Origin of the sequence: Bradyrhizobium sp. SZCCHNS1022 (assembly GCF_032484835.1) — a bacterium.
Lineage (GTDB): Bacteria > Pseudomonadota > Alphaproteobacteria > Rhizobiales > Xanthobacteraceae > Bradyrhizobium.
Window position 1 is genome coordinate 1,320,952 of sequence record NZ_JAUETT010000001.1, and the last position, 57,297, is coordinate 1,378,248.

The 57,297-nt window shown below is 64.4% G+C and carries 52 protein-coding genes (2 of these 52 cut by a window edge); 28 read left to right on the forward strand and 24 right to left on the reverse strand.

All coding sequences use genetic code 11. The features are described from left to right. The 3 genes from QX071_RS05950 to QX071_RS05960 all read right to left on the reverse strand — a co-directional run. Positions 1–482, reverse strand: the 5' portion of a protein-coding gene (locus QX071_RS05950; RefSeq protein ID WP_315701815.1) for an aldo/keto reductase. Its footprint begins 469 nt before the window's first position; only the first 482 of its 951 coding nucleotides appear in the window; it begins with the start codon at positions 480–482; its stop codon lies beyond the left edge, outside the window. Between the two features lie 237 nt (positions 483–719). Continuing rightward, positions 720–1,850: a TAXI family TRAP transporter solute-binding subunit gene (locus QX071_RS05955; protein WP_409977529.1), complete on the reverse strand. Its 1,131-nt coding sequence runs from the start codon at positions 1,848–1,850 to the stop codon at positions 720–722. A 480-nt stretch (positions 1,851–2,330) separates the two neighbouring features. Beyond that, the gene (locus QX071_RS05960) at positions 2,331–4,361 is read right to left on the reverse strand and encodes an acyltransferase family protein (protein ID WP_315701813.1); all 2,031 of its coding nucleotides are present in this window, start codon (positions 4,359–4,361) and stop codon (positions 2,331–2,333) included. Between the two features lie 945 nt (positions 4,362–5,306). On the opposite strand from QX071_RS05960, the gene QX071_RS05965 reads away from it, so the two are divergent. Then, entirely contained in the window at positions 5,307–6,833 is a 1,527-nt protein-coding gene (locus tag QX071_RS05965) for an FAD-dependent oxidoreductase (RefSeq protein ID WP_315701812.1), read from the forward strand. Positions 6,834–6,985: 152 nt separating this feature from the next. Here QX071_RS05965 and QX071_RS05970 read toward each other — a convergent pair whose 3' ends face one another. From QX071_RS05970 to QX071_RS05985, 4 genes are all read right to left on the reverse strand, one after another. Further along, positions 6,986–9,010, reverse strand: a complete 2,025-nt coding sequence (locus tag QX071_RS05970) for a YgiQ family radical SAM protein (protein ID WP_315701811.1) — start codon at positions 9,008–9,010, stop codon at positions 6,986–6,988. An 84-nt stretch (positions 9,011–9,094) separates the two neighbouring features. Continuing rightward, on the reverse strand, positions 9,095–9,814 hold the full coding sequence (locus tag QX071_RS05975; protein ID WP_315701810.1) for a hypothetical protein: 720 nt from the start codon (positions 9,812–9,814) through the stop codon (positions 9,095–9,097). Between the two features lie 180 nt (positions 9,815–9,994). After that, positions 9,995–10,471 (reverse strand): J domain-containing protein, encoded by a 477-nt coding sequence (locus QX071_RS05980; RefSeq protein WP_315701809.1) that lies wholly within the window; start codon positions 10,469–10,471, stop codon positions 9,995–9,997. Next, a complete protein-coding gene (locus QX071_RS05985) occupies positions 10,468–10,806 on the reverse strand; it encodes a Rieske 2Fe-2S domain-containing protein (RefSeq protein ID WP_315701808.1) in 339 nt (112 codons plus the stop codon). Before QX071_RS05985 ends, QX071_RS05980 begins: the two co-directional genes overlap by 4 nt. Before the next feature lie 242 nt (positions 10,807–11,048). Between QX071_RS05985 and QX071_RS05990 the strand changes: the two genes are divergently transcribed. Together QX071_RS05990 and QX071_RS05995 are read left to right on the forward strand one after the other, a co-directional pair. Next, positions 11,049–11,879, forward strand: a complete 831-nt coding sequence (locus QX071_RS05990) for a hypothetical protein (protein ID WP_315703112.1) — start codon at positions 11,049–11,051, stop codon at positions 11,877–11,879. A 303-nt stretch (positions 11,880–12,182) separates the two neighbouring features. Beyond that, positions 12,183–14,159, forward strand: a complete 1,977-nt coding sequence (locus QX071_RS05995; RefSeq protein ID WP_315701807.1) for an SPFH domain-containing protein — start codon at positions 12,183–12,185, stop codon at positions 14,157–14,159. A gap of 143 nt (positions 14,160–14,302) precedes the next feature. On the opposite strand, the gene QX071_RS06000 is transcribed toward QX071_RS05995, so the two are convergent. The 3 genes from QX071_RS06000 to QX071_RS06010 all read right to left on the reverse strand — a co-directional run bounded on the left by QX071_RS06000 (position 14,303) and on the right by QX071_RS06010 (position 15,117). Beyond that, a complete protein-coding gene (locus QX071_RS06000; protein WP_315701806.1) occupies positions 14,303–14,587 on the reverse strand; it encodes a hypothetical protein in 285 nt (94 codons plus the stop codon). A gap of 15 nt (positions 14,588–14,602) precedes the next feature. Further along, positions 14,603–14,737 (reverse strand): hypothetical protein, encoded by a 135-nt coding sequence (locus tag QX071_RS06005; protein ID WP_315701805.1) that lies wholly within the window; start codon positions 14,735–14,737, stop codon positions 14,603–14,605. 128 nt (positions 14,738–14,865) lie between these two features. Next, the gene (locus QX071_RS06010; RefSeq protein ID WP_315701804.1) at positions 14,866–15,117 is read right to left on the reverse strand and encodes a hypothetical protein; all 252 of its coding nucleotides are present in this window, start codon (positions 15,115–15,117) and stop codon (positions 14,866–14,868) included. 298 nt (positions 15,118–15,415) lie between these two features. Here QX071_RS06010 and QX071_RS06015 point away from each other — a divergent pair, with 298 nt between their 5' ends. Next, positions 15,416–15,724 carry a hypothetical protein gene (locus QX071_RS06015; protein ID WP_315701803.1) on the forward strand — a complete coding sequence of 103 codons (309 nt, stop codon included), beginning with the start codon at positions 15,416–15,418 and terminating at the stop codon, positions 15,722–15,724. 53 nt (positions 15,725–15,777) lie between these two features. Further along, entirely contained in the window at positions 15,778–15,972 is a 195-nt protein-coding gene (locus QX071_RS06020) for a hypothetical protein (RefSeq protein WP_315701802.1), read from the forward strand. A gap of 35 nt (positions 15,973–16,007) precedes the next feature. Here QX071_RS06020 and greA read toward each other — a convergent pair whose 3' ends face one another. Then, positions 16,008–16,490: a transcription elongation factor GreA gene (greA, locus tag QX071_RS06025; protein WP_315701801.1), complete on the reverse strand. Its 483-nt coding sequence runs from the start codon at positions 16,488–16,490 to the stop codon at positions 16,008–16,010. Positions 16,491–17,468: 978 nt separating this feature from the next. Here greA and QX071_RS06030 point away from each other — a divergent pair. From QX071_RS06030 to QX071_RS06045, 4 genes are all read left to right on the forward strand, one after another. Further along, entirely contained in the window at positions 17,469–18,818 is a 1,350-nt protein-coding gene (locus tag QX071_RS06030) for an MFS transporter (RefSeq protein WP_315701800.1), read from the forward strand. 81 nt (positions 18,819–18,899) lie between these two features. Beyond that, on the forward strand, positions 18,900–20,603 hold the full coding sequence (locus tag QX071_RS06035; RefSeq protein WP_315701799.1) for a glycosyltransferase: 1,704 nt from the start codon (positions 18,900–18,902) through the stop codon (positions 20,601–20,603). 8 nt (positions 20,604–20,611) lie between these two features. Beyond that, positions 20,612–21,493, forward strand: coding sequence for a glycosyltransferase family 2 protein (locus QX071_RS06040; protein ID WP_315701798.1), 882 nt, complete (start codon positions 20,612–20,614; stop codon positions 21,491–21,493). Positions 21,494–21,625: 132 nt separating this feature from the next. Beyond that, complete coding sequence (locus QX071_RS06045; protein ID WP_315701797.1) at positions 21,626–22,357, forward strand: helix-turn-helix domain-containing protein; 732 nt, start codon at positions 21,626–21,628, stop codon at positions 22,355–22,357. Between the two features lie 12 nt (positions 22,358–22,369). On the opposite strand, the gene QX071_RS06050 is transcribed toward QX071_RS06045, so the two are convergent. Beyond that, positions 22,370–22,954 (reverse strand): PepSY domain-containing protein, encoded by a 585-nt coding sequence (locus tag QX071_RS06050; protein ID WP_315701796.1) that lies wholly within the window; start codon positions 22,952–22,954, stop codon positions 22,370–22,372. Between the two features lie 174 nt (positions 22,955–23,128). Further along, positions 23,129–24,289, reverse strand: coding sequence for a patatin-like phospholipase family protein (locus tag QX071_RS06055; RefSeq protein WP_315701795.1), 1,161 nt, complete (start codon positions 24,287–24,289; stop codon positions 23,129–23,131). 239 nt (positions 24,290–24,528) lie between these two features. On the opposite strand from QX071_RS06055, the gene QX071_RS06060 reads away from it, so the two are divergent. From QX071_RS06060 to puuE, 11 genes are all read left to right on the forward strand, one after another. Continuing rightward, a complete protein-coding gene (locus tag QX071_RS06060) occupies positions 24,529–24,831 on the forward strand; it encodes an STAS domain-containing protein (protein ID WP_315701794.1) in 303 nt (100 codons plus the stop codon). A 15-nt stretch (positions 24,832–24,846) separates the two neighbouring features. Then, positions 24,847–25,212 carry a response regulator gene (locus QX071_RS06065; RefSeq protein ID WP_315701793.1) on the forward strand — a complete coding sequence of 122 codons (366 nt, stop codon included), beginning with the start codon at positions 24,847–24,849 and terminating at the stop codon, positions 25,210–25,212. After that, on the forward strand, positions 25,209–27,293 hold the full coding sequence (locus QX071_RS06070; RefSeq protein WP_315747541.1) for a chemotaxis protein CheA: 2,085 nt from the start codon (positions 25,209–25,211) through the stop codon (positions 27,291–27,293). Before QX071_RS06065 ends, QX071_RS06070 begins: the two co-directional genes overlap by 4 nt. After that, positions 27,293–27,763, forward strand: a complete 471-nt coding sequence (locus tag QX071_RS06075; protein ID WP_315701791.1) for a chemotaxis protein CheW — start codon at positions 27,293–27,295, stop codon at positions 27,761–27,763. The genes QX071_RS06070 and QX071_RS06075 overlap by 1 nt, the downstream gene beginning before the upstream one ends. Positions 27,764–27,795: 32 nt before the next feature. Further along, complete coding sequence (locus QX071_RS06080; RefSeq protein ID WP_315701790.1) at positions 27,796–29,616, forward strand: methyl-accepting chemotaxis protein; 1,821 nt, start codon at positions 27,796–27,798, stop codon at positions 29,614–29,616. An 82-nt stretch (positions 29,617–29,698) separates the two neighbouring features. Further along, positions 29,699–30,190 (forward strand): chemotaxis protein CheW, encoded by a 492-nt coding sequence (locus tag QX071_RS06085; RefSeq protein WP_315701789.1) that lies wholly within the window; start codon positions 29,699–29,701, stop codon positions 30,188–30,190. Position 30,191: 1 nt separating this feature from the next. After that, positions 30,192–31,037 (forward strand): CheR family methyltransferase, encoded by an 846-nt coding sequence (locus QX071_RS06090; RefSeq protein ID WP_315703111.1) that lies wholly within the window; start codon positions 30,192–30,194, stop codon positions 31,035–31,037. Positions 31,038–31,053: 16 nt separating this feature from the next. Then, positions 31,054–32,148, forward strand: a complete 1,095-nt coding sequence (locus tag QX071_RS06095) for a chemotaxis response regulator protein-glutamate methylesterase (protein ID WP_315701788.1) — start codon at positions 31,054–31,056, stop codon at positions 32,146–32,148. A gap of 7 nt (positions 32,149–32,155) precedes the next feature. Then, a complete protein-coding gene (locus QX071_RS06100; protein WP_315701787.1) occupies positions 32,156–33,886 on the forward strand; it encodes a chemotaxis protein in 1,731 nt (576 codons plus the stop codon). A 117-nt stretch (positions 33,887–34,003) separates the two neighbouring features. Beyond that, positions 34,004–34,360 (forward strand): hydroxyisourate hydrolase, encoded by a 357-nt coding sequence (gene uraH / locus QX071_RS06105; RefSeq protein ID WP_315701786.1) that lies wholly within the window; start codon positions 34,004–34,006, stop codon positions 34,358–34,360. 3 nt (positions 34,361–34,363) lie between these two features. Then, complete coding sequence (gene puuE, locus QX071_RS06110; protein WP_315701785.1) at positions 34,364–35,791, forward strand: allantoinase PuuE; 1,428 nt, start codon at positions 34,364–34,366, stop codon at positions 35,789–35,791. 251 nt (positions 35,792–36,042) lie between these two features. Here puuE and QX071_RS06115 read toward each other — a convergent pair whose 3' ends face one another. Then, entirely contained in the window at positions 36,043–37,518 is a 1,476-nt protein-coding gene (locus QX071_RS06115) for an amidase (protein ID WP_315701784.1), read from the reverse strand. Between the two features lie 492 nt (positions 37,519–38,010). After that, positions 38,011–38,421 carry a RidA family protein gene (locus QX071_RS06120; protein WP_315701783.1) on the reverse strand — a complete coding sequence of 137 codons (411 nt, stop codon included), beginning with the start codon at positions 38,419–38,421 and terminating at the stop codon, positions 38,011–38,013. 886 nt (positions 38,422–39,307) lie between these two features. Here QX071_RS06120 and thrC point away from each other — a divergent pair. The 4 genes from thrC (at position 39,308) to QX071_RS06140 (ending at position 43,483) form a co-directional block, all read left to right on the forward strand. Further along, the gene (thrC, locus tag QX071_RS06125; RefSeq protein WP_315701782.1) at positions 39,308–40,723 is read left to right on the forward strand and encodes a threonine synthase; all 1,416 of its coding nucleotides are present in this window, start codon (positions 39,308–39,310) and stop codon (positions 40,721–40,723) included. Further along, positions 40,723–42,012: a pitrilysin family protein gene (locus QX071_RS06130; protein ID WP_315701781.1), complete on the forward strand. Its 1,290-nt coding sequence runs from the start codon at positions 40,723–40,725 to the stop codon at positions 42,010–42,012. The genes thrC and QX071_RS06130 overlap by 1 nt, the downstream gene beginning before the upstream one ends. Before the next feature lie 91 nt (positions 42,013–42,103). Further along, positions 42,104–42,691, forward strand: a complete 588-nt coding sequence (locus tag QX071_RS06135; protein WP_315701780.1) for a GNAT family protein — start codon at positions 42,104–42,106, stop codon at positions 42,689–42,691. A 135-nt stretch (positions 42,692–42,826) separates the two neighbouring features. After that, the gene (locus QX071_RS06140) at positions 42,827–43,483 is read left to right on the forward strand and encodes a hypothetical protein (protein ID WP_315701779.1); all 657 of its coding nucleotides are present in this window, start codon (positions 42,827–42,829) and stop codon (positions 43,481–43,483) included. 133 nt (positions 43,484–43,616) lie between these two features. Here QX071_RS06140 and QX071_RS06145 read toward each other — a convergent pair whose 3' ends face one another. From QX071_RS06145 to QX071_RS06165, 5 genes are all read right to left on the reverse strand, one after another. Beyond that, the gene (locus QX071_RS06145) at positions 43,617–44,108 is read right to left on the reverse strand and encodes an ATP F0F1 synthase subunit B (protein ID WP_315701778.1); all 492 of its coding nucleotides are present in this window, start codon (positions 44,106–44,108) and stop codon (positions 43,617–43,619) included. After that, positions 44,108–44,677, reverse strand: a complete 570-nt coding sequence (locus tag QX071_RS06150) for a F0F1 ATP synthase subunit B' (protein WP_315701777.1) — start codon at positions 44,675–44,677, stop codon at positions 44,108–44,110. The genes QX071_RS06145 and QX071_RS06150 overlap by 1 nt, the downstream gene beginning before the upstream one ends. Positions 44,678–44,705: 28 nt before the next feature. Continuing rightward, positions 44,706–44,933 (reverse strand): F0F1 ATP synthase subunit C, encoded by a 228-nt coding sequence (locus QX071_RS06155; RefSeq protein WP_006615622.1) that lies wholly within the window; start codon positions 44,931–44,933, stop codon positions 44,706–44,708. A 40-nt stretch (positions 44,934–44,973) separates the two neighbouring features. Continuing rightward, positions 44,974–45,717: a F0F1 ATP synthase subunit A gene (locus QX071_RS06160; protein ID WP_315701776.1), complete on the reverse strand. Its 744-nt coding sequence runs from the start codon at positions 45,715–45,717 to the stop codon at positions 44,974–44,976. 72 nt (positions 45,718–45,789) lie between these two features. Then, a complete protein-coding gene (locus tag QX071_RS06165; protein WP_315701775.1) occupies positions 45,790–46,167 on the reverse strand; it encodes an AtpZ/AtpI family protein in 378 nt (125 codons plus the stop codon). A 398-nt stretch (positions 46,168–46,565) separates the two neighbouring features. Here QX071_RS06165 and QX071_RS06170 point away from each other — a divergent pair, with 398 nt between their 5' ends. Continuing rightward, on the forward strand, positions 46,566–47,153 hold the full coding sequence (locus tag QX071_RS06170) for a hypothetical protein (RefSeq protein WP_315701774.1): 588 nt from the start codon (positions 46,566–46,568) through the stop codon (positions 47,151–47,153). 34 nt (positions 47,154–47,187) lie between these two features. After that, positions 47,188–47,655 carry a secondary thiamine-phosphate synthase enzyme YjbQ gene (locus QX071_RS06175; RefSeq protein WP_315701773.1) on the forward strand — a complete coding sequence of 156 codons (468 nt, stop codon included), beginning with the start codon at positions 47,188–47,190 and terminating at the stop codon, positions 47,653–47,655. A gap of 90 nt (positions 47,656–47,745) precedes the next feature. On the opposite strand, the gene QX071_RS06180 is transcribed toward QX071_RS06175, so the two are convergent. Continuing rightward, a complete protein-coding gene (locus QX071_RS06180; protein ID WP_315701772.1) occupies positions 47,746–49,371 on the reverse strand; it encodes an MFS transporter in 1,626 nt (541 codons plus the stop codon). A 393-nt stretch (positions 49,372–49,764) separates the two neighbouring features. Between QX071_RS06180 and QX071_RS06185 the strand changes: the two genes are divergently transcribed. Further along, on the forward strand, positions 49,765–50,439 hold the full coding sequence (locus QX071_RS06185) for a response regulator transcription factor (protein WP_315701771.1): 675 nt from the start codon (positions 49,765–49,767) through the stop codon (positions 50,437–50,439). Between the two features lie 136 nt (positions 50,440–50,575). Here the strand turns inward: QX071_RS06185 and QX071_RS06190 are convergent, their stop codons facing one another. Continuing rightward, complete coding sequence (locus QX071_RS06190; protein WP_315701770.1) at positions 50,576–51,544, reverse strand: carbon-nitrogen hydrolase family protein; 969 nt, start codon at positions 51,542–51,544, stop codon at positions 50,576–50,578. A 91-nt stretch (positions 51,545–51,635) separates the two neighbouring features. Here QX071_RS06190 and QX071_RS06195 point away from each other — a divergent pair, with 91 nt between their 5' ends. Then, positions 51,636–52,562, forward strand: a complete 927-nt coding sequence (locus tag QX071_RS06195; protein ID WP_315701769.1) for a LysR family transcriptional regulator — start codon at positions 51,636–51,638, stop codon at positions 52,560–52,562. A gap of 198 nt (positions 52,563–52,760) precedes the next feature. Here QX071_RS06195 and QX071_RS06200 read toward each other — a convergent pair whose 3' ends face one another. Further along, positions 52,761–56,279 (reverse strand): PAS domain-containing hybrid sensor histidine kinase/response regulator, encoded by a 3,519-nt coding sequence (locus QX071_RS06200; protein ID WP_315701768.1) that lies wholly within the window; start codon positions 56,277–56,279, stop codon positions 52,761–52,763. A 300-nt stretch (positions 56,280–56,579) separates the two neighbouring features. Then, positions 56,580–57,297 carry the 3' portion of a 5-aminolevulinate synthase gene (gene hemA, locus QX071_RS06205; protein ID WP_315701767.1) on the reverse strand. The gene runs 512 nt beyond the window's last position, so 718 of the gene's 1,230 nt are visible here — the last part of the coding sequence; its start codon lies beyond the right edge, outside the window; the stop codon is at positions 56,580–56,582.

Consider the following 57,297-nt stretch of genomic DNA (forward strand, 5'->3'; position numbering starts at 1 on the left):
TCCGCGGAGAAGTTCGAGGCGCCGATCGCGCGCACCTTGCCGGCCTTGATCAGCTTGTCATAGGCCGCCAGGGTGTCTTCCTGCGGCGTCGTCTCGTCGTCCTTGTGCGACTGATAGAGATCGATCACGTCGGTCTGCAGCCGGCGCATGCTATCCTCGACCGCGCGGGCGATGTAGTCGGCCTTCAGCCCGACCTTGCCGTCGCCCATGTCCATGCCGACCTTGGTGGCGAGGATGATACGATCGCGGTTGCCGCGTAGCTTCATCCATTTGCCGATGATGGTCTCGGACTCGCCGCCGCTATGGCCCGGCACCCAGCGCGAATAGACGTCGGCGGTGTCCAGGAAGTTCAGCCCCGAGTCCAGCACCTTGTCGAGCAGGCGGAACGAGGCGGCCTCATCCACGGTCCAGCCGAACACGTTGCAGCCGAAGCAGAGGGGCGGAACGGTGAGGCCGGAACGGCCGAGCGGACGAAGCTTCATGGGCGCACTCGATTTCTGGCGTGGCGGGTGGGCGACGACGACGGGGCACAATGACCTTGTTCAAAAGGGCTGACCACCCCGGCAACGGCATGGCGGGACATCGCGGGACGTTGATCTGACGGGGGTGCGGACGGTTTCGCCACCCGCCTACGGAGGCGATACGAATCCGGGTGTCGGTGCTGTGTCGTCCTCTTCGGCTTCAAGGCACGCCGGTCACGTGTCGCGCGGTGGCCCGCCTTACCGCGCCTCCTTGGCCCGCTGCCGTCTTAGGAAATCGCTGTAGAGCTGCGCGGCCTGTTCGGGCGTGAGATTGACCTGAGCCTTGCGCTCCTGGAGGAACTTGCGGAATTCCGCCGGAGATCCTTGGATCTGCGGCGGCGATGGCTCCGTTCGCGCGCCGTCCAGCCATTCCTGCGCCGCCTTGAAGCGTATCAGTCCGGGGACTGTGGCCGACAGCACGGTGTCGCGCCATTTGGGATTGCGTGGCGGCGACTGCAGAATCTGGATCTTGTCGAACAGCGCGTTCACGAAACGCGCCGTGCGCCGGTAACGCTCGCTCTGCTCGGGCCAATTATAGACCATGAGCACGGTGGGCGCCGCGACGGTCTCGATCTTGATGCCCGGCGGCACCAGGTTCGGATATTGGTCGGACGTGAAGTTCGAGGGGAAGTAGATGTCCTGCAGCGAGCGGTCGTAGGGAACCGAAAGCAGATGCAGTCGGCCGCCGTCGTTCTTGACGCTCTTGATGATGGGCGCATCTCTCGACACGGAGGCGATCCAGGCGTCTCCCTGGCCGTCGATGAGCTTCTGCAGACCGCCGGTCGGATCGGTTTGCGAGTCGATGTCGGCCCGAATGCCGAAGCGTCTGAAGATCGCGCGCGCCGCCGGCAGGCCGATGCTGCGTTCGGCGAAAACACGCTTTCCCTCGAGATCCTGCAGGCTGCGGATTTCCGGCCGCGCGATGATATGAACCTCGTTGTAGAACAGCTTTGCGATGTAGCGCACGCGCTGGCCGAGGTCCGGGATGTTGTATTCGTTCTTCACATAGTCCAGTGCGTCGGTCGTGACGAAGCCCATGTCGATGTTCTTCAACATCACGATGTCGATGAGATTTTGCGCCGGGCCCCTGCCCAGGATCGGCAGCACGCGCAGATTCTCGCCGTCGTCGAGGACGGCGGCCATGTCGGAGCCCATCACCGACATCGGACCGCCGATCGGAGCGGTGATCACCGTCACGGTCCCGGAATTCAGCGCTTCCCGATCGGGCAAGGAGCCCATGGAAGGACCCACCGCTGGGGCGGCGGGGGCGACAGCGGCTGCGGGCGCGCGCTGCCGCAGTTGCTGGGCTTTGGCGCTGCCGGCCGGCATCGCAACGACGGTCGAGATGAGTGCGCAAACAACTACGCGCGCTGCACAATGCACCGAACGCTCCCCCAATTTTTCTTACTATGCACGCATGGTTCCATTGGAACCGGGCTGAAGTTTGGCTCAGGTTTGGCGAAGCCCGGATAGCGCCAAGCCCATGGCGGTATTGCGATGGTGGTGGTTCGTCGGCAGCGGTGTAATTGTGGGGCAGCGTAGCGAGCTGAAGTTGGGCGGGACCTCGATCCTTCCGTTGCTCCGGCCGTTCGTGTGCCGGCCTCGGTTTGCGCTATCAACTGCAGCAGATCGTGGGCGGGGTAGCGACCGCGCCCAAACACGTCCGAATTTGTCCGGAGTTCGTCCGCGGCCGCGTAACCCGCCATGTTCTTAATGAGATGGCGGGCTGCGCCTTGCTGGACTAACCAGGCTTACGAGCCGGGCGCGAGGGAAGCCAAGGCGTCGTCATCGTAATTCCCTCCCTCCTGGTCACTTCGCGACAGCGCTCCCCCGCGCGTCGGCCGGTGGCTGGACGTCGCGCTGGATCAACGGCGTAAGCAGGTGCTCAGCAAGGTAAAGGGACGCTCGAGGCCGCAGGTGCGCATTGTCGAAGCTCACGAGGCCTTCGCGCCGGTTGCGGTCGAGATAGATGAGGCAGCCTTCTGCGTTGCAGAAAAAGTCGAACAGGTTCTGGTATTCGAAAGGTTCGTTCGCCTGGAGCTCGCTTCGAAATGCCTTATCGATGCCGAGCGCGTGCTGGTCGAGATGCGTCGAAATTCGTGATGGGGTGAGCTGCCAATAATGCTGCATGACCACCTTGAAGAGAAACGGATCCCAGTGAGGTACCAGTCCGAGAACGATCACCCTCTTCACGCCGAACTGTCGGATTTCGCGCGACACCTGCCGCAGATATTCCGTGTCGAAGGCGTTGTTGAAGGAGATGACCACGACATCGGGGACGACCTGTCGTATCGTCGATAGCGCAAATGAGTTGGACTTTTCGCAGTAGTCGGTTTCCAGCTTCGTTACATCGATCGGGTGTGGACGGCACGCCGAAGCATAGGTGAGCAGCAAGGATACGTCGGACGGAAGCGTTTTCCGCAGGCCGTAAAAAAGATGTGCCGAATGGGAATCGCCCCACAGAAGCACGGTTCTGTGGGAGTGGCTGGTGTAGCAATCCGGGCTGATCGCGGCGCGGGGAACCCGCGTCGGCAGCGGACTCTCGAAGTTGTAGAAGTTGCACTGGTTTTGGTTGACATCCACCATCTCTTCGCGAGCCGGCGATGCGCCGTTGCGAAATGAATCGAAATAGGCTGCGTAGCTGTCGATATCGTCTGGATGAATGGTCCAGCCATAGATCATGGCCAGGGCGCCGACCCCCGCGAGCGTCGCCAACGTACCGCCCAGCAAGGGGACCGATCGCAAGGCGGATCGACCAGAACGAATCGGCTGTTCCAGAAACCTGTACGTGATCCAAGCCAATCCCACGCTGAGCACGACGACGCCGAAGCGGACCGGCGCGGAGCCAGCCCCGCCGAGCCAGGCGCGAGTAAAGACGAGCAGAGGCCAGTGCCAGAGATAGAGCGGGTAACTAATCAGCCCGACTCCGACCAGGATGGGATGCGCAAGAACATGCCGGGCTACCCAGCTGTAAGGTCCGGCGCCGACAAGGATGCAGGTGGCTATGACGGGCATCAGTGCAGCCCATCCCGGAAACGGAGTATTTTTTGAAATCAGGATCAGGCTCGCCGCCAATAGAACCAGCCCTGAAATTGCGAGCAGATCGGAAACGGGCATTCGAAGGCGGGCGTCAGGGATAAAGCCGAATGGCCGTTTGGTGTGTTGGGACGATGCGATCGCCACCAGGCCGCCTGCGAACAGCTCCCATGCTCGCGTGAGCGGCGAGTAGAAGGCCTCTGCCGGGTTGAGAGTCGTCGCTCTGATGTTAAGCAGAAACGATGCGATGAACAGCAGCCCCACGAGGTACGGCAGAGCGCGCTTCTTTGTCCGCCAACACAGCCATAAGAGGGCCGGCCAAACGATGTAATATTGCTCTTCGATACCCAGCGACCACAGGTGCAGCAACGGCTTCGTTTCCGCAGCCGCGTCGAAATAGTTCGCCTCCTTCCAGAACAACAGGTTCGCGGCAAATCCGGCGCTCGCAACGACCTGCTTGCCAAGCTCCTTGTATTCGTCGGTGTATAGAAACACGTAGCCGAGCAAGAGTGCCGTGAAGAGAACCAGGATCAGGGCCGGGAAAATGCGCCTGACGCGACGAGCGTAAAAGGTCGAAAGATGGAACGATCCGTTGGCGAGGTCCGCGACGATGATCGAGGTGATCAGAAATCCGGATATGACAAAGAAGATATCGACCCCAACGAATCCGCTGCGAAGCGCATGAGGGAAGGCGTGGAACAGGACGACTGAGATGACGGCAACGGCTCTAAGTCCGTCGATATCCGGCCTGTACGCCGTGCCATGGATCAGACTCGGTTTCGAATCGGCAACTGGCGCGTGCATGTGCTTTTCCCCAACGATCCGGTCGTGGTTTTAGCTTTTGCTCGCCCCGTCGGCAATCTATGCGCGAGGTTTTTTGCCGTTCGATCAGGAGGGGGCAGCCAAAGCAATCAGGGAGGATGGCCGCTTCGGAGCGACGTGGCGGCCCGCGGTGTTGCGATCCGCAACTCGTGCAATCATCCGCCCGACGGGCATGTTCCGCATGACCTCCCTGCGCAAACTGCCCGTCGTGCCAGTTTGCCGCACGCCCCTGGCCTTGCCGTGTCGGGCAAATCACAACGATGATCTCGGCCATCCCGCGGCGATGAAGAGGGACGTTTCGGCCGATCGTCACGAGGCGTAGCAGCGGGGAGCGGTGGACGCATCGGATTTGGGGCTTTGCATTTGCGGGCCGGCGAGCAAGTTCGATGCGGACGGTCAAGTCGCGTGGTCCTGACCTCCCGACGCTGAGGTCGCGCTGATGCGAAAGCAGCATGCGTAAACGGTGGCCAACAAGCCCGGCGCACCGGGGAGATCGCGAAGCAGCCGTTAAAACCATCGCGCAGGGAAGGCCGGGCTCGTCCGGCTGGACCTGTGGTACCTGCCGCCTGCATTTTTTCCGCAGGCGGGCCACGGGCCTCAGTCGAGGTCCGGCCTTCCCTGCGCCCTCTCGCATTTTCGAGGGCAGACGAACTGCACAACCCCGGGCGCTGATGCGCCGCGGGACCGCGCTTGTGCGCGTGTGCAGAGTTCGAGCGGCGCGTTGTCAGCACGGCCTTTTGAACCGGAGGAACCGATTGTCCGATTGTGGCTTGGTGGCAAGGCAGCTCTGATCTGCCGGAGCCGACGCGGGAGTGGGGACGGGATCGCGTCGAAGCGCCGTCACGCTCTAGGTTTGAATGAGCATGATCTTTTCGGAAAACGCTTCGCACCGTTCCGGATCATGCTCCAGCGAAGGAGGCATCCGCCATGTCCGACGACGAAGGCAAGCTGGAAGGTCCGGATCTCGCGCTCGGCGTGTCGTTGAGCGATTTCAAGAACGGCATGCTGCTCGGTCACGTGGACAAGGAGGCCGTGCTGCTGGTGCGCACGGGCTCCGACACTTTCGCGATCGACGCATTCTGCAGCCACTATCACGGCCCGCTCGCCGACGGCCTCGTCGTCGACGCCAGCGTCCGCTGCCCCTGGCATCACGCCTGCTTCGATTTGCGCACCGGCGAGGCGATGCGTGCCCCTGCGCTCTCGTCGCTGTCCGTCTGGCAGGTCGAACAGGCGGCCGACCGCGTTGTCGTGCGGCGTAAGCGCGATCACACAGGTCCGGCCAGGACGCCGCCGGCCGACGCACCGCGTCGCATCGTCATCATCGGCGGGGGCGCTGCAGGCTTTGCCGCGGCAGAGATGCTGCGCCGCGACGGTTACGGCGGCGAGATCACCATGCTCAGCAACGATGAGGCGCCGCCGGTGGATCGCCCGAACCTGTCCAAGGATTATCTGGCCGGCAAGGCGCCCGAGGATTGGGTGCCGCTCCGGCCGGATGATTTCTATTCCGAATTGAACATCGGTCTTCGGCTGCGCACACGGGTCGCGGCCATCGATGGGAAAGCGCGGCATGTGGTGCTTGGTGACGGCAAGACCGTGCCGTTTGACCGGCTGCTGCTCGCGACCGGCGCCGAGCCGGTCAAGCTGAAGATCCCGGGCGCGGACCAGCCGCATGTTCACATGCTGCGCACGCTGGCCGACTGTCGCGCGATCATCGCGGGTGCCGCAACGGCAAAGCGCGCCGTTGTGATCGGCGCCAGTTTCATCGGTCTCGAAGTTGCCGCCGCGCTGCGCGAACGTGACATCGAGGTGCATGTGATCGCGCCTGAGCGGCGGCCAATGGAGCGCATCCTAGGGCCTGACATGGGCGATTTCGTGCGTGCGCTCCACGAGGAGCATGGCGTCGTCTTTCATCTGCAGGATGGCGTGACGGAGATCGACGGCAGGCAGGTCAGCCTCAAGGGCGGAAGCACGCTCGAAGCCGACCTCGTCGTGGTCGGCATTGGCGTGAAGCCTCGCCTCGATCTGGCGGAGCAGGCCGGCCTCAAGGTCGATCGCGGCGTCATCGTCACCGCGAATCTCGAAACCAGTCTGCCGGGCATCTTTGCAGCGGGTGATATCGCACGCTGGCCCGACCGCTATTCCGGCGACAGCATCCGCGTCGAACATTGGGTAGTTGCCGAACGGCAGGGCCAGACCGCTGCTCGCAATATGCTCGGACTGAACGAGCCCTTCGACGCGGTGCCGTTCTTCTGGAGCCAGCATTACGACGTGCCGATCAACTATGTCGGTCACGCCGAGACATGGGACGAGATCGCGGTCGAGGGCGACATCAAGGCGAAGGACTGCGTGCTGCGCTACAAGCGCGCGGGCCGCGTGCTCGCGGTCGCCTCGATCTACCGCGACATCGACAGCCTCAAGGCCGAGCTGGAGATGGAGCAAAATCCGATACGGTAAATGGGGGCAAATGTGTGCGTGCCAATGCGCCAATGCGGAGGCTGCCGGTTGCCTCGGAAAAAGCTGGCTGGAAAGATCAAGCCTCAAGCCCGGGACGACAGCGGAGAATGCGATGCGCTCTTTCGGCGAGGCCGCCAGCCGTGACCCCAGCGCTACTTCCTGACTCGCACGCCCTTGGTCGTGAAGCGCTGTGGGCGCGGTTCAGGGCGCACGGGCCGTCGCGTGCCGGCGGCCTTGCCGGTGCCGGGCGGCTGGTGCGCGGGCACGAGTTGGTCGGGACGCGAGCCGATCAAGTCGCTGCGGCCCATCGCCTTCAGCGCCTCGCGCAGCACCGGCCAGTTGTCCGGGTCGTGATAGCGCAAGAAGGCCTTGTGAAGCCGCCGTTGCCGCAGGCCCTTGATCGCCTCGACCTTCTCGCTGCCGCCGCGCCGCACGCCGCGCAGCGGATTGACGCCGGTGTGATACATCGCGGTTGCCGTCGCCATCGGCGAGGGCAGGAAGGTCTGCACCTGGTCGGCGCGGTAGCGGTTCTTCTTGAGCCACAGCGCGAGGTTCATCATGTCCTCGTCGCTGGTGCCGGGATGCGCGGCGATGAAGTAGGGAATGAGATAATACTTCTTACCCGCCTGCTCTGCTGCGGCATCGAACATCCGCTTGAAGCGGTGATAGGCGCCGATGCCGGGCTTCATCATCTTGTCGAGCGGGCCGCGCTCGGTATGTTCCGGCGCGATTTTCAGATAGCCGCCGACGTGATGCGTCACCAGCTCCTTGATGTAGGCGGGGCTCTCGACCGCGAGATCGTAGCGCACGCCGGAGGCGACCATCACGCGCTTGACGCCCTTGACTTCGCGCACCTTGCGATAGAGCCGGATCAGGTCGTCATGCGAGGTGTTGAGGTTCGGGCAGATCTCGGGAAAGACGCAGCTTGGCCGCCGGCATGCGGCCTCGACCTTCGGGTCCTTGCACGCCATCCGGTACATGTTCGCGGTGGGGCCGCCGATGTCGGAGATGACGCCGGTGAAGCCCGGCGTCTTGTCGCGGATGCGTTCGATCTCCTGCAGGATGGAGCCTTCCGAGCGGCTCTGGATGATGCGGCCCTCATGCTCGGTGATGGAGCAGAAGGTGCAGCCGCCGAAGCAGCCGCGCATGATCGTCACCGAGAACCGGATCATCTCCCAGGCCGGGATCTTGGCATCGCCGTAGGACGGATGCGGCGCGCGGGCGTAGGGCAGATCGTAGACGGAGTCCATCTCCGCCATGGTCAGCGGGATCGGCGGTGGATTGAGCCACAAATCGCGATCGCCGTGGCGCTGGACCAGCGGCCGCGCATTGTGCGGATTGCTCTCCCGGTGCAGCACGCGCGAGGCGCGCGCATAGGCTTCGCGATCGGTTTCGACCTGCTGGCAGGACGGCAGCCGGATCACGACCTCGCCCTTCTGGCGCGCGGCGCCTTCGTCGGCGGAATCCAGATCGTCGGCATGCAGCTCGGTGGTATTTTCGGGCACGCGGCGGAACAGCGCGACGCCGCGGATATCGTTCAGCTCGCGCGGCGCTTCGCCGGCAGCGAGCCGGTGGGCCACCTCGACCACGGCGCGTTCGGCATTGCCGTAGAGCAGGAGATCCGCCTTGGCGTCGGCCAGCACCGAGCGGCGCACCTTGTCGGACCAGTAGTCGTAATGCGCGATCCGGCGCAGCGAAGCCTCGATGCCGCCGAGGATGATCGGCACATCCTTGAACGCCTCGCGGCAGCGCTGGGCGTAGACCAGCGTGCAGCGGTCCGGCCGCTTGCCGCCCTCGCCGTTCGGCGTATAGGCGTCGTCATGGCGCAGCCGTCGGTCCGCGGTGTAGCGGTTGACCATGGAGTCCATGTTGCCGCCGGTGACGCCGAAGAACACGCGGGGGCGGCCCAGCGCCTTGAACGGTTCGGCCGATTGCCAGTCCGGCTGGGCTATGATGCCGACGCGGAAGCCCTGCGCTTCGAGCAGGCGGCCGATGATCGCCATGCCGAAGGAGGGGTGGTCGATATAGGCATCGCCCGTCACCAGCACGATGTCGCAGGCGTCCCAGCCGAGCGCGTCCATCTCGGCGCGGCTCATCGGCAGGAACGGCGCCGGCTTCTTGGGGGCCGTCCGGTGGCGGGGCCAGGAACTCAGGGGGGCTGCGGTGAGGCTTTCCATTGTCCATGGATAAGACTCCGCACCTGCAAGTTCAACCGCGCGAGACGCCGCTTCGAAGGCCGCCGCGGCCGGAATGATCCGGCCTCAGTGCATCGCGTTCGCGGTCTGGGTCCTGTCCCTGAACCAACCCCAGGCCAGGAAGGCCACGAAGGCGCTCAGCGCGAGCGCCAGCGACACCGGAAAACGGGTCTCCTGGTCGCTTTCGGCGGTCGTGTCGGTCGTCTGCGGTGCAGAGGCGGCATCCGTCGCCGAGACTGCCCCGCTTTCCGGAAGGTCGCTGCGGGCGCTGTCGGCGACTCGGGCGCTCACGAGCGCCTGGACCGGAAGCGCTCGAGTCGCAAGCGCCTGGGCCGGAAAGCGGTCGGCGATCGGATTGGCCGGCGCCGGGGACGCAGCTTCGACGCGCGGCGTCTCCGTGGATTGCGGCGCTGCATCGCGCGGATTCGCATCGTTCGGCTTGGGAATTTGCGCGAACGAATTCAGGCCCAACCGGCGTGCCGCAGCCGCATGATGAAGCTTCCGCTCCAGCTTGCGCTCGTGAACGGCAGTCCGCGCTTGCGATTGAGGCAGGGCTCGCGCCTGCGACCGCAACTGGGGATGGGGCGGAAGGAATTTCGCCATCATCCGATCGGACCAGGACATATACGCTTTGCAGAGCTCGTTGCATGGCAATCCGTTGACAGTGGTCATCCCGGACGCATTCGGGGTCGCCGCATGCGAGGCGCCAAGTCCGGCGAGGGACACTGCGCAGCCGAGCAGCATGGTCACAGCGAGCCTTTGCGTCATCGATTGCAGGTGGCTCATCATCGCAATTCCCCCTTCGGTCGCTTCTCGCTTGTGGGAATAACGACAGCAGCACAGGTCGATTCTTGGATCAGATCGCGTCAATATCCGGATCAGATGCGGTCAAATTTTCGGAGCGGCCAGGGGCTACAGCGTCTGTTCAGCGATCTATTGCAGTGCAAGTCGAGGTCCGGCCGGAGATCAGATCGGCGCTTTCTCGCACTGGCTGAGCAAGGCATCGCGAGCTGCCGTGATGCGGCGGTAAAGCGCGCTGCTGCCGCCGCCATCCGGATGCGCCGTCTTGGCCTTCTGCCGAAACGCAGCCTTGATCTCAGAGGCTGTCAGCACGCCCTCGAGCGGCAGCGCCAGCGCTTCGCGGAATTCGCTGTCGTCATCGCCATTGGCCCGCTGCAGAAGCGCACGGCGCGCCTTCCGGGCCTCGCTGCGCAAGCCGGCCTGGTCCTCCCGCCACCGCTGGCGCGACATGACCAGGCAGGCGCCGAAGGCGATGCGGCCCTCCGTATCGAGTTCGTCGAGACTGAACGGCCCGACCACATCATAGGGCGGCGCGAGCCAGGCGCGCCGGCCATTTTCGCCGTGCTCGATCCGGCCGATCGTTGCCATGTCCACGACACCGAGCGAGCCGTTCCAGACCACCCATTGTGCCGTGTCGGTCACGCCGGCGCGCGGGCTGGCTTGGCCGGCCCGAGATCGACCTGGATCTCATCGCCTTCGATGCGGAGCTCGTAGGGATGCAGCACGTTGCGGACGATATGGGTGACGCATTTGCCGCTTCCGCCGTCGAAGCCCCAATGATGAATCGGGCAGGTGACGGTGGTGCCGTCGAAGCTCGCATCCGTCAGCGGCATGTCCGCGTGCGGGCAGCGTCCGCGATAGGCCTTGAGCTCGCCGCCGGCCGGCCAGACCAGCAGCACGCTCTTGCGGCCGACCTGAAACAGGCTCATGCCGCCTTCGCCCACGGCATTGGCAGGACAGACAGAGGTGAACGCCATCGCGTCGCCTTTCGACAGTTAAGCCTCTCGAACCGGTCATCACGCAAGTTTCGGACCAGCGAAAAAGCACGCCTTGCGGCGCTTCCTCGCGCCACAATGTCGGAAATGCGACGAGCCGGACGATGCGATATGCGCGGGAGCGCGAGGCGGCTTGTTCGGATCGCGATGGCGTGGGATGGAAGCGTGCGCTGCGCGTGCCGGATGCGTGGGCGTTCTTCACCCCGCATGAGGTCACGTTGACCATGTCCGTATCGCGTTTCTTGTTTGCTTTCGCAGCGCTGCTGGTCGCCTCTGCCGCCTTCGCCGCCGACAAGCCCGGTGAGATCAAGGGGACGATGCTGGAGCCCTCGCCCGACAATCTGGCGCTGACCTGGGCCAAGGCCAATCTGGTGCTGCCGGCCATGCTGGTCGGCGGGCGGCGCTGGGAGGGACACGCGGAAGAAGCGCCCGATGTGATCGGCATCGCGCCGCTCGTCATCGTGATGCACGGCTCCAGCGGCGTGGCGCCGGCCGTGAAGGAATTTCAGGTCTGGCTCGCTGACGAGCTCGGCGTCGCCTCGGTCGCGCCCGATAGCCTCGCGATTCCCGATCGGCTGACCTACACCTCGCCGGTCGACGTCGATACCTACGAGCGCGTGCATGCGCTGCGCCTCGCCGAACTCGATCACGCCGTGAAGGCCTCGCGCGAGTGGAGCTGGGTGGATCGGCTGCGCCTCGTTCTTGCCGGCACCAGCGAAGGCGCGGTGGCGGTCGGTCGTTACGCCGGCAAGGACGCCGCGGCGCGGTTGATCTATTCATGGTCGTGCGAGAGCAACTACTTCGTCACCGAGCCGCGGCTCGGCGTCGGCGCGAAGGAGCCGGTGTTGAACGCGATCGCGGCCCGTGATCCTTATTTCTCGGCCGCCAATCCCTGGAATAAGGACCGGAGCGTCACCGGCTCCTGTGGCGCGGCGCTGAAGGACGATCCGAAGGCGGAGGTCATGGTGATCGATGCGGACGTGCATACGATTCTGAACCGGCCCGAAGTGCGCGCGCGGACCGCCCAATTCCTGCGCGGCGTGTTGAATCCATGAGGTCGCGCGCATGATGCGGCATGTCCGAAGGGCGGGCAGGAGGCCGCACCGGTCGTCCGTATGAGTCGCCGATCCGGGACCCCGGTTCATCGTCCCAGATGATTTATTTTCAGCTTGAGTTGTTAGCTTGAACGCCGGCGCTTCGGAATAGACCAAAGTATCGAGCAGAATTTGCCGCCGGTGTCTGGGAAATCCCGCTGCAATGCCTAGCTCTCGCGCGCCGATATTGAACGGCGCGATCGCCCGATGGCGCGGGCTGCATCAGCAGCCGCGCTGACATCGCGCGACATTGGAGTTGTCATCATGGATCCTAACAGTCTGATCCAGCCGGCCCTCTGGGCCGCTGCCGTTATTGTGCTGCTTGCGCTGCTCAAGCTCTCCAACACTTTCTGCTACATTCCGAACAATCAGGTCGGCATCGTCGAGAAGCTCTGGACCTTCCGCGGTTCTGTCGCCGAAGGCTTTATCGCGCTGAACGGCGAGGCCGGTTACGAGCCCGAAGTGCTGCGTGGCGGCCTGCACCTGTTCTTCCCCTTCATGTACCGGATCCACCGCTCCGATCTCGTTACGGTCGGCCAGGGCAAGATCGCCTATGTGTTCGCGCGCGACGGCGCGCCGCTTGGCGCCTCGCAGGTGCTCGGCGCCAATGACGGCGAGGACAAGTCCGACTTCGAGGACGCGAGGCGCTTTCTGTCCGCTGGCGGCCAGAAGGGACCGCAGCGCAAGATCCTGCGTGAAGGCACCTATGCCATCAACACCACGCAGTTTGCGATCATCACCGATGAGCGGGTCTATGGTCACGCCCTGAGCGCACAGGAGCGCACGGTGCTCGACGGCATGCAGCTCACCATCGCCGAGCGTTGGGGCTTCACGCCGGTGATCCTTGCCGCCGATCACGATCTCGTCGGTGTCGTCACCGTGCATGATGGGCCGTCGTTGCCGCCCGGCGAGATCATCGCGCCGGAGGTCGGCATCGCGCTCGACGACGAGGCGACGTTTCACAACAACTACCAGGAGCCGGAGAAATTCCTCGCAGCCGGCGGCTATCGCGGGCGCCAGCTTCAGGTCATCGTCGAGGGGACTTGGTATATCAACCGGCTGTTCGCGACCGTCGAAGCCGTGCCGAAGACGGTCATCCCGGTCGGCAATGTCGGCGTCGTCATCTTCTACACGGGCCCGCGCACGGCGGACGTGTCAGGCGAGCAATATCGCCACGGCGAGCTTGTCTCCAATGGCAGTCGCGGCGTCTGGAAGGATCCGCTGCTGCCGGGCAAATATGCCTTCAACACCTACGCCGGTAAGATCGAGATCATCCCGACGGTCAATTTCATTCTGAAGTGGGTGCGCGGCGAAGTCGGCGCGATGAAGCTCGACGAGAACCTGTCGGAGATATCGCTGATTACCAAGGATGCGTTCGAGCCGACGCTGCCGCTCTCGGTCGTGATGCATATCGACTACAAGAAGGCGCCGATGATCATCCAGCGTTTCGGCGACGTGAAGAAGCTGGTCGAGCAGACGCTCGATCCCATGGTCAGCGCCTTCTTCAAGAACATCGCGCAGAAAATGACGTTGATCGAGCTGCTGCAGAACCGCGCCGCGATCCAGGAGGAATCCGCCTCCGTGATGAAGGTCAAGTTCGAGGCCTATTCGCTCGATCTGCAGGAGGTCCTGATCGGGACGCCGCGCGCCGCGCCCGGCGACCAGACTATCGAGAACATCCTGATCCAGCTGCGCATGCGCCAAGTCGCGCGCGAGCAGGTCGAGACCTTCCAGGAGCAGGAGAAGGCCGCGATCCAGGAGCGTACGCTGAACGAAGCCAAGGCGACGGCGGCGGCGCAATCGGCGCTGACTCAGTCGCTGATCCAGATCAAGGTCAATGAGAACGAAGGCGCGGCGGCACTCGCGCGGGCGCAGAAGGACGCCGAGACGCGCAAGGTCACGGCGGCCGCGGTCGGCGAGCAGTCGCGGCTGGAGGGCCAGGGCGAGGCCGATCGTGTGCTTGCGGTCGGAGCCGCCAACGCCCAGGCCACCAAGCTGTCGGTCGATGCCTATGGCGGCCCGGAGTTCCGCCTGGCCGAGCAGAACTTCGCCAAGTTCGCGGACGCGCTGACCCGGATCAACCAGCCCCTGGTGCCGCAGTTCCTGATGTCGGGCGGGCAGGGGCAGGAGACCGGCAGCGCCGGCCTGATCCCGACCGCGATGCTCAGCTCGATGTTCGGCCGCATGATGCCGGATGCGCTGGAGAGGTTGAAGGCCGAGGCGCCGCGGGCGGCGCGGTGAGCTGCGATGATCGATTGATCTTTAGCTAAGAACAAGGCGTGCATGTCGATACGACGTGCAAGCCTATCTTCCCGTCATGAAATCAGGGTGGGGATCCTGGAGCTGCGCCGGCGCGTTGGCGCGGCATCGTTTCCAAGGGCGCATCAACCTTCGAGCGTCGGAAGGCTCATAATGGGCGTCGCCAAAAAGACCTCTCGCAACATGTCTATTGATGATCGCGCGGTAGGACCCGTCGCGAGCGTGAGATCGCTTTCAGGAACGATCCGCTGATGGATCTCCGCGCTGCTCTTGATGCGATAGCGCGGGCTTTCCGAGCTGATCTCGGGTTCCGGCATCAAGCGTATGATTTCGTACGCGCCTGTCGCGGCCGCACGCATCAGGTTCGGCTTCAGTTCGACGAACTGGCCTACGTGGAACTCATGTCTCAAAGTGAAAGACCTTCTCTATTTCTTCTTGCTGGAGCCGAATGTCGGCTGCCACGCGCCGACCTTTTGGCTCGGCGCTGCGGCGATCGACTTGATCTTCTGCTTTTTTGGTTTCTTGGCTTCCCGATTGCCTCTCTGCTCGCCTTTGGCCATGTCGATGTCTCCTCACGTATGATGATGGGCAGGTGTTGAGGTCGGATTATCGTTGCCGGCCGTGCATCGAGAGCGATGGTGGACGCCAGGTCAGCGGGCTTCGAAAAGTGCTGCCGGGGTCGATATCATCACGGCATCGAATCGAATTCATCCGGCACCCGACCGGCGCGAAAGAACACCACGGGCTGATCGTCATAGTCACCGGTTTCGACGTCAGAGGATGTTGAAAAGGCGACCACTCCGGCCTTGGTCAGCGCGAGCTTTTCGGCGGTTCGACGCGCACCATCTTCCGAACGGCACACGATCGGCGCGCCAGCCTTCAATTGATCCCCTTTCGCAGGGTCGAAAGCTTGAACCAGGAAGTGCGTCTGGCGCGACATCGAGACTCCCTTTTCAGAACTGTGCGCCCTTTTTCGCCCAATAGCTAATCATTTGTTTGGATCGCGATCTGCATCCCGTAGGAGCGTGTTGGATGGCCACCGCCAAGTGGCTGAGAGAAAAGGAGTGGCTATTTGGCTTGAAAGCGCGCATGGTACGGCGATGCCCAGACATGTTGAGCTCGCAACGCCGGGAACGCAGGTTGATGATGACGCGTTCGCGACGGGAACCTCATCGATGGATGATGGTCTCGATCCCTCCGCCGGAATTGTCTGATGCCCATCATAGCGACGCCGCCACATGAATGAGCCGCCGATCGATCTCGACAAGCATCGCGGCATCGCCGCGCAGAAGGCGACTGATATCCGGCGCGTGCTTGCAGACGTTGAAGCGAACGCAAAGGTTCTACGGGACCAGCAAGCCGCGATCGAGGACCAACTTCTGTCCGCGCCTGCGACCTCGTGGGCGGAGGCGGCAGCAAAGGCGCGCTACGTGCTGAACCTGTATGCTGCAAGCCTTGCGGCCAATGATACCCACCATCGCGATCTGATCGCGGCCATCGTGGCGGACTTCGCCCGGCTTTCGGCGGTCCCTGGCTCCGACGACTGAACCCGCTGCCCCTGTGCTCGATGCCAAATCGAGCGCGCCACCGAAAGTATATCATGCAAAATCTCTCGCCGCGTCACGTCCAAACGGAGGAGGCGCTTCGTCTCGGTGTCGTTTCCGGTTGGTACGCGACCAAGGTCAGCGGCACCTTCGTGTCGGGCCCGCATGGGTCGTCGGCCGAATGTGTGCGCAGGATTGCCGAGATCGATCCACCGCCGGTCAAGAAGAAGACGAGAAGGCAGCCGGCATAGCGGCTTCGGAAGATCGCAGCCTTACACTTGACACGCTACGCGATGGCGATGATCTCGAGTTCTTGCTGCCCTGAGCCGACCACGTCCCCCACGGCCTTCCCCATCATGGACCTCGCCACCGGTGATACGAAGGAGATCGATCCGGCCTTCGGATCTGCTTCGTCTTCTCCCACGATGCGGTACGTCTGCACGCGGCCGTCGCCGCGGCTGAAGGTGACGGTGCTGCCGAAGGCGACCGTGTCGGTGGATGTCGGACTGGGAACAAGTTGGGCGGTTCGCAGCCGTGCCGAAAAGTAGCGCATATCGCGCAGCGGGACCGCGGCCTGACGCCGTCGCTCGTTCACGTCCTCGATTTTCTGCGCGGCGTCGTAAGCCTCGCGCGCCTCTCGAAGCTGCGCTTCCAGCGCCTTCAGCCCCGCCTCGGTGACCAGGTTCGGATGCGGCGAGATCGGGCGATCCGGAAGCAGCGTCTCGGACGCGGTCTCGGCACTTTCTTCCTTCGTGAAGGCGACGCTCAATCCTGAACTCCGTCTCAATGCATCGTGGGCGGCTTGTCCGCCCTATGCTGACGTAAGCCGCGGCGAACGACCTGCAAGGTCGCCAAGCTGACAATTCGCTGACATGGGCCGACAGGCTTCAGTCAGCGCCGATAAACCATGTTCGCGGCCGAAGGCCCGCCGGATCGGCCGGAGTGGGCCGAAGGTGAGACGCATGCGTAAACTCCTGATCGTGGTGGGGCCCTCGGAAAAGTCCCATCGACCGATGATGCCAGCCGGTCTTGCTGGTGCTGGCGAGGATCAGGACCGTCGTCCAACCGCTATTTCCACCCGAGGCGAGGCCAGCGTGGACAGGCGCCGGGCAGCTTCCCAACGACCGTTTCGGTGGGTGGTCAGTTTGGGCCGCTCGATGTCAGCAGCCCTCGCCGGGCTGAAGGACAGGATCGCAGGTCTGGCGGCCCATGCCCGACGACCCGTGCTCGAAGGGCCCGGCGTCCGGTTCCTGAGCACCTGCTCCAGGGCCGCTCCTTGGCATCGTCTAGCAAGCAACGGGCGGCGCTACCCGCCTGTTACGCGCATGCCACAGCCGGATGGAGATCTGCCGATCCGCGACGGAGTCTCGCTTCGAGATCGAGCCCGTTCGTTGCGCACCGGTCGCGCGGCGCGGCGGCGGCTGCGTCATCGTTGAGCTTGCACCAGCGCTCCATCAGTTCGCGGGCCTCCGACCAACGGGCGCCTGAGCAAACCCTCGAATGCCTTGTGGGCCCCTGTTGAACGTCTCGTAGAGGTCGTTCCGGTCGCCGGGCAGAAAGCCGCGGGTAAAATCCAGAGCCGGCGAGTGCCAATGAGCAGCCACGGCTGCATGCGAGCTCTGCATTGTCAAGGGGTTACGGGGCCGCCCCGCTGTGCCATCAGAGCCCCCATTCCGGGTCATGGACCGTCATCTGCCGGCTCGCGCGGGCTCCTCTCCCGCGCGAATGAGGAGTTTTTAACACGTCAATGTCGACCGTCGCCATCGAGACCTCTCCCGCCGTCCCGCTCAATCCACGCTCCCGCGTCATCCTGGCGAGCCTCGTCGGCACCACCATCGAGTTCTACGACTTCTACGTCTACGCCACCGCGGCCGTGCTGGTGTTCCCGCACCTGTTCTTCCCCGCCGGCAATGACACCACGGCGCTGCTCGCCTCCTTTGCCGTGTTCGGCGCGGCCATGATCGCGCGCCCGCTCGGCGCGGTATTCTTCGGCCATCTCGGCGACAAGCGCGGCCGCAAGATCACCCTCGTCGGCGCGCTGCTTACGATGGGCATCGCCACATTCCTGATCGGCGTGCTGCCGACCTTTCCGGTCGCCGGCTGGATCGCGCCGGCTCTGCTCGTCGTGCTCCGTCTCGCGCAAGGTTTTGCGCTCGGTGGCGAGTGGAGCGGTGCAGCGCTGGTCGCCACCGAGAACGCGCCCAAGGGCAAGCGCGCCATTTTCGGCACCTTCCCGCAACTCGGCGCGCCGATCGGCTTCATCATCGCCAACGGCCTGTTCCTAATCATCGCCGCGATGCTGCCGTCGGGCGATCCGTCGCGGCCGTCGCAGGCGTTCCTCGCCTGGGGCTGGCGCATCCCGTTCCTGTTCTCGGCCGTGATGGTCGTGGTGGGCCTGTGGGTGCGACTCAATCTGGTCGAAAGCAAAGCCTTCGAGAAGGCGGTGCGGACCGGGGCGGTGCACAAGCTGCCGCTCGCGGCCGCGTTGCGCACCTATTGGCGGGAGCTGATCCTCGGCACCTTCTACATGCTTGCGACCTATGTGCTGTTCTACCTGATGACCACGTTCTCGCTGTCCTACGGTCGCGCCGCGGTGAGCGCGCCGCTGCCGGGCCTCGGCTATGATTATCGCAGCTTCGTGCTGATGATGATCGTCGGCGTCGTGTTCTTCGGAATCTTCACCCTCGTGTCCGGCCCCTGGGCCGATCGTCACGGCCGCCGCAAGACCCTGATCGCCGTGACCTCGGCGATCGCGGTCTTCGGCCTGCTCTGGGTGCCGATGCTGAAGGCGGGTTTCGTCGGCGTAATGGCCTGGCTCGTCCTCGGCTTTGCGCTGATGGGCATGACCTTCGGCCCGATGGGCGCGCTGTTGCCGGAACTGTTTCCCGCCAATGTGCGCTATACCGGCTCGGGCATTTCCTACAATGTGTCGTCCATCCTTGGTGCTGCGGTCGCGCCGTTCATTGCGATCGCGCTATGGAGCGCCGGCGGCGGCTCCCCGTTCTTGGTCGGTCTTTATCTTTCCGCGATGGCCGTGTTGACGTTGATCGCGCTTCTGATCGGCAAGGAGACGCAGCACATCGACATCGACGCCTGACCAGACAAATTTCTCGCCTGATTCAGCGCGAGGTTACGTTTCAGATCCAGGGCTGTTTCGGCCGGCACGGGCAGGCATGTCATGGATCATCAGGCGTTCAAGCAATCCGCATCCGGCGCGGACACCGGCCGGCGTCCGCGCATCGCCTTTCTCGACATCTTGAAGCCGCAGGAGCTCTCGTTCCTGCGCGACATCATCGCCTATCTTGCGCCTGACCACGACATCCGCTTCCTGCATTCTCGCAACGAGCGCGAACTGCTCGAGGCGATCGCCTGGGCCGATATCGTCTGGCTGGAATGGTGTCTGGAGCATGCGGTCTGGGCCACCAACCGCGTCGACATGCGCGCGCAGGCCAAGAAAGTCATCGTTCGGCTGCATTCGACCGAGGTGATCGACGGCCGCTTTCCGCACCAGGTGAAATGGGAGGCGGTCGATCATCTTATCTTCGTCAGCGAGGATATCCGCGACGAACTGTTCAAGCAGCTGCCTGACCTGCCGAAGCACGTCAGCCACTCGGTGATCTCAAACGGCATCGATTGCAATCGCTTTGCGCCTGGGCCGGATGCAGGCGATCCCTTTCGCATCGCCTGGGTCGGCGATGTCGCGATGAAGAAGAATCCGATGCTGGCGCTGCAGATCCTGCGCCGCCTGGTCGATATCGATCCGCGTTATCACCTCCATGTGGCGGGCGAGGTCAGCTGCGCGCGCACGGCGCGCTACCTGGATCATCTGATCGGCGCGATGGACCTCAGCCGGTCCATCAGCTTCTACGGGCGGGTCGCCGATATCGAGCATTGGTACCGCGACAAGGGCGTGCTGCTCTCCACCACGCTCTATGAAAGCTTTGGCATGAACATCGGCGAAGCGATGGCGAGCGGTTGCTGGCCGGTGGTGCACGACTATCCCGGCGCCGCCAAGACCTGGCCTCAAGACGCGCTGTTCGCCAGCGTCGATCAGGCCGTCGCGCGCATTCTACAAGCCCAATCCAACGCTTATCGGTCGTTCGTCGTCGAGCGCTATTCGGTCTCGCGCCAGGAGCGGGCCGTCCGCGGGCTGCTCGGCGCGCTCGACAGATCGGCGGCGTTCGACCCGCGCGCCTATTGGGAGCAGCGGCATGTTTCGTTCAAGGGTTCGATCCGCAGCGTCGGTCATATCGGCCTGAGCGACGGACAGAATCAGGCGGATTATGCTGCTAATGCCGAGCGTCTGCGCGGGGCACTGCTTGAGAAATTCCCCGAGCCGAACGGCAAGCTCCTGCTCGATGCCGGCTGCGGCATCGGTCTCGTCTCTGCGCTCTGTGCCGCCCTCGGCTTCGACGTGATCGGAGTCGATTTCTCCGAGACCGCGATCGGAGAAGCCCGCATTCGTGTGCCGAACGGCACGTTCATCGCGGGCGCCTTCGACCAGGTCGCGGTGCCGCCGGTCGACGTCGCCATCTGCATGGACGTGTTCTTCCACATCGTCGATGACGAATTATGGGCGCGCGGCCTCAAGGCGCTCGCAAGCGCGTTGAGGCCCGGCGGTCGGCTGCTGGTTCTTGAGCATTTCCCGGACACACCGAGCGCTGCCCGGCATGTGCGCTGGCGCTCGCTCGATGCCTATCGCAATGCTGCCGCCGTGCTCGGTCTCACCTTGAGCGCAGTCGATACTTATCATCTGCAGCAGATCGGCGCCGACAAGACCCTGCTCGTGTTCGACAAGGCCGTCGCTGAGGTGGCGATGAAGGCTCCTGCGCTCGCGCCCGAGGCGGGCGATAACTTCGCCCCCATGATGCTTGCGAATTAGGTCATCCCATGCCGCGCGTCTCCGTCATCACCCGCACCAAGGACCGCCTGGTCTTCCTGGCGCGCAGCCTGCTCAGCGTACAGCAGCAGCATTTTCAGGATTGGGAGATCGTCATCGTCAATGACGGCGGCGATGCCGAGGCGCTGGACGGTCTGCTCACCCAGATTCCCGAAGGGGTGCGCAACCGCGTCTCGGTGATCCATCACGCCGAGTCCAAGGGGCGCTGGGCCGCAGCCAACGCCGGGGTTCGGGCCGCTCGCGGCGAACTCCTCGTCGTTCACGACGACGACGACAGTTGGCATGAGAGTTTTCTGCCGACCATGGTCGCCGCGCTCGATCGCCAGCCGGCGTCGGTCGCCGGCGTGGTCTGCCATACTCAATGTATCGACGAAGTCGTGCTCGATGGCACCATCACGCGCGAGGGTGTGCGTCCGTTTAATCATTGGATGCGCAATGTGACGCTGTTCCGGATGGCGTCGCGGAATTTCGTTCCGCCGATTTCGTTCCTGTACCGGGCCGGCGTGCACCAGACGGTGGGTCTCTATCGCGAGGAGCTTCCCGTTCTCGGCGATTGGGACTTCTACATGCGCCTGCTATCGCAGTTCGACATCCAGGTCGTGCCGCGCGTTCTCGCCAATTATCATTTGCGCCCTGCCGATGTTGGCGAGCAGTTCGGTAATTCGGTGAAGGCGGGATTACAGAGCCACATAGAGGTTGAAGCGCGCATCCTCAATGCCTTGCTGCGCCAGGATCTGGCGGCAGGCAGGGTCGGGCTCGGGACCATCGCCAACCTGGCTTACGACCTCCGCGAGTTGAGGGAGAACTCGTCGGCGACGATCGGCGGCCTCGCCGAGCTTGCACAGGGGGTGCGCCTTCGCGCGGCGGGTTGACCCGGAGTCCCAGAGCGGGGCCTCTGTTGCCAGGCAGAACGAACGCCGAGACCGGGTCTATTGCCGGTCGAACCAGAACGTGTCATCCGATGACGGACGCCAAATGGCTTCAGTCAGTCGAGATCGCGCCGGATGAGTCGAACCCAGGCCAAAACCCAGGTTAAGCCCCAGGTCAAGACCCGGGCGAAAGCCCAGACCAAAACCAAGCGTGCGGATCCGGTGCGACGGGTCGGCAGACCGCCCAAGGACCTGGCCGGCGACGTCGACCAGCGCATCCTCGATGCCGCGCAGCATGTGTTCCTGAAGCGCGGTTTCGGTGGTGCGACCATCGACGAGATCGCGGAAACCGCGCCGGCCAGCAAGCCGACCATCTATGCGCGGTTCTCCGGGAAGGAGGCGCTGTTCATCGCCGTCGTGGCGCGTGTCGTCCACGGCTTGACGGATTTCGAGAACTATACACCCGTGGGACGGACGCTGCAGGAGAAGCTGATCAATCTTGCCAGCGCCGTCGTCGATTGCGCGCTGAAAGAGGCGGTCGGTCTGCTGCGCGTGACCATCGCGGAATCCGGCCGTTTTCCCAAGCTGAGCCGCGATGCGCACCACGCTTCGCGCGACCACGCGCAGAATGCGGTCGGCAAGCTGCTGGTGGACATGACCCGCGGGCCGACACGCACGGCCAAGCGAGCAGCCGCGGGCCGGAGCGCGGCCGCGACCGCCGAGATATTCCTGGACCTGATCCTGCTTCCCACCCTGATGGGCTGTCTCATGGGTGCCGACGAGGCCACGGTCCGCAAGGAGCTGCCGGACTTCATCCGCGAACGCGTCAATGTCTTCCTCGCGGCGTGCGGCCCGGAGGCGGGTTGACGCCAGGCCCGGTCAGCGTCTGGCGCGCGGCACCGGTTCGAGCTGCACCTGCTTCAGGCCGTCCTTGCTCACCACGATGATGACGAAATTCAACTGGCCGTCCTTGTTCGCCAATCCGCCGGCGATGGCCTTGCCTGCAGCCGATCTCTCCGCGATCAGCACCGCATCGGACATCTTGAGGCGGGCCGAGCGCAGCGCGAGCAGGTTGCGGCGGTCGATCTCGTTCAGGCCCTGCAGCGACGAGAACGGTGTGCTGTTCCTGATCTCCGCGGTTGTCCCGTCCACCTCGCATTCAAAGATCTGGCCGCTGCTGACGGTTCGGACCTTGTACAGCGGCGCGCCGAGCGCCCCATCGAAGCTGATATCCGCCGTGATGGAGCCCGGATGAGCCTTTTCGGCGATCCGCAGCGCCTGGCGCAGCGAGATCCCCGCCTTGCGAAACAGGTCGAGTTCGCGATCGACGGCCTCTTGAGACAGACTCCCGTCGTCTCCCGATTGAGCAGTCGCGGGGGACTGGGGTTCGATCGAAACGGCATGGGCCGGACCGAAGGCCAGTGCGCCGGTCAGGACAAGCGCGCGGAGATATTTGCTTGGCATCGGCTGCTCCTGGTGCATTCCTGCGTCGATCATCCCGCTCCGCACTGGCCGTACAGTGTGGCGGCAGTTTTCGATCGCAGAGCCTCATGAATAAAACTATACTGTATCGTTTATATCGAGCGTACGCAGGTGTCAACTGCGGACAATAGCAGTTCTGCGCCGTTTTGGCGCGGTTCACAGCTCGGGCGGCGAATGCTGCCAGAGCTGTTTGGAGCGGGCCATGTCATAGCCGAGACGATAGAGGCTTCTCATGTAGTCGGTCTCGAAGCCGACCCCCGGGCTCTCGGGAACCGATGCATCGATCGAGGTCATGCTGAAGGCGAGGCCGTTGCGTTTGGCATATTCATATGTTGCCGCGAGATAGGATCGCGTCTCGCGCTTGCTTTTCAGCGAGAGTGAGCGAACCGCAATCGCCCGCGTGCCATTCTCCACAGGTTCGAACGCCGGCGACGTTCGCCCGTTCATGATGACGTAGATCGCGGGCTTGGGCGCAAAGCGGAGCTTTGCGCCGTCCGGCTGGCGCAAAAGGCGATCGGGAAAGGTGAAGACCTGCGTCGAGACCCCGCCATCGACGTGCATCTCATCGATGAAACGGCCATCGGCCGATGCCTGGATCATCATCGGCGGGAACGCGACCGGTGCGCTGGCCGAAGCGGTGAGCACCTGGCGGAACAGCGCGAGTGCGCGGGGGGAGGGAGAGGAGGCGATGGCTCCCATGTCCCATAACACCGGACGGGCGGCATCCAAATCCGTCGTCACCACCAGAAGTCGCCGCCCCTTGGCGTGCTCGATCGCGATCGCCTGCAGGAGTTCCGGCGTGGCATAATGGCTGATCGCCTCGTGCAGCGGCTGGCCGTCGAAGATCGAGGACCCGAACAGTGCGCCGAAAGCGTTGGGCGAGGCGGCAAAGGAACTTGCGAGGCCGCTGGTGTACAGCTCCTTCAGCGTCGCGTCATAGCTCGGTCCGAGGAATGCAAAAGGAGCGATCAGCGCGCCGGTACTGACGCCGGACACGATGGTGAATTCAGGACGGGTGCCGGTCTCGGTCCAGCCGTTAAGCACGCCGGCCCCGAAGGCGCCATCGCCGCCGCCGCCCGAGAGCGCAAGGTAGGCGAACGGCTTGTTCGGCTGTTGTCGGGGCTTGATCGACGAACGGTCAAAACTCTCCGGCGGCGCGTCGGCCCACATCCGGATTTCGCCGAAGCCGTCGATGGTCGCGCGCTTCGCCTCGGTGGCGGAGTAGGTCGCACGCTGCACCGTCGCGCATGCAGCCAGCATGCAGGCGAGGCTGCACAGCGCCGCGGCGACGAGGGATCGACGACGTTTCGAAACCATTGACACGCACGTTTCCTTTTTGAACGAAAACTAAAAGATACTGTATCGTATCATTATTGATGGCCAATAGCAAAGGGCTCTGCTGGTGTTCGATTTACCATCGCAGCCGCACGCAATGCATGTCAGCTCGCGCAACTGCTGATCATTAACGCTTTTCTCATTCCTCAAATCTATCGTCCGTGAGGTAAGCGGTTCACGTCACGAGTTCTGTGGATCGCAGAGCTTTTGGAGGCTGACCGATGTCTGATCTGACTCCACCCAGACAGGCGTTGCGTCTGCCGGCCGACTGCAGCATTGCGGCGATCCGGGCCGTGTGCGACCTGATCCGCGACGCCTTTCGCCGTCACGACAGACTCGAAATCGACTGCTCGAGCGTCGATAAGGCGGATGTGACATCGATTCAGCTGCTGCTGTCGACGGCCAAAACGGGCCGGGCCGAGGGACGCAAGGTCGTTCTGACAGCGTTCTCGCAAGCGCTCCGTAAGACCATGCGCCGCGCCGGGTTCACCAGCGACGAAATGATCGAGCATCATTTCCATTAACAAGAAGAGGCGCCCATGGCGACCATCCTGACCGTCGACGACTCTCCGAGCATGCGCCAGATGATCAGAATGACGCTGGAGCCCGCCGGCCACAGCGTGATCGAGGCAGGTGACGGCGCTCAGGGACTTGCCAAGGCTCAGGCCAGCCGGCCTGACATGGTGATCACCGACCTCAATATGCCCGTGATGAACGGGTTGGAGTTGATCCGAGCGTTGCGCAAGCAGCCGACGCTTACTGGCTTGCCCATTGTCTTCCTGACCACCGAATCCAGCGACGGCGCCAAGCAGGAAGCCAAGAGCGCCGGCGCGACCGGGTGGATTACCAAGCCGTTTGTCCCTGCGCAGTTGCTGGCCGTGGTGGGTAAACTGGTGCGGGCATGAACGTCCTCGACGCCACCGCAGTTTTTCGCCAGGAAGCAAGCGAGCTGTTGGAGGCGTTGGAAGGAACGCTGCTGGATCTTGGTCAGCATCCGGAAGACAAGGAGCTTGTCGACACTGCGTTTCGTGCGCTGCATACGATCAAGGGCTCCGGGGCGATGTTCGGCTTCGACCAGGTCGCAGCCTTCACGCATGAGTTCGAGACCGCGTTCGATCAGGTGAGGAAGGGCGAGATCAGCCCGACAGAGGATCTGATCTCGGTCGCGCTGGCGGCGAGGGACTACATCCGTGCGCTGATCGAGGCGCCGGACGACACCGACGCGATCATCGGCGAAGCGATCCTGGATGATCTCAGGCAATTCGTGGCTCCGCGGGAGCAGGCGGCGGAGATGCCGGCCGCGACGACAGCCGTGGCGTCGGCCGGTGCAGCGGGCTGGAAGCTTTACCTCGAGTTCGAGCAGCAGGTGCTGCGCAACGGCTCGAACCCGCTCGACCTGCTCGACGACCTCTGCAAGTTGGGTCCGTGCTTTGCGGTGCCGCTGACCGACGCCATCCCGCTGCTGGATGCGCTGGAGCCGGACGACTGCTATCTCAAATGGGACGTCACGCTGCAGTGTGACTGCGAGCGGAGCGCGATCGACGACGTCTTCATGTTCGTGTGCGACGAGATGAAGCTCGTGGTGACGCCGCTTTCGCCGGCCGATCTGGCGCTGGTGCCCGTTGCTGCAGCACCAGATACGCCGGCGGCGATCGTTGCTGAGGTTGACGCGGTGCCAATCGTCTCCGTTGAGGAGGCGCCGCTTGCGCCGGCCGCCGTCGCGCCCGCCGCCACCGAACCTGCAGCTGCGCCGGCCGCACAAGCTCCGGCCAAGGCGCGGCGCGAGGAGGGCAAGCGGGGCGAGGATCGCGCGGTGGCGACGGTGCGGGTGCAGGCCGAGCGGCTCGACGAGCTGATGGACCGGGTCGGCGAGCTCGTGATCGCGCAGGCAAGACTGAGCCAATTGGCCGCGGCAAGCTCGGACCTGTCGATCAAGATGATCGCCGAGGAGATCGAGCGGCTGGCCGGCAGCCTGCGCGACACCACGATGGGCGCGCGCATGGTGCCGATCGGCTCGCTGTTCGGCCGCTTCCGCCGCCTGGTGCACGACCTGTCGCGCGATCTCGACAAGCCGGTCGAGTTCATCACCGCGGGCGAGGACACCGAGCTCGACAAGACCATGATCGAGTGCCTGGCCGATCCCCTGGTGCACCTGATCCGCAATGCGATCGACCACGGCATCGAGGATACGGCGAGGCGGACCGCGGCCGGCAAGACCGAGCCGGGCCGCATCGAGCTGCAGGCGATCCATTCCGGCGCCCAGGTGCTGGTGACGGTGCGCGACAATGGCGGCGGGCTCAACACCGCGCGTATCAGAGCCAAGGCCGAGGAGCAGGGCCTGATCGCGCCGGGCGCGAGCCTGTCCGACAGCGACATCCACCAATATCTGTTCCACCCGGGCTTCTCGACCGCACAGACGATCTCGGCGCTGTCGGGCCGCGGCGTCGGCATGGACGTGGTCAAGCGCACCATCGAGAACATGCGCGGCACCATCGACCTTGCGACGAAGCCAGGGCAGGGCACCACGGTGACGCTGCGGCTGCCGTTGACCTTGGCGATCATCGAAGGGCTTTTGATCCGGGTCGGGGCAGGCCGCTACATCATCCCGCTGTCGGCGGTGGAGGAATGCGTCGAGCTGACGGCTGAGGACCAGCGCTCGCGCGGCCGCAGCTTCCTCAATGTGCGCGGCGGCCTGGTGCCGTTCCTGCGGCTGCGCGAGCTGCTGCATGCCGGCGGCACGCCGGACCCGCACCAGAAGACGATCATCATCTCGACCGGGGAGAGCCGGGTCGGGCTGGTGGCGGACCAGATCATCGGCAACCACCAGACCGTGATCAAGTCGCTGTCGAAGCTGCATTCGGACGTCACGATCTTCTCGGGCGCGACCATCCTGGGCGACGGCACCGCGGCGCTGATCCTGGATGTGGCGCAGCTGGTGGCGCTGGCGCAGGCGAAGGCCGAGAAGCAGATGAACGAGGCGGCGTGATGAGCATCGGGCAGAGCCGGGACATGACCGCGGCCGGCGACCAATCGCTGCAGGTGGTGATGATCGGGCTGGGCGAGGAGAAGTTCGCGCTGGAAGCCGAGCTGGTGCGGGAGATCATCGATCCGGTGGCGGTGACGCCGGTGGCGGGCGCCAAGCCGTTCGTGGCGAGCGTGATCAACGTGCGGGGCAATGTGATCCCATTGGCGGACCTTCGCGTCCGCTTCGGGATGCCGCAAGCCGACGCCTCGGTCGACAGCCGGATCGTGGTGATCGAGATCAAGCTGGACAACGAGCCGGTGCTGGTCGGGCTGACCGCGGACAAGGTCTACGAGGTCACCGAGATCACGCGGGCCGACGTGCAGCAGACGCCGCGGGTCGGCATGCATTGGCGGCCGGAATACATCCGCTGCATCAGCAAGTGGCGTGAAGAGTTTGTCATCGTACCGAATATGGAACGCATTTTGAACTAAGGACGTCCTGGGCTGGGACGAGTGGGGCTGATATGAGATTTACCATCAAAGCCAAGCTGGCATGTGCATTTGGTCTTGTGCTGACGCTGTTCATGGTTGCAGGCGCCGTCAGTTATTTCAAACTAAGCGACATGGCGACGACAACCGAAGTTCTGGTCGGCGCAGCCGGCCGCATGGACAAGGCGGCCGCGCTGAAAGAAAACGTTCTCATGCAGATCCGGGCCGAGAAAAATGCTCTCATGGCCGCCACGGACAGCGAGACCGAGCGCTACATCGGCGAGACCGTCAATCTCCGCGCCTCGGTGATCAAGCTCCACGATGAGATCTACGCCGTGGCGACCGAAACCGGCAAGAAGATGCTGGATAAGTTCTCAGCCATCTATAGCAACGCGAATTCGGTCCAGGACCAGACCTTCAAGGTAGGCAAGGCAGACAGAGCGAAGGGGATCGAGCGTTCGGTGACGGACGACCGCAAGGCTTTTGGCGACGTCCTCGCCTCGCTCGATGACTACACTGGCTTCCTCAAGAAGCTGATGGCCGAGCGCTCCGACCAGGCGCGGGAGGATGGCGCGCGAGCGCAGATGATCATGATCAGCCTGGTGCTGGTGTCGCTGGTCCTCGCAATTGTGGCAGCGTTCTGGATTTCGCTCAGCATCAGCCGCGCGCTGTCCCGTGCCGTCGGACTCGCCGACGCTGTGGCCATCGGCGATCTCAGCCAGAACATCAGCGTCTCGAGCAATGATGAGATCGGGGATCTGGTCAAGTCGCTCAACAAGATGACGGCGAACCTCAACGAGACGGCGGCCGTCGCAAACCAGATTGCGCAAGGCAACCTGACCGTCGACGCCAAGCGGCTGTCGGACAAGGATACGCTCGGGATCGCGCTGGAGCGGATGGTCGAGAAGCTTCGTCAGATCGTCTCGGAGGCATTGACCGCCGCGCAGAACGTCTCCGCCGGCAGCCAGGAGCTGTCGGCCTCCGCCGAGCAGCTCTCGCAGGGCGCGACCGAGCAGGCGTCCTCCGCCGAAGAGGCTTCGTCCTCGATGGAGGAGATGGCGGCGAACGTGAAGCAGAACGCCGAGAACGCCAGCCAGACCGAGAAGATCGCGGCGCAGTCGGCCAAGGACGCGGAAGCGAGCGGCGCCGCTGTCGGCCGCGCGGTGCAGGCGATGCAGACGATCGCGGAGAAGATCACCATCGTGCAGGAGATCGCACGGCAGACCGACCTCTTGGCGCTGAACGCGGCCGTGGAAGCGGCCCGCGCCGGCGAGCACGGCAAGGGCTTTGCGGTGGTCGCCTCCGAAGTGCGCAAGCTCGCCGAGCGCAGCCAGGCTGCGGCGGCGGAGATCGGACAATTGTCTGGCGACACCGTCAAGGTCGCACAGGAAGCCGGCTCGATGCTGGCCAAGCTGGTGCCCGACATCAAGAAGACGGCCGAACTGGTCGAAGAGATCACCGCCGCCTGCCGCGAGCAGGATGTCGGCTCCGCCCAGATCAACCAGGCGATCCAGCAGCTCGACAAGGTCGGCCAGCAGAACGCCAGCGCTTCCGAGCAGGTGTCTTCGACCTCCGAGGAATTGGCCTCGCAAGCCGAGCAGCTGCAGGCCACCATCTCCTTCTTCCGGATCGACGAGCCTGCTGCGGCCGCTGCCAGGGTCACCGCTTCCGCGCCGATCGATCATGCGGTCGGTCAGCTCCGCGCCAAGGCCGCGACGATGGCCGCGGCCGATCGCGGACCTAAGAAGGCGCCGAGCGCCGCGCCGCGCCGCGCCGCGAAGGCGGCCGGAGGCGGCGGCTTTGCATTCACGCTGGACGACGGCGGCGATGAGCGGGACGCCGATTTTCATCGTTGAGCTCGACATCGGACAATGCGGCGCGGCGCTCTGAGAGCCACGCCGCATCTGAAGTTTCCCCACAGGTTCAAGGAAGGTCAGCATGGCCGCCATCTCGCAATATCTGACGCTCGGCCTCGCCGGGGAAACGTTCGGCATCAGCATCCGCAACGTCCGCGAGATCCTGGACATGCGGCCGATCTCGCGGCTGCCGCATGCGCCGCATTTCCTGCTCGGCATGATCGACGTACGCGGCAGCGGCTATCCGATCGTCGATCTCAGGCTGAAGCTCGATCTGCCGAGCGTGCCGCCGACCGATGCGACCCGCATCATCATCCTCGACGTTCCGATCGAGGACCGCATCGTCGGCGTCGGCTTCGTCGCGGATTGCGTGTTCGAAGTCACCGACATCGACGAAAGCACGACCGAGCCGGTGCCGTCCGTCGGCGGGCGCTGGCAGTCCGACTACATCGCGCGGATCGGCCGCAAGGGAGAAAAGTTCATCATCATCTTCGATCTTGCGCGTCTGATGTCCGATACCGAGATGCCGGTGGCCCGACAGGCCGAATTGGAAGCGGCCAGTGTCGTATCATGAAATGATCTCCGCCGTTCCCGCTACACAGCTGTCCGATCGTCATTTCCGTTCGATTGCCCAGCTGATCGAGACAGAGGTCGGCATCAAGCTGCCGGCGGCCAAGCGGCTGATGCTCGAGGGACGCCTGCATAAGCGCGTCCGCGCCCTGAATTTTTCCGGCATCAGCGAATATGTCGAAACCCTGTTCGAGCCCGGTCAGCTCGAGGTCGAGCTCACGCATCTGATCGATGTCGTCACCACCAACAAGACCGACTTCTTCCGCGAGCCGTCGCATTTCGAGTTCATGAGGGACGTCGCGGTGGCCGAGCTTCTGAAAGCCCGGGGCCGCAAGGACCTCAAGATCTGGAGCGCGGCCTGCTCGATGGGCATGGAAGCCTATACCGCTGCCATGGTCCTGGATGACATGACGAGAACCGGCGGCAGGTCGTTTCAGTTTCGCATCCTGGGCACCGACATTTCGACCACCGTCCTGGCGTTCGCCAAGGCCGCGATCTACACCCGCGACGTGCTCGCGCCGGTCCCGCAGGAGTTCGCGAAGCGCTATTTCCTGAGGTCGAGGGACCGCACCAGCGGCGAGGTGCGCATCGTGCCGGAGCTGCGCCGGCTGACCAACTTCATGCGCATGAACCTGATGGACGGCAGCTATCCTGTCGATCGCGACGTGGACATCATCTTCTGCCGCAACGTGCTGATCTATTTCGAGCGCGAGACCCAACGCAAGGTGATCGAGCAGCTTTGCTCGCACTTGAGGCCGGGCGGCTACCTGATGGTCGGCCATTCCGAATCGATGATCCACAGCGTCGTGCCGGGCCTGAAGCAGGTCCAGCCGACCATCTTCCGTGTCTAGCGAAAGGAGGCATGGGGTGATCGAGCCAAAGATTCGGGTGCTGATCGTCGACGACTCCGCCTCGGTGCGGCAGATCCTGACGACGATCCTGAGCGAAGATCCCGACATCGAGATCATGGGCACGGCGTCGGACCCGTTTGCGGCGGCGCGCCGGCTGCAAAATGAGCTGCCCGACGTGATCCTGCTCGACATCGCCATGCCGCGGATGGACGGCATCACCTTCCTGCGCAAGATCATGGCGCAGCGTCCGATTCCCGTGATCATCTGTTCGTCACTGACGGAAGACGGTTCCGAGCAGATGCTCGAAGCGCTGGAAGCCGGCGCCGTGGACATCGTGCCCAAGCCCCGCATCGACACCCGGCAGGCGCTGTTCGAGAGTTCGGCGCGGCTGCGCGAAGCGGTGAAGGCGGCGGCGCGCGCGCGGGTGCGGTCGCGCCCGGCGCGCCGGACGCTGGTCGAGAAGAAGCTGACCGCCGATGCGATCATTCCGCCGCCGCTGGCCAGCCGCTCGCGGCCGGTGACCGAGCGCATCGTGTGCATCGGCGCGTCCACCGGCGGAACCGAGGCGCTCGCCGATGTGCTCGAAGCGCTGCCGCCGCATTGCCCGGGAATCCTGATCGTGCAGCACATGCCACAGGGCTTCACGGCGGCGTTCGCGAAACGGCTGAACGGCACCTGCCAGATCCATGTCAAGGAAGCGGAAGACGGCGAGCCGGTGCAGTCGGGCTCGGCCTATATCGCGCCGGGCGCCCGCCACATGCTGCTGCAACGGACCGGGGTTCGCTATCACATCGCCATCAAGGACGGCCCGCCGGTGTCGCGGCATCGCCCGTCCGTCGATGTTCTCTTCCGCTCGGCAGCCCAATATGCCGGGCCCAACGCGCTCGGCATCATCATGACGGGGATGGGCGACGACGGTGCGCGCGGGTTGTTGGAGATGCGCAGGCTGGGTGCGGCCACGCGCGCGCAGGACGAAGAGAGCTGCGTGGTGTTCGGCATGCCGAAAGAGGCGATTGCCCGCGGCGCTGCGGAGAAGGTGGTTTCGCTACGCCAGATTCCGCGGGAGATCATGCTGTGGCAGCAGGCCGGCCAGGCCGTCATGACGGATTGAGGCGGTGATGTCCGTGACCGACATGATGACCGATGCAAGCGCTGCGGCGGTGACCGCCATCGCGGACGTATCCTCGCGGATCGAGGAGGCGTTCGCCGAGGTTGGCGATCGGCTCGGCCGCAGCCACGCGGTCTTCAAGGAGCTCGAGGGCGGCCTGTCGGTGCTGTCCCGCGAACTGTCGGGCGGACGGATCGAAGGTGCGTCGCAGGCGCTGCAGGATATCGCGGATCGCTTGAACGCGGTGGCCGACGCGCTGCCGGCCGAAGCTGCGCTGCTCGCCAATATCGGTGAGGAGGCGAAGCAGGCCTCTGCCGTCCTCAAGCTGTTGTCCGGCCATATCCAGACCATCACGATCGTCGCGCGCAGCGCACGGATCGAGGCCGCATCGTTCGATGGCGAGCGCCAGAGCTTTCTCGATTTCACCCGCGAAGCGTTCGAACTGGGGCAGTCGGTGCAATGCTCGGTCGAGGCCTGCGCCCGCGACGGCATCCAGCTCGCCAAGGCCGTCGAGGCCGCGCTGGCGCGGCAGCGGGATTTCGAGAACCTCTATCGCAGCGAGCTGCAGTCGGTCGCCGCGGGGTTGGTCGCCGCCCGCTCGGAGCTGGCCGCACAGCAGGTGAACGGGGCGAGGCTGACGGAGATGGCCGCGATGGCCGCAAGCCGTATCGCGTCGGCGATCGCGGAGGCCGTCATGGCGCTGCAGTCGGGCGATGCCACGCGGCAGCGGCTCGAACATATCTGCCAGGGGCTGGGTCACACGGCCCAGCACGCGCCCCCCATCGTGCCGGAGCCGCTCGGGCCGGCCGGGTCTGCGACCTGGCTGATCGGCCAGCTCCAGGCCGAACAGCTGAGGGATACCAAGCGCGCCTTCGATCTGGATCTCGCGCGCACGGTGAGCGCGTTGAGCGCGATCATGTGCGATGCCGAGGGCCTGGTCGCGCAGAGCCGCGCCATCTATGGCGGCGAAGCCGACGAACCGTCGTCCTTTCTGTCCACGGTGAAGCAGCGATTGTCGCAGGCATCGAGCCTGATCGCGGCCTGCGAGCAATCCGGCGGATCGGTCGATGAGGCGCTGTCCGTGGTCACCGAAACGGTGGCGCGCTTCCGCGAGGCGATTTCCGGCCTCAGCGATGCCGTGGACGACATCATCCTGATCGGCATGAATGCGAGCCTGCGCGCAGCCCGTGCCGGCGTGAAAGGCAACGCGTTCGTGGTGATCGCGAACGAGCTCAAGGCGTCCGCGGACCAGATGTCGGCGGGCGCCATGCGGCTGAAGCCCGTTCTTGACCGGATCGAAAGCTTTGTCGGCGAGCTGCGCGAGCGGCGCGACCAGGGCGATGCCGCCGAGCTCGCCCGGCTGGAGCCTGCGGTGCTGAGCGCGCTGCACGAGGTCGAGGCCGGCAACGCGCAACTGGCCGGGCTGATGACGCGGCTGGCGCGCGAGAGCGCCGCGTTCGACGAACTGCTGAGCCGGGCGCGCGATCGCATCACCGCGCTCGATCAGGCATCCGCCCGGCTTCCCGGCGTGGCCGCCACGATCGCCGCGCAGAACAGCGTGCCCGCGCAGGTCGCGCTGACGACAGCCGATCAGCCGCTGCTGGATGAGCTGTTCGCACGCTATACGATGGAGCGCGAACGCGAAGTTCACCGCGACTTGCTGCAGAGGTTCGGCCTCGCTTCCGCCATGCCTGCGCCCGCAGCGCCGGTGGAGGAAGATGACGGCGTGCTGCTGTTCTGAAACCGCACATAAGTCGCGAGCCCCGGGTACTAGGCCCCACGCAACGATCGATATAGGCTTGATGCCCGGAGGCAGGCTCGGGCACTCTGCCGGAGCGATCTGACGAGGACGGCATCGATGGGACGGCTCAGCACGCATGTATTGGACACGGTGTGGGGAAAGCCCGCGCAAGGCGTCATGATCGAGCTTGCCATGCTCAGGCCGGACGGCGCCTGGCAGCGCCTCAACCAGGTCGTCACCAACGCCGATGGCCGCACGGACCAGCCGCTGCTCGCGGGCGATGCGTTCAGCGCAGGCACCTATATGCTGACCTTCCACATCGGGGCCTATTTCGAGGCCAGCGGTCTTGCCGTGACAGACCCGCCGTTTCTCGATTTGGTGCCGCTGCGGTTCACGGTCGCGGATGCGGACGCGCATTACCACGTGCCGCTGCTCGCCACGCCCTGGAGCTATTCGACCTATCGTGGAAGCTGAGACATGACCTCCGACCTCTATCCGCGCGACCTGATCGGCTACGGACGCACGCCGCCGCATCCCCATTGGCCGAACGATGCCCGCATCGCCGTGCAGTTCGTGATCAACTATGAGGAGGGCGGCGAGAATTGCATCCTGCATGGTGACGCGGCTTCGGAGGCGTTCCTGTCCGAGATCGTCGGCGCGCAGCCCTGGCCGGGGCAGCGCCACATGAACATGGAATCGATCTACGAGTTCGGCGCGCGCGCCGGCTTCTGGCGGCTGTGGCGGATGTTCACCGCGCGCAAGCTGCCGGTCACGGTATTCGCCATCGCGAGCGCAATGGCGCGCAATCAGGACGTTGTCGCCGCGATGAAGGAGGCGCAGTGGGAGATCGCGAGCCACGGCCTGAAATGGATCGACTACCGCGATTTCGCCGAAGAGGACGAGCGCGCGCACGTCGAGGAGGCCGTTCGCATCCACACCTCGCTGGTCGGTGAGCGGCCGCTCGGCTTCTATCAGGGCCGCACCTCGGTGCATTCGCTCGACGTCGCGATGAAGGAGCAGGGCTTTCTCTACGGCGCCGATTCCTATGCCGACGAGCTGCCCTATTGGGTCGAGGGGCCGCACGGCCCGCAGCTGATCGTGCCCTACACGCTCGACGCCAATGACATGCGCTTTGCAACGCCGCAGGGCTTCAATTCCGGCGATCAGTTCTTCGCCTATCTGAAGGACAGTTTCGACACGCTCTATGCGGAAGGCGCGGAAGCGCCGCGCATGCTGTCGGTCGGCCTGCATTGCCGGCTGGTGGGCCGCCCCGGGCGTGCGGCGGCGCTGGCGCGTTTTCTCGACTACGTGATGAGCCACGACAAGGTCTGGGTGGCGACGCGGCTCGACATCGCGCGGCATTGGATCAGGACCCATCCGCCGGCTGGCGGCTATCGTCCGTCGCACATGCCGCGCGCGCTGTTCGTCGAACGCTTCGGCGACGTTTTCGAGCACACGCCCGAGATCGCCGAGCGGGCGCACCGCGCCGGTCTTGCCGCGCTGGACGATACACCGGAAGGGCTGTACGTGACGCTGATGGGCGTGGTCCGTGCCATGACGCGGGACGAGAAGCTGGCGCTGATCCGCGCGCATCCGGAGCTCGCGGGCCGCGAGGCGGTGGCCGGCGAGATGACGGCCGATTCCGCCGGCGAACAAGGCCGGCTCGGTTTCACGACGCTGTCGCGCAGCGAGTTCGATCGCGTCGCCGATATCAACCGCCGCTATCGCGAGAAATTCGGCATGCCGCTGATCGTAGCGCTGGCGTTGCATGAGGATCGGGCGTCGGTGATCGCCGAGATGGAGCGGCGCATCGATTACGACATCGAAGCCGAGATCGCGAACGCGATCGCCCAGATCGGCCACATCACCAAGGCGCGCCTCGCCAAGAAGTTCGAGGCCTCGTAAGGCGCGCGCCTTGGCTCTGCCCGCGTGCGGCAAGGATATCGCACGTGGGGACAAACTTGGGCCGACAATATCTCCCGCCGCCGTCCTTCGCGACGCTCGCCTCTGGCGAGCTCCTCAGGACGAGGTCCTTTTTCGCGGCGAATTATCAGACCCTCATGGTGAGGAGGCGCAAAGCGCCGTCTCGAACCATGAGGCCCCCGGTGATCGCGCTAGCGCGTGAGGAGACCGTTGGCACCGTGGGAGCGCAGCACTCAGCTCTTGGTCGCATGCACGGCCGGCGTCTCGCCGCTATTCCATCGGCCCTCGATCGCACGCTCGATCTGGGCGCCGAGCTGCAGCAGCAGCCCGTCATTGGCCTGCTTTGCCATCGCCTGAATGCCGAGCGGCAGCCCGTGCTCGTTTTTCGCCAGCGGCAGCGAGATCGCGGGAATGCCGCAGAGATTGGCGAGCGGCGTGAAGGCGAAATTGCGCCAGAGATTGCCGAACCAGTCGAGCACGTCGGGATTGTCGCTGATGGTCAGATATTCCGTGGTGCCGACCTTCGGCGTCGGCAGCGCGGTGATCGGGGTCAGCATGATGTCCCAGTCCTCGAAGAATGCGCCGAAGCCACGCGACGTCGTGTTGAACACCGCCTGCATCGCTGCGCGTTCGGCGAAGCTGGTATCCTTGCCGGCTTCCCAGATGCGGATGTTGATCGGCTCGATCAGCTCGGCCGGCGGGCGCTGCAGCCCGCGCTGGCTGAGCATGTTGTTGATCACCATCGCGAAGTTCGAGATGTAGCAGGTGGTCTGCGCCGCGAAGGCGGCCGCATAGTCGATCTGCGGCTGCGCATAGGCGACCTCGTGCCCGAGCCCTTCGAGGAAGCGGCCGACACGTTCGAGCTCGGAGATGATCTGCGGGGTCGCGCGGTACTCGCCCCATTGGTGCGACAGCGCGATCTTCAAGCGGCCCGGATCGCGCTTGATCTGCTCGGCATAGGGCTCCGCCGCGCTCCAGTAGGGCATGAATTCGCCCGGCGCACCGCCTCGGCAGGCGTCGACAAAGGCCGCCGTGTCGCGCACCGTGCGCGACTGGCAGCCCTGGATCGAGACCAGGCCGGTGAGATCGGACAGATGCGGCGCGATGGAGAACACGCCGCGCGAGACCTTCAGTCCGATATTGCCGTTGACGCCGGCGGGGATGCGGATCGAGCCGCCACCGTCGGTCGCATGCGCGATCGGCACCGCGCCGGCGGCGACCATCGCGGCACTGCCGGCCGACGAGCCGCAGGTGGTGTAGTCGGTGTTCCAGGGATTGCGCGTGACGTAAACGGACGGATTTTCAGCGGAGCTGCAAACGCCAAATTCCGGTGTCGTGGTACGCCCGATCAGATTGAGCCCGGCCCGGCGCATCTTGGCGGTCAGGAAGGTATCGGCGCCGGCGCGGTTGCCGCGCATGAACAGCGAGCCCATCTCCTGCAGGCGGCCGGCCATGGTCGGCCCGAGATCCTTCATCAGGAACGGCAAGCCGGCGAACGGGCCGGCGAGATCGGCGCCGGCCTTGGCCGGATCGGTGAGCGCGTCGTCGAACAGTTCGACCACGCCGGACAGTGCAGGATCGACCTTGGCGATCGCAGCGGCCGCCTGCGCCGCCAATTCTGTCGCGGTAAGCTCGCCGTTTTTCACCCGCGCCGCAAGCGCCACGCCGTCATGCCGGGTCCATTCGTCCCAGCTCATAGCTAAAGTCATCGCCAATTCCTCTCGAAGAGACGGCACAGTAGGTTCGCAAGACGGCAAGTCAATCAACCGTGACAGCATGCGCCGCATACGATCCGGTCATGCCGTCGGGCGGTCCCATTATGAGGAACCAGGGCACGCGCACATTTCCTGGTCCAGCGTATCGCAGGCTGACGCAGCGCATTCGATGCGCTTCTTCTTCCGTTCTTATGGGGAGAGGGTTGGGACGAATGAAGCTTTGTGCTCGTTCTTCTCCACGTCGTCATGGCCGGGCTTGTCCCGGCCATCCACGTCGTTCGGTATCTTGGGAAGGACGTGGGTGCCCGGGACAAGCCCGGGCATGACGGCGTAACTGATAAGCAGGCTTTGTGCAGCTTGATCACGGAACTAAGGTCATGCCCTAGCTTCAGCCCGCTATCTTAGGTGTCAGCGATGTCAATACGTCCGCCAAGCGCTCGATTGATAGCAGAGCGATGAAGACAGATCGCTCTCGCCGCGCCTATGCTACGCCACTGTGTTGCGGTCGATGCGCTCTGGAGCGGCAGCAATCGCTTCGATCTCGATCACGAATTCCGGTCGCACCAGGCCGGCGACCACGATCAGCGTGGTCGTGGGCGGCGTCCCCGGAAATTGCCGGTCGCGCGATCGCCTGTAGCCCTGCATGTGCTCACGCCCTGTCACATAGACGCTAAGGCGGACAACATCCGACATCGTCATCCCGTCTTCGGCCAGGATCGCCGCAATGTTTGCGAAGCAGATGTCGGCCTGCGCTTCGCTGTCCTCCGGAATGCTCTCGTCGACAGCGATACCGAGTTGTCCGGCAGTGATGACCAGCCGGTTCCCGGCCGGCACGGCGATGCCATGGCTATAGTTTGCCAAAGGTGGTCGAATCGAGGACGGAGACAGTGCTCGCATGACCGCTTCTCGATTGGAGGTGCGTGATTTCACCAATGCTATGTGAGGTCGCGACATATGGTCAATAAGATGCCGCCTTCGGCAGGACTGGTTTGCCCGTCGCGCAGTCTCTGCGCTGGTTTGGAGCGGAGCGGGGCTCCGAGCCGTAAACATCACCTGCGCGGAAAAGCCAAATTCGTTCGTCGCTTCAAGCTGATCATCCCTGTCCAGTCCTTTTGCGAAAAATATATCTCTTTCGTTTTTTCAGAATTTGATGTTTCCTGCTCATGTCCCGCCTCGATGAGAGGGACGCTTCGCGATCGTCACGAGCGTTGGGTGTGGGATGCGGTGGCCGTGTCGGGTTGCAGCGCGTACTTCGCGAGCGGACGAACAACCTCGATACGGACGGCGAAGTCGTGTGGTCCTGGCGCCTCGGTGCTGGCGCTCAGCGCAACGTTTGCGCGTTGTCGCGACGCGATGATGCTTCGCATCACGCGGACGGGGGCAAGAATGCCGATCCCCGGGGAGATCACGTATAAGCCGTAAGCCCATCGTGCAGGGAGGGCCGGGATGTTTCGGCTGAACCTGTGGTGACTGCCGCCTGCTTTCTTTGATGCAGGCGGGCCATGGGGGCGGCCAGCTCCCGGCCTTCCCTGCGCCCTCTATCCAGAGAGCGCGGACGATCGCCAGGACCCGGACGCAGATGCGCCGCGGGGCGGCGAAGGTGCGCCCCGATGGAACCTGGATGACGCGCGGCACCCGTCGCAGCGATGCCGGACTGTGACAACAACCGGTTTCCCGACGCAGGCAAAACCATTATGGTGCCGGACCGTGTTGCCGCCGGACAGATTACGATGCTTAATTATATCAATGGTTTACGGCGGCCGATGCGGGTCTGGAGAACGGTTTGACGCGCTATTTGTCCACGCGGGGCGAGGCCCCCGTGCTTTCCTTCTGTGATGTGATGCTGACCGGGCTTGCCCGGGACGGTGGCCTGTACGTACCGGAAACCTGGCCGCAGCTTTCGCCCGACACCATCGCCGCCTTCTTCGGCCGGCCCTATTGGGAGGTCGCCGTCGAGGTCATCAAGCCGTTCGTCGCCGGCGAGATCTCGGATGCCGAGCTGGGGCGGATGGCCAACGAAGCCTATGCCTCCTTCCGCCATCCGGCCGTGGTGCCGCTCGATCAGGTCGCCCCGCACCAGTTCGTGCTGGAGCTGTTCCATGGGCCGACGCTCGCCTTCAAGGACGTGGCGATGCAGCTGATCTCGCGGCTGATGGACCACGTGCTGGCCAAGCGCGGCGAACGCACGACCATCGTGGTCGCCACCTCCGGCGATACTGGCGGTGCGGCGGTCGAAGCTTTTGCCGGCCGCGACAATGCCGATTTGATCGTACTGTTCCCGCACGGCCGCATCTCCGAGGTGCAGCGTCGGATGATGACGACGGCGGGCGCGGCCAACGTGCATGCGCTCGCGATCGAGGGCAATTTCGATGATTGCCAGGCGATCGTGAAGGGCCTGTTCAATCACCACAGCTTCCGCGACCAGGTGGCGCTGTCCGGCGTCAATTCGATCAACTGGGCGCGCGTGGTGGCGCAGGTGGTCTATTACTTCACCTCGGCGGTCGCGATCGGCGCGCCGGGTCGCGCGGTCGATTTCACCGTGCCGACCGGCAATTTCGGCGACATCTTTGCCGGCTACGTCGCCAAGCGCATGGGCTTGCCGATCCGCACGCTCCGCATCGCCGCCAATGTCAACGACATCCTGGCGCGCACCTTGAAGACCGGCATCTACGAGGTGCGCGAGGTGCATGCGACCACCTCGCCCTCGATGGACATCCAGGTCTCCTCGAATTTCGAGCGGCTCCTGTTCGAGGCCTCCGGCCGCGATGCGGCCGCGGTGCGGCGGCTGATGGAGAGCCTGAAGCAGTCCGGCCGCTTCGTGCTGCCGGATGCGATGCTGGCGGCGATCCGTACCGATTTCGACGCCGGCCGCGCCGACGAGACCGAGACCGCGGCTGCGATCCGCGCCGCTTTCCGCGAGGCCGGCGATCTGGTCGATCCGCACACCGCCGTGGCGCTCGCGGTCGCCGACCGCGACGGCACCGATACTTCGGTGCCGAACATCGTGTTGTCGACCGCGCACCCGGCGAAATTCCCTGATGCCGTGGAGACGGCCTGCGGCGTGCGCCCGCATCTGCCGGTCTGGCTCGAAGGACTAATGACCAGGCACGAGGATGTCAGGGTGATGCGCAACGATCAGGCCGAGGTCGAAAAATTCATCCTTTCGGTCAGCCGTGCGGCGAAACAGGGAGTTCATTGATGGGCGTCGAAGTCACCAAGCTCCCGACCGGCCTCACTGTCGTCACCGACACGATGCCGCATCTGGAGACCGCCGCGCTCGGCGTCTGGGCCGGCGTCGGCGGCCGAGACGAGAAGCCGGACGAGCACGGCATCTCGCATCTGCTCGAGCACATGGCGTTCAAGGGCACCACGACGCGGAGCGCGCGTGAGATCGTCGAGGCGATCGAGGCGGTCGGCGGCGATCTCAACGCGGGTACGTCGACCGAGACCACGGCCTATTATGCGCGGGTGATGAAGGCCGACGTGCCGCTCGCCCTCGACGTGCTCTCCGACATCCTCGCCAATCCGTCTTTCGTGCCCGAGGAGCTGGAGCGGGAAAAGAACGTGATCGTGCAGGAGATCGGCGCGGCGCAGGATACGCCCGACGACGTCGTGTTCGAGCATCTGAACGAGCTGTGCTATCCCGACCAGCCGATGGGCCGCTCGCTGCTCGGCACTGCGAAGACCCTGAAGACGTTCGATCGCGACAAGCTACGCAACTATCTGGCGACGCATTATCACGGGCCCGACATGGTGGTGGCGGCAGCCGGCGCGGTCGATCACAAGCAGGTGGTCGAGGAGGTGGCGCAGCGCTTTGCGGGCTTCAACGGCGCGCCGGCGCCGCAGCCGCAGCCGGCGAACTTCGGCCAGGGTGGCTCGCGCGTGGTGCATCGCGATCTCGAGCAGGCGCATCTGACACTGGCGCTCGAAGGCGTGCCGCAGAACGACCCGTCGCTGTTCTCCTTGCAGGTGTTCACCAACATCCTCGGCGGCGGCATGTCGTCACGCCTGTTCCAGGAAGTGCGCGAGAATCGCGGCCTCTGCTATTCCGTCTATACTTTCCACGCGCCCTATACCGACACCGGCTTCTTCGGTCTCTACACCGGCACGGATCCACACGATGCGCCGGAGATGATGGAGGTCGTGATCGACATCATCGGCGATGCGGTGGAAACCCTGACCGACGCCGAGGTTGCGCGGGCGAAGGCGCAGATGAAGGCCGGGCTGCTGATGGCGCTGGAAAGCTGCAGCTCCCGTGCCGAGCAGCTGGCGCGTCATATTTTGGCCTATGGCCGGCCGCAGACCCTGCAGGAAATGGTGCAGAAGATCGATGCGGTCAGCGTCGAGAGCACGCGGGATGCGGCGCGGGCGCTGCTGGCGCGCAGCCGGCCGGCGGTGGTCGCGCTCGGCAGCGGCAGGGGTCTGGACACGGCGGTCAGTTTCGCGGAAGGTCTGAGCGGGTCGAAGTCGAAGGCTCAGCTACATTGATGCAGCTCATTGCTGTCGTCATGGCGTCGTCGCGTGATGATGCGGATTGCTGAGCCGATTCGGCGAAGACAGAGCAGGGGGAACATCAGAGGTGGCCCTGTTTCGTTTGCCATCCAACGGGCCTACCGCGCTCGCCCCGCGCGGCGGCGGGCTGCTACTGCGCGCGCCGCAGATGGCCGACTATGCGCAATGGGCGCATTTGCGCGACATCAGCCGCGACTATCTGACGCCATGGGAGCCGATCTGGCCGTCCGACGATCTCACCCGCTCCGGCTTCCGGCGGCGCCTGCGGCGCTATGCCGAGGACATCGCCGCCGACCGCTCCTACCCGTTCATGGCATTCCGGGAGGGGGATGGCGCCATGATCGGCGGCATCACCCTCGCCAATGTGCGACGGGGTATCGTGCAGGCTGGCACCATCGGTTACTGGATGGGCCAGCCCTATGCGGGCCGGGGCTACATGACGGCGGCGCTGCGGCTGCTGTTGCCGACGCTGTTCGGCGAGCTCAATCTGCACCGGGTCGAAGCCGCCTGCATCCCCACCAATACGCCCTCGATCCGGGTGCTGGAGAAATGCGGCTTCACCCGCGAGGGACTGGCGCGGCGCTATCTCTGCATCAACGGGGTCTGGCAGGACCATTTCCTCTACGGCCTGCTGAACGAGGATTTTCGCGGGTAGGGCGGCGCCTGTATTCGGTTGCGGGCGAGAGACGGCCGCTGAATTTTGCTAAGAAGCAGGTGCCTTGGCTTCGCCGCGATCGCGCTGTTAAAGCGAGACGCGGTGGCCGGGCATTGATGAAGCCAGGGACATCAGATGAATGACTTCCGTGTGATCAGGTTGGCAACGCTAGCCGCGGCGTTGGCGTTGGGAACGGCCGCTTTGGCCCCGCCGGCCGCCGCGCAATCGCTGACCGACCGGTTCAAGAGCCTGTTTGGCGGCGGTTCCGACGACAAGCCTGCCGAGCAGCAGAACGCGCCCGTCTCCGCAGGCCCGCAGGCCGATCCGACGGAGGGGCTGAGCTGCCCGCCCGTCACAGTCCGGTCCGGCGCTTCGACCTATGCGGTGGCTGCACCCGGCAAGCAGGCTGTTGGCAACGACGTGCGCTTCCAGGCCACCATCACCAAGATGGCTCGCGAGTGTGCGCTCAACGGCAACGAGATCACGGCCAAGATCGGCATCCAGGGCCGCGTCATTGCCGGCGCGGCCGGCGCGCCGCCCACCGTGGAAATCCCGATGCGCATCGCAGTGGTCGAGGGCGGCGTCGGCGAGAAGGTGATTGCGACCAAGGCCTATCGCACCACGGTGCAGATGACCGAAGACGGCAGCGTGCCGTTCAGCCTGGTGGCGGAGGACATGGTCTATCCGGTGCCGCCGCCGGGCAGCAATCCCGACAACTACGTCTTCTATATCGGCTTCGATCCCCAGGCCCTTGCGCCCGAGCCGAAGTCCCGCGGCAAGAAGAAGCGGTAGGCAAGGCCAGCGGCCAACGGGAATCCCGCCGTGACCGGGCCACCTGCCGACCCGACAACCCGACAAAAAAAGCCGGCGCGATCATCTCGCGCCGGCTTTCGAAGTGATGATACTGACGGCGGGTGAGGCCCGGTCAGTTCAGCTTTTGACGGACTTCGGTGATGCCCTTGGCGATCAAGCCGTCGGCGAGGTCGCCCTTGACCGATTGCGAGAGCACGGTGGTTGCGGCCTGGACCGCGGCGTCCGCTGCGGCTGCGCGGACGTCCGCCAGCGCCTGGGCCTCGGCGAGGGCGATCTTGCTCTCGGCGGCCTTGGTGCGGCGGGCGACGAAGTCTTCCATCTTGGCCTTGGCGTCCGCGGCGATGCGCTCGGCTTCCGCCTTGGCGCTGGTCACGATCTCTTCGGCCTCGCGTTCGGCGCTGGCGCGGCGGGTCTTGTACTCGCTGAGCACCTTCGCCGCCTCTTCCTTGAGGCGCTTGGCCTCGTTCAGCTCGGACTTGATCCGCTCGGCACGATGGTCGAGCGCGGTCAGCATCATGCGGTGGACGCCGAGATAGGCGAACAGCCCCATCAGGATGACGAAGGCGATCGCGACCCAGGTTTCGGGATCGGCAAGCAGGTGCATCAGGCCGCTCCCTTCAACGAGGCATCCACGGCTGCCTGGACGGACTTGCCGTCGGCGGCTTTGCCGGTCAGTTGTTGCACGATCGCGCCCGCCGCATCTGCGGCGATGCCGCGGACGTTGCTCATCGCGGACGTGCGGGTCGCCGCAATGGATTTTTCGGCGGCTTCGAGCTTGGCCGCAAGACTGTCTTCCAGGCTCTTGCGTTCGGCTTCGGAACTGGCCGCAAGCTTCTCGCGAGTCTCGGTTCCGATCGCCTGGGCGCGGGCCCGGGCTGCCGCGAGTTCGCCTTCATACGCTTTCAGCGCGACTTCCGACTCGTTCTTCAGCCGCTGTGCTTCGGCGAAATCGCTATCGATCGCCTTTTGGCGGGCGTCGATGACGCCGCCCACCTTCGGCAGCGCCAGACGTGACACGATCACGTACAGCGCGACGAAGGCGATCAGCAGCGAAACGAGCTGTGAGGGGAAGGTTTCCTTCTGGAACGGAGGGAAACCTCGCCCGCCCTCGGCCTCGGTATGTGCCGTCGTGCCGTGGGCAGCCTCTTGGGGCCCGCCATGACTTTCAGCCACGGGCTTCTCCTGTCCGGCTCAGGCCGTCTTAGACGGCGTACAGCAGGAGCAGCGCGATCAGCAGCGAGAAGATGCCGAGCGCTTCGGTCACCGCGAAGCCGAAGATCAGGTTGCCGAACTGGCCCTGGGCCGCGGACGGATTGCGCAGCGCCGCCGAGAGGTAGTTGCCGAAGATGATGCCGATGCCGGCGCCCGCGCCACCCATGCCGATGCAGGCAATGCCTGCGCCAATGTACTTCGCTGCAACCGGATCCATGAAACGAACTCCTTTGAGGGGTTTGGTGAGACGGGCCGGATCAGTGGCCCGGATGGATAGCATCGTTGAGATAGATGCAGGTGAGGATGGTGAAGACGTAAGCCTGCAGGAACGCGACCATCAGTTCGAGCGCGGTCAGCGCCACCGTGAGCCCGAGCGGCAGCAGCGCGCCGACCTTGCCGACGGTGCCGAGCGTGCCGAGCATGATCACGAAGCTTGCGAACACCTTCAGCGTCACGTGGCCGGCCAGCATGTTGGCGAACAGACGGACGCTGTGCGAGATCGGGCGGGAAAAGAAGGAGATGATTTCGATCAGCACCACCAGCGGCAGGATCACCACCGGAATGCCGGACGGCACGAACAGCTTAAAGAACTTCAGGCCGTTCTTGTAGAAGCCGTAGAGGATGACCGTCAGGAACACCAGGATCGCCAGCGCGAAGGTGACGATGATGTGGCTGGAGACGGTGAAGGTGTAGGGAATGATGCCGACGATGTTCGAGACGAAGATGAACATGAACAGCGAGAACACCAGCGGGAAGAACTTCATGCCTTCGCTGCCGGCACTGGTTCTGATGGTGTTCGCGACGAATTCGTAGGACAGCTCGACCACGGACTGGAAGCGCCCCGGCACCAGCTGACGGCCTGCGCCCATCATCATGATCGCGATGATCGCGACCGCGAGCAGCATGTAGCCGGTCGAATTGGTGAAGGCGATCTCGTGATTGCCGATATGGCCGATCGTGAAGATCTTGTTGAGGTCGAATTGTTCGATCGGATCGATCATCCGCGTGGCGTCTCATTGTTCACCGGCCACGCCGGCGCCTTGGGCAATTCGTTCGACGGCATCCGCATGCCCTCATCGGCGGGTTCGGTCCGGAGCCACGCCTGCAGATCTCACCACGTTCAACACGCCGGCGGCGAAGCCGAGCAGGAAAAACACGATAAATCCGAAGGGCGATGTCGACAGCAACCGGTCGAAGCCCCAGCCGAGCACCGCACCGACAATGACGCCGGCGATCAACTCGGAAGACAATCGGAGACCTCGTGCCATCGCCGAAGCCCTGGCCGCGGAGTCCCCGCTTCCATCTCCCGGTTGGTCAGTCCCGACCTTGCGGTTGTCGCGAAATTCGGACAACCGCCGATCCAGACTTCCGAGCCTTGCGGAAAGCGCAACCTCATCAGGCGACTTGTCGCGATCCCCCTGTCCGCCGTTCTCGTTCGTGCCTTCCGCCATGATGTGGAGACCCGATCAAGCTGCCGCGGGTGTTCAGGAATTGCGCCCCATCGCCCTTTAAAGCCGCGCGGACCATACTGACCGCATCCCCCCAAGTCAAGATTGCGTGTGGAAGTGTTAGCTCCCTGATTTTGCTTAATTTCTCAGTCTGTCGCCAGATCGGTCGGCGGGTGTCACCGCGCCGCATCAACAGCCTTTCCGCACCGCGTGCGCGAGTTCGCCGCGCATCGGCCGGCCCGAGGCGCGTGTTGATTTCTCTCCGCCCTGACCCTACCTCGATGGAGCAGGAAAGTCGGGCGCGACGCCGTGACGCGGCAGTTTCTTGGGACAACGCGGCCCCGACAAAATTTCCGCGCTTGGGCACGTTATCCGGGCCGCTCCATTTGGCGGAGTTCAGCATGAGCCTTATGACGTCGTCTCTGCGTAACCTCACAGCGTCCTCGGTCGCCGCCGTCTGTTTGTTCGGACCCTTGTGCTTGTTCGGATCCTTGGCCGAGGCCGAGGAGGTGGCGTCCGATAGCGAGAACGGCCGCTATACGATGTCGACCACGGCCGACGGCGTGATCCGGCTCGATACGCGGACCGGCGGGATCGCGACCTGCAACAACAGCGCGGGCACCGGCTGGGCCTGCTACGCGGTGCCTGACGAGCGCGCGGCGATGGACGCCGAGATCGGTCGTCTTCAGGCCGAGAACGAGAAGCTGAAGGCGCAACTCGCCGCGCGTGATCAGACCGTCACCGGCAAGATCGACGAGCCGTTGCCGAAGGATCAGGCGCTGCCGAAGTCCGATCAGTTGAAGAGGGCCGAGCCGAAACCGGGAGCGAGTACACCCGATCCCAGATCCGCCGACGGATCGCGCAAGCTCGAGATTCCGCTCCCCAGCGACCAGGACATGGATCGGGCGATGACATTCCTGGAACAGGCTTGGCGGCGGCTGATCGACATGGCGATGCGGGTGCAGAAGGACGTGTCGGGCAGGATCTGAGGGCGCCTCGTCCGAACCCATCGAGGAGCTGTCGATGTCCATCAGATCATTGTCCCGCGGCGCGTCCTCGACTGCCACCGTGAACACGGTCGCGACCTCGTTGCTGACAGCTCAGACCCCGGGTCGAGGCTTCGTCGATCTCACGTCCAAGGTCGCCGCATTCCTTCGTGACGCCGGCGCCAAAGAAGGCGCGGTGACTGTGTTCGTCCGTCACACCTCGGCGTCCCTGACGATCCAGGAGAATGCCGACCCGTCGGTGCTGCAGGATCTCACCACGGCATTGTCGCGGCTAGCGCCGGAAAATGCCGGCTGGATCCATGACACCGAAGGCCCGGATGACATGCCGGCTCACATCAAGACGATGCTGAGCGGAACTTCGCTGCAGATTCCGGTCGTGAGCGGCGAGATGCTGCTCGGCACCTGGCAGGCCATCTATCTGATCGAGCATCGCAGCCGGCCGCACACTCGAGAGGTCGTGCTGCAGTTCATCGGCGCATCCTGATCCGCCACCCGCAAACAGAACGGCCGCGGATCCGATCCGCGGCCGTCTGTGTCAGTACAGGGCGGGCGGCACTCCTGCCGCGCGCGAAGGTCAGGTCGACTGGATGTCGACGTCCTTGGTTTCCGGCAGGAAGATGAAGCCGACCACCGCCGTGATCAGTGCGAACACGATCGGATACCAGAGGCCGGCATAGATATCGCCGGTCGAGGCGACGATCGCGAACGCGGTCGCGGGCAGGAGGCCGCCGAACCAGCCGTTGCCGATGTGATAGGGCAACGACATCGAGGTGTAGCGGATCCTGGTCGGGAACAGTTCGACCAGCATCGCCGCGATCGGGCCGTAGACCATCGTCACGAAGATCACGAGGATCAAGAGCAGCCCGATGATCGCGGCCACCTGCGGACGGAAGATGTCGAACGGATGCGCCATCTTCACGATCGCCGGATTGCCCGCCTTCGGATAGCCGGCCTCCGCAATCGCGGCGGTCAGCGCCGGGTTGCCGCTCTTGGCGTCGGCGTAGGGTACTTCCTTGCCGTTGAACGTCACCTTCACGCCGGAGCCCGCCGGGCCGGGAACGGTCGCGTATTTGACCGACGACTGGGCGAGGAAGGCGCGGGCGGTGTCGCAGGGCGCGGTGAAGACGCGGGTGCCGACCGGGTTGAACAGGTCACCGCAGCCGGCCGGATCCGCCACCACTTCCACCTTGGTCGCTTCGATCGCCTTCTCCAGCGCCGGGTTGGCGTTGGTGGTGATCAACTTGAAGATCGGGAAGAAGGTGAGTGCCGCGATCAGGCAACCGCCCATGATGATCGGCTTGCGGCCGATCTTGTCGGAGAGGATGCCGAACACCAGGAAGAAGCCGGTGCCGAGCAGGAGCGACCAGGCGATCAGGAGGTTGGCGGTATAGCCATCGACCTTCAGGATCGATTGCAGGAAGAACAGTGCGTAGAACTGGCCAGTGTACCAGACGACGCCCTGGCCCATGGTGCCGCCGATCAGAGCGAGCAGCACGATCTTGGCATTGCTCCAGTTGGCGAAGGCTTCCGTCAGCGGCGCCTTCGAGCTCTTGCCCTCATCCTTCATCTTCTGGAACACCGGCGACTCGTTGAGGCGCAGACGGATCCAGACGGAGACGCCGAGCAACAGCACCGAAACCAGGAACGGGACGCGCCAGGCCCATTGCGTGAACGCCTCTTCACCGGTCAGCGTGCGCGTGAAGAGAATCACCAGCAGCGACAGGAACAGACCGAGCGTCGCGGTGGTCTGGATGAACGACGTGTAATAGCCGCGCTTGTCGTGCGGCGCGTGCTCGGCGACATAGGTCGCGGCTCCACCATATTCACCGCCGAGGGCGAGCCCCTGCGCCAGACGCAGTGCGATCAGGATCACGGGCGCAGCAAAACCGATCGTCGCGGCATTCGGTAGCAGGCCGACGATGAAGGTCGACAGGCCCATGATGAGGATGGTGACGAGGAAGGTGTATTTGCGGCCGACGATGTCGCCGATGCGGCCGAACACGATGGCGCCGAACGGGCGGACCAGGAAGCCGGCGGCGAAAGCGAGCAGCGCGAAGATGTCGCGTGTAGCCGGTGGGTAGGCGCTGAAGAACTGGGCGCCGATGATCGTGGCCAGTGACCCGTAGAGATAAAAGTCATACCACTCGAAGACAGTGCCGAGGGACGACGCTAAAATGACAAAGCGCTCGTCGCTCGTCATCCCTCCCGATCTCGCTTGTGTGGCTACCATTGTCGACATTGGCATTCTCTCCCCAGAGTGTTGCTTACTTTCGCTTCGCCCGGACCGATTGCGATCGCGTGCGAAGGGCATTGGCGCCCTAAGTAACATTGCAGTGAAACCAGCCCCAATACGACTTTCGGCCCTGACCGGCTTGAGGTGGGGAGAAATGGCGCGCGGTGCTCAATTCGCGGCGGGCGTGCCCCGCGACGGATGCTGCGTTGCACAAGCAGGAGATTAACTGCTTTCACTGCAAGTGGAATTGCCTACTTGCATGCGACCACCGGTCGGGTGTGTATTCCAAGTGACAGCTTGCGACAGGTCCTGACCGGCTCATCGCCAGCCCCCGAGAGCTTTGTAAGATTATTTCCAAGTATGGTGGCTGCCAGCACCCATCTCGTCATCGCCGATGATCACCCGCTGTTTCGCAACGCGTTGCGACAGGCGGTCGCGAGCGTCGTGAGCGACGCCGTCGTCGACGAGGCCGGCTCGTTCGAGGATCTGACCGCTCTTCTCGAGCGGGATTCCGAGATCGACCTCATCCTGCTCGATCTGATGATGCCGGGCGTCTCCGGTTTCTCGGGCCTCATCTATCTGCGCGCGCAATATCCGGCGATTCCGGTAGTGATCGTGTCGGCCACCGACGACGGCGGCACGATCCGCCGCTCGCTGGACTTCGGCGCCTCCGGCTTCATCCCCAAGCGGTTCGGGGTCGACCCGTTGCGCGATGCGATCGTCAAAGTGCTGGCGGGCGATGTCTGGGTGCCGCCCGACACCGACCTGTCGGCGGCCGCCGACCCCGAGATGAGCAAACTGCGCGACCGCCTGGTGACGTTGACGCCGCAGCAGGTCCGGGTCCTCATGATGCTGTCGCAGGGGCTGCTCAACAAGCAAATCGCTTACGAGCTCGGCGTCTCCGAAGCCACGATCAAGGCGCACGTGTCGGCCATCCTGCAGAAGCTCGGTGTCGAAAGCCGCACCCAGGCCGTGATCGCCGCGGCCAAGATCGCAGGCTCCGCCTGGCGGCAGGAGACGCCGACGGGGAAGTGATCCTTGCTCGCAAGACGCGGATACGGTGAGGATCTGAACGGACCTGACGGCCTTCCTGCCGCAGGATGGCGTGCGCGTCCCTTGGTCGTTCGTGACTCGCCTTCATGGCCTCGCGGGCGTGTCCGGCGTCCACGCGCTATCCGGCCTGCTCGCTGAACGACGCAATCGTCTGCCGTTGACGGTTGACCACCAGGCGCGTCACGTCCGGTCGCGAATAGTGGCCTGCCTGATCAAAATTCTGCCGTTCGCGCCGCACCATCCGCTGATCCAGTGTCGCGACGATCAAGTCCTCAATGTCTGTCACGGGGGCAACGATCCACTCGCCGTCCGGCCCGGCGACGCACGACCCGCCGTTCGCCAGCACATCCGGGCATCTTTCGAGCATTGCTCTTGCCGGGCTGCCATGCGGCACGTCGGTCTTCCGCATCAGGCCAGAGACGGACAACACGTAGCTCCTGCCTTCACGGGCGAGAAAGCGCGTGGTGCCTTCGGTATTGCGCAAGTTGCCCGGCCAAAGTGCCACGTGCAGATCTTCGCCCTGCGCATAGAGTGCTGCGCGCGAGAGCGGCATCCAATTTTCCCAGCAATTGAGCCCACCGACATGGAATGGGCCGACAGGATGCACCTGCAGGCCGTTGCCGTCGCCAGGCGCCCAACTCAGGCGTTCCTCATACGTCGGCATCAGCTTGCGATGCACTGACGCGATCGTCCCGTCGCTGCCGATGTGGACGCGTGAGCAATAGACGCTGTGGCCGCCGCGATCAGCCGGGCGCTCGATGATCCCAAGCATCACTGCAAGGCCAAGTTCCTTGGCAACGTTGGTCACGGGCTCCAGGTGGCCGGCCTCAATCTGGACGGCCTGATCGAGGTAATGTGCGTGAATTTCTTTCTGAAGGCCCGATTCGAATCGGGCGCCATCGGTGTGCTCGATCCAGAACGGATAACCGGGCGCAAGCGCCTCGCCAAACGCCAGGAAGCCGCAACCCCGCTTGGCTGCCGTCACACAACAATCGACCACTTTCTGGAGTGTAGCCGTGCGTTCCAGCCAGACTGGCGCAATCTGGGCCAGGCCGACGGTCAACTGGTCGCGGTCAACGGTGGACATCGTAGAATTCATCTTCTGCCTTCTCGCTATGCGGGACTGCTAGTTGGCGCTATAGCATCAGTCAAATTAATCATATCGATAGGGCACGATCTTGTTTCCTAATATCACTCTGGTCCAGACCCGCTGCTTCTGCGGTGTCGCGGAGAAAGGCAATTTCACCGTCGCAGCCGAGCATCTGTGCCTGTCGCAGTCCGCGGTCAGCCAGGCGGTGGCCGCACTGGAGCGGACGTTGGGTGCTCAGCTTCTTGTGCGGGGTCGGGATGGCGTCACGCTGACGAGCGCCGGGGTTGCTGCGCTGGCCGAGGCCCGCGCAGTCCTTGCGGCGGTCGAACGCCTTGCGGGCAGCGTCCGCCGCGCGGCCACATTGAGTGGCAGCTTGCGCATCGGCGTGGTCCAGAGTGCTGCGATACGCCTGTTGCCGGGCTGGCTCCGTCAGCTCCGTGCCGCCCATCCCGATGTTTCGGTGACGCTCTATGAAGGGACCGACCCGGAAGTCACCGCATGGGTCCAAACGGGGATCGTTGACATTGGCTTCACCAGCCGCACGCACGCGGCGCTGGCCGCATCGCCTGTCTTCCAGGACGACTACGTCGTGCTGGTTCCTCAAGGGCATGCCCTCGCCGCAAGAACCTCGGTCGCCCTGCGAGATCTGGACGGGCAACGCATGTTGTTGTCTGGAGGCGGGTGCGAAACGCTCGTCCAGGAGCTCTTGGCGACCGCCTCGAGCAATCCCGACATCGTCTGCCTTGTGCGCGACAATGCAACACTGGCCAGCATGGTGAGCGAGGGGCTGGGGCTCACCATCATGCCCGAACTGGCGTTGCCGGCGGATCGGCAGGGTTTCGTTACGCTCAAACTGCGTCCGAACATGCGCCGTACACTTCATGCCGTGACGAGGAGTCCCGAGGAGCTCGGGCCTGTACCCTTGGCATTTCTGAAGCTGGTCAAGCGCAGCATGAGATCGGAAGCGAGCAGCCAATTAACACGGCGAAAGGTGAAGCTGTCACGACCGAGATGAGTCGATTTGAGTGAGGGTCGAGGGCTGGCACTTGGCGAAGTCCGTGACAATCGACTTGCCGGAAAGCGGGCTCGCTCGTCTTCCGTCCCGGTCAATGTTGCTTGCCGACCGATGCCGACGGGATCAGAAAATCTGTCATGAGGAAAAGCGCGTGTGCCGCAACTCCGAAACGCGAAGCTCGCCACCGCACCGCGTCCACTACTCCGCCGCGACCATCTGCTGGATGCGCCACTGGCCGAGCAGCGCGCGCAGCGACGCCGGCTTCACCGGCTTGTTGAGCACGGCGATGTTCTCCTCGCGCGCGGCGGCGCGGACATGCGGGCTGCGATCCGCCGTGATCAGGATCGCCGGGAGGGTTTCGCCGAAGCGACGGCGGATATCGCGGATTGCCGCGATGCCGTTGCCGCGATCGAGATGATAATCGACCAACAATCCGGTCACGGCGGCGCCCCGGGCTTCGATCGCCTCGACCGCGGACTCCGGGTCGGGCACCGCGATCACCTCGGCATCCCATGCCGTCAGCAAGGTCTTCATGCCGTCGCGAATGGCGGGGTCGTTTTCGATGCAGACGATCAGAGCGCCTGAGATCGTCGTCTTGGCAAGGGGAGTCGCGCTGGTCACCGCTGCGGTGTGGTTGATCGCCTTGGCGATCGGGACCGTGATCGAGAAGGCCGAGCCGCCGCCCGGCTGCGAGTCGAGCGCAATGCCGTGATTGAGCACGCGCGCGATGCGCTCGACGATCGACAGTCCAAGCCCGAGGCCGCGCGCGATCCGGGCGCCCTGTTCGAGGCGGTGAAACTCCTTGAAGATCTCGCCGCGCTTCTGCAGCGGAATGCCAACGCCCGTGTCGTAGACGCCGATCTGCAGCGACCGGCCGCGGCGGCGGCAGCCGACCAGCACGCGGCCGTGCGGGGTGTATTTGATCGCGTTCGAAATGAAATTCTGCAACAGGCGCCGCAACAACAGGCGGTCGGATTCGACCGGCAGCGAGCACGGCACGAAGATCAGCTCCAGCCCCTTGGCGCGTGCGGCCGGCGCGAACTCGATCTCGAGCGAGCGCATCAGGTCCGCCATCTTGAAACTCGAGATCGCGGGCGTCATGGCGCCGGCATCGAGGCGGGAGATGTCCAGGAGCGCGCCGAGGATCTCTTCGATCGCCTCCAGCGATTCATCGATGTTCTCGACCAGACGCGAGTCCTCGCCGAGCCTCTGCCGCTCGACCAGGCTGGTGACATAGAGCCGCGCGGCGTTCAGCGGCTGCAGAATGTCGTGGCTGGCGGCGGCGAGAAAGCGCGTCTTGGAGATGTTGGCATCTTCGGCGGCGCTCTTGGCCAGCGCCAGTTCCGAGTTGAGCCGGGTCAGCTCTTCGGTTCTGTCGCGCACCCGCTTCTCCAAGGTGGCGTTGGCGCGCTCCAGCGCTTCGGCCGCTTCGAAGGACGGCGTGACGTCGGTGAAGGTGATGACGAGGCCGCCGTCGGGCATCCGATTGCTGCGCACCTCGATCACCATGTGGCGATCGGCCAGGCGCTCCAGATGGGGCTCGCCCTCGGCCGTGTAGGCGGCCAGCCGGCGCGCCAGCAGCGCTTCTCCGTCCTCGTAAGTTGGGGCACCGATCGAGCCTATGAATTCGAGGATTTCCTTCAATGGGCTGCCGATCTGCACCAGATGCGGCGGCAGGCCGAGCAGCTCCACGAATTGCCGATTGGAGCAGATCAGCTGCAGATCGACGTCGAACACGGCGATGCCCTGCCGCACATGGTTGAGCGCGGTCTGCAGGATCTCGCGGTTGAAATGCAGCGCGGCATGGGAATCGTCGAGCAGCTTCAGCGCGGTCTTGGCGGAGACGGTCCGCTTGCGCAGCAGCAGCGACATCACCAGGCGCGAGGACGCCGCGCCGATCGAGGAGGCGATCAGGCGCTCCGCATGGCGCAGCAATTCGAAGTCGGCAGGGGCCGCCGGATCGAGCGTCGTGTGGTGGTTCGCCGCGAAGGCTGCGAAGGAGTCGCGGGCGCGGTCGGGCCCGAGATATTGCGCCACCGTGCTCTGGATGTCCTGCACGGTGACGGTGGACCGCCAGCGCCGGAAGCTCGGCGCGATCGGCGTAAGTTCGGCCGGAACGAACAGATCGGCCTGCACCAGCTCGATCGATGACGGCTGGCGCGCCAGCGACAGCAGCACATAGGTCAGGAAATTGAGCGACAGGCTCCAGAGCACTCCATGCAGGAGCGGCGGCAACTCGGTGCCGAGCAGGGCTTGCGGCCGCAGCGCATCGATGCCGAACGGGCCATGCTGCAGGAACAGGATTCCGGCCGTCGATGTGTCGAGGAAGCTCGGAATGAACAGGGTGTAGAGCCAGACCGCGAAGCCGATGATCATGCCGCCCATCGCGCCGCGCGCCGTGGCGCGACGCCAGAAGAGCCCGCCGAAGAACGCCGGCGCAAGCTGCGCGATCGCGGCAAAGGACAACAGGCCGATCGCGGCAAGCTGGGTGTTGCCGAGCGCGCGATAATACAGATAGGCCATCACCATGATCGCGAAGATCGCGATCCGCCTTGTGCCGAGCAGGAAGCCGGCGAAACCGCGCGTTTCACGGGTGTCCTGCTGGCGCTGCAGCACCAGGGGCACCACGATGTCGTTGCAGACCATGATCGAGAGCGCGACGCATTCGACGATCACCATGGCGGTCGCGGCTGACAGGCCGCCGACGAAGACGATGATCGAGAGCACGGTCGCGTTCGCCTCGATCGGCAGCGCCAGCACGAACATGTCGCTGTCGACGGCGCCGAACGGGAAGGTGATGAGCCCGGCAAGCGCGATCGGGACCACGAACAGGTTGATGGCAATGAGATAGAGCGGAAACAGCCAGCGCGCCCGCGTCACCTCGGCGTCGTCGGCATTCTCGACCACGCTGACATGGAACTGGCGCGGCAGCAGCATCGCGGCGCAGAACGACAGCAGCGTCATGGTCAGGAAATTGCCGATGCCGGGAATGTATTCGATGGTGCGCTCGGCCTCCGGCGATCGCATCGCACGCTCGATCAGTTCGTGCGGCGAGAACATGATGAAGGTGACGAAGACGCCGGCGGCGAGGAAGGCGACCAGCTTCACGATCGATTCCGTGGCGACGGCGAGCATCAGGCCGTGCTGATGCTCGGTGGCGTCGGTCTGGCGGGTGCCGAACAGCACGGCGAAGGTCGCCATCGCTAGCGTCACCAGCAGCGCCATGTCGCCGACCAGCGGCATGCGCGAGAACGCCTGATCCTCGCTGAGGATGGTTTCGAGCGAGGAGGCGACCGCCTTTAATTGAAGCGCGATGTACGGCACCGAGCCGATGATCGCGATCAGCGCCACCGTCGCCGCCACCGCCTGGCTCTTGCCGTAGCGGGCGCCGATCAAGTCGGCGACCGAGGTGATGTTCTGCGACTTTGCCAGATGGATGACGCGGCGGAGCAGCGGCGTGCCGAAGCCGATCAGCAGGATCGGCCCGACATAGATCGCGAGGAAGTCGACATTGGTGCGGGTGGCGAAGCCGACCGAGCCGAAGAAGGTCCAGGAGGTGCAGTAGATCGCCAGCGACAGCGGGTAGATCAGCCGCGAGAAACGGCCACGCCCGTCCGAAGGCCGCCGGTTGCCAGCCCGATTGCCGCGGCTCGCGACCAGGAACAGGAAGCCGATATAGCCGAAGGCGGCTGCGATCACTGCCCAGTCATGCAACATCGCTTGCGTGTCTCCCGACGTCTCCTCGGCTTCGGGCTTGTCCCGTTATTCGGGAAATCTAGCGCGTTGCGGGAGGGGAGGCGACAGTGATCTTGCTGCGCGATCGCAGAACTTCGCTCATCGTTAGCGATGGCGGGCGTGCGGCATAGGTTCGTCATTCCGGGGCGCCCATAGGGCGAGCCCAGGAATCCATTTTCACGGCGAGGGATGAGGATAGGTGGATTCCGGGCTCGCGCGTTCCGCGCGCCCCGGAATGGCGAAAAGAGGGTCGGCAAACCGGATGCCGCTACCCGAAAAGGTCTACTCCGCCGCCAGCGCCTTCTTGTTCAGCGGCAGGCCGAGCCGCTCCCAGACCTGCACGAGCGACTCGGCGAGGCGGTCGATCAGGCCGTCGTCGTGATAGGGCGACGGCGTGATGCGCAGCCGCTCGGTGCCCTTGGCCACGGTCGGATAGTTGATCGGCTGGATGTAGATGCCGTGCTCTTCCAGCAGCAGGTCGCAGGCCTGCTTGCACTTCTCGGGATTGCCGACGAACAGCGGCACGATATGAGTGTCGCTCGACATCACCGGCAGGCCCGCGGCCGAAAGGATCGCCTTGACCCGTGCGGCGCGGTCCTGGTGGCGCTCGCGCTCCCAGCTCGAACTCTTCAGATGCTTGATCGCGGCGGTCGCGGCCGAGCAGATCGGCGGCGGCAGCGAGGTGGTGAAGATGAAGCCGGGCGCATAGGAGCGCACCGCGTCGATGATCTCGCCTTTCCCCGCGATGTAGCCGCCGAGGCAGCCGAACGCCTTGGCGAGCGTGCCTTCGAGGACGTCGATGCGATGCATGACGCCGTCGCGCTCGGCGATGCCGCCGCCGCGCGGGCCATACATGCCGACGGCATGGACCTCGTCGACATAGGTCATCGCGCCATAGCGTTCGGCGAGATCGCAGATCGCCGCGAGCGGGGCGACGTCGCCGTCCATCGAATACAGGCTCTCGCAGGCGATCAGCTTGGGCCGGTCGGGCCCGGCGGCG

Excerpts from the sequence above, each read along its gene's own strand:
- QX071_RS05995 (WP_315701807.1), top strand. The coding sequence starts at position 12,183 with ATGGATCCTAACAGTCTGATCCAGCCGGCCCTCTGGGCCGCTGCCGTT.
- QX071_RS06140 (WP_315701779.1), top strand. The coding sequence starts at position 42,827 with ATGAATGACTTCCGTGTGATCAGGTTGGCAACGCTAGCCGCGGCGTTG.
- QX071_RS05970 (WP_315701811.1), bottom strand. The coding sequence starts at position 9,010 with ATGGAAAGCCTCACCGCAGCCCCCCTGAGTTCCTGGCCCCGCCACCGG.
- QX071_RS06015 (WP_315701803.1), top strand. The coding sequence starts at position 15,416 with ATGAATGAGCCGCCGATCGATCTCGACAAGCATCGCGGCATCGCCGCG.
- QX071_RS06115 (WP_315701784.1), bottom strand. The coding sequence starts at position 37,518 with ATGACTTTAGCTATGAGCTGGGACGAATGGACCCGGCATGACGGCGTG.
- QX071_RS06120 (WP_315701783.1), bottom strand. The coding sequence starts at position 38,421 with ATGCGAGCACTGTCTCCGTCCTCGATTCGACCACCTTTGGCAAACTAT.
- QX071_RS05990 (WP_315703112.1), top strand. The coding sequence starts at position 11,049 with ATGTCCGTATCGCGTTTCTTGTTTGCTTTCGCAGCGCTGCTGGTCGCC.
- QX071_RS06090 (WP_315703111.1), top strand. The coding sequence starts at position 30,192 with ATGATCTCCGCCGTTCCCGCTACACAGCTGTCCGATCGTCATTTCCGT.
- QX071_RS06045 (WP_315701797.1), top strand. The coding sequence starts at position 21,626 with ATGAGTCGAACCCAGGCCAAAACCCAGGTTAAGCCCCAGGTCAAGACC.
- QX071_RS06020 (WP_315701802.1), top strand. The coding sequence starts at position 15,778 with ATGCAAAATCTCTCGCCGCGTCACGTCCAAACGGAGGAGGCGCTTCGT.
- QX071_RS06200 (WP_315701768.1), bottom strand. The coding sequence starts at position 56,279 with ATGTTGCATGACTGGGCAGTGATCGCAGCCGCCTTCGGCTATATCGGC.
- QX071_RS06165 (WP_315701775.1), bottom strand. The coding sequence starts at position 46,167 with ATGGCGGAAGGCACGAACGAGAACGGCGGACAGGGGGATCGCGACAAG.
- QX071_RS06080 (WP_315701790.1), top strand. The coding sequence starts at position 27,796 with ATGAGATTTACCATCAAAGCCAAGCTGGCATGTGCATTTGGTCTTGTG.
- QX071_RS06060 (WP_315701794.1), top strand. The coding sequence starts at position 24,529 with ATGTCTGATCTGACTCCACCCAGACAGGCGTTGCGTCTGCCGGCCGAC.
- QX071_RS06065 (WP_315701793.1), top strand. The coding sequence starts at position 24,847 with ATGGCGACCATCCTGACCGTCGACGACTCTCCGAGCATGCGCCAGATG.
- puuE (WP_315701785.1), top strand. The coding sequence starts at position 34,364 with ATGACCTCCGACCTCTATCCGCGCGACCTGATCGGCTACGGACGCACG.
- QX071_RS05975 (WP_315701810.1), bottom strand. The coding sequence starts at position 9,814 with ATGAGCCACCTGCAATCGATGACGCAAAGGCTCGCTGTGACCATGCTG.
- QX071_RS06130 (WP_315701781.1), top strand. The coding sequence starts at position 40,723 with ATGGGCGTCGAAGTCACCAAGCTCCCGACCGGCCTCACTGTCGTCACC.
- QX071_RS06190 (WP_315701770.1), bottom strand. The coding sequence starts at position 51,544 with ATGTCCACCGTTGACCGCGACCAGTTGACCGTCGGCCTGGCCCAGATT.
- QX071_RS06100 (WP_315701787.1), top strand. The coding sequence starts at position 32,156 with ATGTCCGTGACCGACATGATGACCGATGCAAGCGCTGCGGCGGTGACC.
- QX071_RS05985 (WP_315701808.1), bottom strand. The coding sequence starts at position 10,806 with ATGGCGTTCACCTCTGTCTGTCCTGCCAATGCCGTGGGCGAAGGCGGC.
- QX071_RS06180 (WP_315701772.1), bottom strand. The coding sequence starts at position 49,371 with ATGACGAGCGACGAGCGCTTTGTCATTTTAGCGTCGTCCCTCGGCACT.
- QX071_RS06170 (WP_315701774.1), top strand. The coding sequence starts at position 46,566 with ATGAGCCTTATGACGTCGTCTCTGCGTAACCTCACAGCGTCCTCGGTC.
- QX071_RS06175 (WP_315701773.1), top strand. The coding sequence starts at position 47,188 with ATGTCCATCAGATCATTGTCCCGCGGCGCGTCCTCGACTGCCACCGTG.
- QX071_RS05960 (WP_315701813.1), bottom strand. The coding sequence starts at position 4,361 with ATGCACGCGCCAGTTGCCGATTCGAAACCGAGTCTGATCCATGGCACG.
- QX071_RS06155 (WP_006615622.1), bottom strand. The coding sequence starts at position 44,933 with ATGGATCCGGTTGCAGCGAAGTACATTGGCGCAGGCATTGCCTGCATC.
- QX071_RS06085 (WP_315701789.1), top strand. The coding sequence starts at position 29,699 with ATGGCCGCCATCTCGCAATATCTGACGCTCGGCCTCGCCGGGGAAACG.
- QX071_RS05955 (WP_409977529.1), bottom strand. The coding sequence starts at position 1,850 with ATGCCGGCCGGCAGCGCCAAAGCCCAGCAACTGCGGCAGCGCGCGCCC.
- QX071_RS06160 (WP_315701776.1), bottom strand. The coding sequence starts at position 45,717 with ATGATCGATCCGATCGAACAATTCGACCTCAACAAGATCTTCACGATC.
- QX071_RS06185 (WP_315701771.1), top strand. The coding sequence starts at position 49,765 with ATGGTGGCTGCCAGCACCCATCTCGTCATCGCCGATGATCACCCGCTG.
- QX071_RS06030 (WP_315701800.1), top strand. The coding sequence starts at position 17,469 with ATGTCGACCGTCGCCATCGAGACCTCTCCCGCCGTCCCGCTCAATCCA.
- QX071_RS06035 (WP_315701799.1), top strand. The coding sequence starts at position 18,900 with ATGGATCATCAGGCGTTCAAGCAATCCGCATCCGGCGCGGACACCGGC.
- uraH (WP_315701786.1), top strand. The coding sequence starts at position 34,004 with ATGGGACGGCTCAGCACGCATGTATTGGACACGGTGTGGGGAAAGCCC.
- QX071_RS06075 (WP_315701791.1), top strand. The coding sequence starts at position 27,293 with ATGAGCATCGGGCAGAGCCGGGACATGACCGCGGCCGGCGACCAATCG.
- QX071_RS05965 (WP_315701812.1), top strand. The coding sequence starts at position 5,307 with ATGTCCGACGACGAAGGCAAGCTGGAAGGTCCGGATCTCGCGCTCGGC.
- QX071_RS06050 (WP_315701796.1), bottom strand. The coding sequence starts at position 22,954 with ATGCCAAGCAAATATCTCCGCGCGCTTGTCCTGACCGGCGCACTGGCC.
- QX071_RS06010 (WP_315701804.1), bottom strand. The coding sequence starts at position 15,117 with ATGTCGCGCCAGACGCACTTCCTGGTTCAAGCTTTCGACCCTGCGAAA.
- QX071_RS06070 (WP_315747541.1), top strand. The coding sequence starts at position 25,209 with ATGAACGTCCTCGACGCCACCGCAGTTTTTCGCCAGGAAGCAAGCGAG.
- QX071_RS06055 (WP_315701795.1), bottom strand. The coding sequence starts at position 24,289 with ATGGTTTCGAAACGTCGTCGATCCCTCGTCGCCGCGGCGCTGTGCAGC.
- QX071_RS06040 (WP_315701798.1), top strand. The coding sequence starts at position 20,612 with ATGCCGCGCGTCTCCGTCATCACCCGCACCAAGGACCGCCTGGTCTTC.
- QX071_RS06005 (WP_315701805.1), bottom strand. The coding sequence starts at position 14,737 with ATGGCCAAAGGCGAGCAGAGAGGCAATCGGGAAGCCAAGAAACCAAAA.
- QX071_RS06145 (WP_315701778.1), bottom strand. The coding sequence starts at position 44,108 with ATGCACCTGCTTGCCGATCCCGAAACCTGGGTCGCGATCGCCTTCGTC.